This window comes from Mesorhizobium sp. M1027 (assembly GCF_040318745.1).
Taxonomy (GTDB): Bacteria; Pseudomonadota; Alphaproteobacteria; order Rhizobiales; family Rhizobiaceae; genus Mesorhizobium.
This window is the reverse complement of the sequence record NZ_JAMYMW010000001.1, coordinates 847,927-902,984: the sequence shown is the minus strand read 5'-3', so window position 1 is coordinate 902,984 and position 55,058 is coordinate 847,927. Positions and strand designations below refer to the sequence as shown.

Sequence of the window (55,058 nt, the reverse complement as noted above, 5' to 3'; positions counted from 1 at the left end):
ACGCCGCGCTCAGCGCGTCCGCCGCCAGATCAAAAAGGTTGCCGGCGATCGTCCGCGTTTGTCGGTCCATCGCACGTCGAAGAACATCTATGTCCAGGTGATCGACGACGCCAAGGGCCACACCATCGCGGCTGCTTCGACGCTTGAGAAGGAGCTCAAGGGCTCGCTCAAGACCGGCGCCGACACCGCGGCCGCAGCTGCCATCGGCAAGCTGATCGCCGAGCGTGCCTCGAAGGCCGGCGTCAAGGAAGTCGTCTTCGACCGCGGCGCCTACATCTACCACGGCCGCGTCAAGGCGCTTGCCGAGGCTGCACGTGAAGGTGGTCTGAGCTTCTAAAAACGAAATTCGCCCCGGCGACCCACAGAGGCCGCCGGATATCATCATCAACCGTGCTTCCGGAAAAAAACAAGGAACAGGATATGGCACAGGAACGTAGGGATGGCGGCCGCGGCCGTGATCGCGAAGAGCGCGACGACGGCATGGTCGACAAGCTCGTCCACATCAACCGTGTCGCCAAGGTCGTCAAAGGCGGCCGGCGCTTCGGCTTTGCAGCACTCGTTGTCGTCGGCGACCAGAAGGGCCGCGTCGGCTTCGGCCACGGCAAGGCGCGCGAAGTGCCGGAGGCGATCCGCAAGGCGACCGAATCGGCCAAGCGCGACATGATCTTCGTGCCGTTGCGCTCGGGCCGCACGCTGCACCATGACGTCGAGGGACGCTGGGGCGCGGGACGTGTCCTGCTGCGCGCTGCGAAGCAAGGTACCGGCATCATCGCCGGCGGCCCGATGCGCGCCGTTTTCGAGACGCTCGGCATGCATGACGTGGTCGCCAAGTCGATGGGTTCTTCGAACCCCTACAACATGGTTCGCGCCACTTTCGACGCGCTGAAGAGCCAGATGCATCCGAAGGATGTGGCTGCCGCGCGCGGCATCAAGTATTCGACCCTTCAGGCCCGCCGCGGCACCGCCGTTGCGGCTGAAGAATAGTCGACGCTGACCAGGGATCTGACCATGGCCAAGAAAGCAACCAAGACCATCACCGTCGAGCAGATCGGTTCGCCGATCCGCCGGCCGAAGGAGCAGCGCGCAACGCTGGTCGGCCTCGGCCTCAACAAGATGCACAAGCAGCGCACGCTGGAGGATACGCCCTCGGTGCGCGGCATGATCGCTGCCGTCCAGCATCTCGTCCGCGTCGTGGACGAGGGCTGAGCCAGAGCGCAGGAGAATCCAGATGAAACTCAATGATCTGCGTGACAAGGACGGCGCGACGCATTCCAAGAAGCGTCTCGGCCGTGGCATCGGTTCCGGTTCGGGCAAGACCGCCGGTCGCGGCGTCAAGGGCCAGAAGGCGCGCTCCGGCGTCGCCGTCAACGGCTTCGAGGGTGGCCAGATGCCGCTCTACCGCCGCCTGCCGAAGCGCGGCTTCAACAATATCTTCGCCAAGAGCTTCACCGTCGTGTCGCTGGCCCGCATCCAGGCCGCGCTCGATGCCAAGAAGCTTGACGCTAAGACAGTTGTGACGGCCGAGACGCTGGTTGCGGCCGGCGTCATTCGTCGCGTCAAAGACGGCGTGCGCATCCTTTCGGACGGCGACATCAAGGCCAAGCTTGCCTTCGACGTGGCCGGAGCCTCCAAGGCCGCGATCGAGAAGATCGAAAAGGCCGGCGGCTCGGTGAAGCTGCCTGAGAAGGCAGCCGCCGAGTAACGGCAATTTGAAGCACGTTCGGCAAAGGCGGAATTCGGTTTTGCCTGCGGTCGTGCTTTGATCCGACAGATGTGGCGGCCGCATCAACGCGGCCGCTTGCATGTTTGCAGTCCGGAGCTTATCTCGTGAGCTTCGGTGACACGCGCCGCCTGAGCTGCGGGCATCGAGCGTGACCAAGCGGAGAATCAGGCATGGCTTCGGCTGCTGAACAACTAGCCTCGAATCTGAATTTTTCGGCCTTCGCCAAAGCCGAGGATCTGAAGAAGCGCATCTGGTTCACCATCGGCGCGCTGCTCGTCTACCGACTCGGCACCTATATCCCGCTGCCCGGCATCAATCCCGACGCTTTCGCCCAGGCCTTCTCGTCGCAGAGCAAGGGCGTGCTCGGCATGTTCAACATGTTTGCCGGCGGCGCCGTGCAGCGCATGGCGATCTTTGCCCTTGGCATTATGCCCTATATCTCCGCTTCCATCATTATGCAGCTGATGACCTCGGTCATTCCGTCGCTGGAAGCGCTGAAGAAGGAAGGCGAGCAGGGCCGCAAGATCATCAACCAGTACACGCGCTACGGCACAGTGCTTCTGGCGCTGGTCCAGGCGTACGGCATTTCGGTCGGGCTTGAGGGCGGCAACGGCATCGTCAACGATCCCGGCATGTTCTTCCGCATCTCTACCGTCGTCACGCTGGTCGGCGGCACCATGTTCCTGATGTGGCTTGGCGAGCAGATCACCGCCCGCGGCATCGGCAACGGCATTTCGCTGATCATCTTCTCCGGCATCGTCGCCGGCCTGCCGCGCGCCATCTCCGGCACGCTGGAGCTTGGCCGCACCGGCGCCTTGTCGACCGGCCTGATCCTGGCGATCATCGTGCTCGCCATCATCGTCATCGCGCTGATCGTCTTCTTCGAGCGCGCCCAGCGCCGCCTGCTGATCCAGTATCCCAAGCGCCAGGTTGGCAATCGCATGTTCCAGGGCGATACCTCGCATCTGCCGCTGAAGCTCAACACGTCCGGCGTCATTCCGCCGATCTTCGCCTCGTCGCTGCTGCTGCTGCCTGCGACCGTCGCCGGCTTCTCGCAGACCACCAATATGCCTGCATGGGCTAGCACCATCCTGGCGGCCCTCGGCCACGGCCAGCCGCTTTATATGGCCTTCTACGCGGCGATGATCGTGTTCTTCGCCTTCTTCTATACGGCGATCGTCTTCAATCCGAAGGACACCGCCGACCAGCTCAAGAAGCATTCGGGCTTCATCCCGGGCTATCGTCCGGGCGAGCGCACTGCGGACTATATCGACTATGTGCTCACCCGCATCACTGTCGTCGGCGCCATTTATCTGGTGCTGGTGTGTCTGCTGCCCGAGTTCCTGATTTCAGCGACTGGCGTACCGTTCTACCTTGGTGGCACTTCGCTCCTGATCGTGGTCAGTGTAACGCTCGATACGGTGGCGCAGATTCAGGGTCACCTGATCGCGCACCAATATGAGGGCCTGATCAAGAAGTCGAAGCTGCGCGGGGGGAAAAAGGCCAGATGAGGTTGATATTGCTTGGACCGCCGGGGGCGGGCAAGGGGACACAAGCACTGAGACTGGTAGAACGACACGGCATCCCACAGCTTTCCACGGGGGACATGCTGCGTGCTGCTGTTCAGGCCGGCACCGAAGTCGGCAAGCGCGCCAAGGCGGTGATGGACGCTGGCGAACTGGTGTCCGACGCTATCGTCAACGCCATCGTGGCCGAGCGTATCGATCAAGCTGATTGCGCAAACGGCTTCATCCTTGACGGATACCCGCGAACCCTGGTGCAAGCGGACGCCGTTGAGGAAATGCTGTCGGATCGCGGACTGGAGCTAGACGCGGTCATCGAATTTGTCGTCGACGACAAGGCGCTGGTTGGCCGAATCGTCAAACGCGCCGAAGAAGCCAAGGCCGCAGGCCTGCCGGTGCGCAAGGACGACAGTCCAGCGGTGTTCGAAGAACGCTTGAGGGAATATTACAAGAAAACCTCGCCGCTGATCGGTTACTACTATGCCAAGGGCAAACTCAGGGGCGTCGATGGCATGGCCGACATCGATGCGGTGACGCAGCAGATCGAGGCGGTGCTCAGGGCGACGACCCGGCAGGTTGGCCGGGCGGCCGGCTAGAGAATCGAACGATTGCGCTTGACTGGAGCGGCCCGCTGGGGTATGGCGGCCCGTCTTCCTATCAGGCATGAGGCTTGCTTGTCCGCAAGGGCAAGGCAGGCCGCTTTGAACTGGAAACTCCCGCAAGGGCCGGCCTCCACCGGACGCGGGGCAACTTGAAGCGCCGGCTCGTCCGGCCTACATGGAGAAGAGAAGAACATGGCTCGTATAGCCGGCGTCAACATTCCGACCAACAAGCGCGTCGTCATCGCGCTTCAATACATTCACGGCATTGGCAAGAAGTTCGCCCAGGAGATCGTCGACAAGGTCGGCATCCCGGCCGAGCGTCGCGTCAACCAGCTGACCGACGCGGAAGTGCTGCAGATCCGCGAGACCATCGACCGCGACTATCAGGTCGAGGGCGATCTGCGCCGCGAAGTGTCGATGAACATCAAGCGACTCATGGACCTCGGCTGCTACCGCGGTCTGCGTCACCGCCGCTCGCTGCCGGTTCGTGGTCAGCGCACACATACCAATGCGCGCACCCGCAAGGGGCCGGCCAAGTCGATTGCCGGAAAGAAGAAGTAATTTAGGGCAGTAAGGAGTAGGGCAGTAAGGCACTAGGAACGGCAGACATACTGCCCTACTGCCATATTCCCCTACTGCCTTCTCCCTGGTGGAGCCGCTGGCATTACGGCGGTGTAGAGATCAACTGAAAGGACCATCATGGCCAAGGAAGCCACTCGTGTTCGCCGTCGCGAACGCAAGAACATCTCGTCGGGCGTTGCCCACGTTAATTCGACCTTCAACAACACGATGATCACCATCACCGACGCGCAGGGTAACTCGATTGCCTGGTCGTCGGCTGGAGCCCAGGGCTTCAAGGGATCGCGCAAGTCGACCCCGTTCGCTGCCCAGATGGCCGCCGAAGATGTTGCCAAGAAGGCCCAGGAACACGGCATGCGTATGCTCGAGGTCGAGGTCTGTGGACCCGGCTCCGGTCGTGAATCGGCGCTGCGCGCGCTGCAGGCCGCCGGCTTCACCATCACCTCGATCCGTGATGTGACGCCGATCCCGCATAATGGTTGCCGCCCGCGCAAGAAGCGCCGCGTTTAAAGAATTTACCGAACGCCGCGCGCGAGCGCCTCAAGGGCGCTCCTCCACGGCATTCCAGGTCGCCCGCCACGATTGGATGGTGGCGGGACAACGGAAGGAAAGCACTATGATCCAGAAAAATTGGCAAGAACTGATCAAGCCGAACAAGATCGAGTTCTCGTCGAAGAAGAAGACGCTGACCACGCTCGTCGCCGAGCCGCTCGAGCGCGGCTTCGGCCTCACCCTCGGCAACGCGCTGCGCCGCGTGCTTCTATCTTCGCTGCGTGGCGCGGCTGTGACCGCCGTGCAGATCGACGGCGTTCTGCATGAATTCTCGTCCATCGCCGGCGTGCGCGAGGACGTGACCGACATCGTCTTGAACATCAAGGAAATCGCCATCCGCATGGAAGGCGACGGCCCCAAGCGCATGGTCGTACGCAAGCAGGGACCGGGTGCGGTTCTCGCCGGCGACATCCAGACCGTTGGCGACGTCGAGATCCTCAATCCCGACCACGTCATCTGCACTCTGGACGAGGGCGCTGAAATCCGCATGGAATTCACCGTCGACACCGGCAAGGGCTATGTGCCGGCCGACCGCAACCGCGCCGAGGACGCGCCGATCGGGCTGATCCCCGTCGACAGCCTGTATTCGCCGGTCAAGAAGGTCTCCTACAAGGTTGAGAACACCCGCGAGGGCCAGGTTCTCGACTATGACAAGCTGACCATGACCATCGAGACCGATGGTTCGATCTCGGGCGAGGACGCAGTGGCCTTCGCCGCTCGCATCCTGCAGGACCAGCTCGGCCTGTTCGTCAATTTCGACGAGCCGCAGAAGGAAGTCGCCGCCGAACAGGTTACCGAGCTTGCCTTCAACCCGGCGCTGCTCAAGAAGGTCGACGAGCTCGAGCTTTCGGTGCGTTCGGCCAACTGCCTGAAGAACGACAACATCGTCTATATCGGCGACCTGATCCAGAAGACCGAAGCAGAGATGCTGCGCACCCCGAACTTCGGCCGCAAGTCGCTGAACGAGATCAAGGAAGTCCTGGCGGCGATGGGCCTGCATCTCGGTATGGAAGTGCCGGACTGGCCGCCGGAAAACATCGAAGACCTCGCCAAGCGTTACGAAGATCAATATTAAGCATGATCCCGAACCGAAGGTCAGCGCAGTACAAAGTTGCAGACTTTTCGGACAGGATCATGCGGCTAACCAACTGGGGCTCAGCCCTCTTGAAACCGCAATGAAGGAGAAGAGCCATGCGCCACGGATTTAAAGGCCGCCGGTTCGCCCGCAGCATAAGCCATCGCAAGTCGATGTTTGCCAACCTTGCCGTGTCGCTAATCGAGCACGAGCAGATACTCACCACGCTGCCGAAGGCGAAGGATTTGCGTCCGATCGTCGAGAAGCTGGTGACGCTCGGCAAGCGCGGCGACCTGCACGCCCGCCGCCAGGTTATTGCCCAGATCGGCAATGAAGGCGTCGTCAAGCGCCTGTTCGATACCATCGCGCCACGTTATGCCACCCGCAACGGCGGCTATCTGCGCATCATGAAGGCCGGCTTCCGCCACGGTGATAACGCGGCAATGGCGGTCATCGAGTTCGTCGATCGCGACACCTCGGCCAAGGGCGCCGGCGACCGTGCCCGTATCGAGGCCGAAGGTACCGAAGAGGAAGCCGCAGCCGCATAAGGCTCGGCTTTCCTGAGAAGTTCGAAAGGGGCCTCCAGGCCCCTTTTCTGTTTCCGAAGGTACCGGGCAGGGCTGGTAGGGGTTTTGTCACCGGTTCTTGCGGCGACTACCCAAAATAATCGGATCTCAGCGGCTTAGCCTTTCATTTTGCACAATCGTCAGGACAATGGCGCCGACTTGGAGGATTCGGAATGCGCGTTAAACGGCTGCCCATTGTTCTGATCTGCGCCTTGATGGCGTTGGCCGTCGTGCCGGCGGCCAGGCACGCGCTGGCGGAGGAGACCAAGCCAGATCCTGGTCTGTCCGACGTGCTGACCGACCTGTTGCATGGCGTCGAAGGCGAAAACGCCACCTCCGGCCCCGACAAGCGCGTGCCGTTCGGCCGCGAGGAGGTGCAGCTGTCCTTTGCGCCGCTGGTCAAGCAGACGGCGCCGGCTGTGGTCAATGTCTATGCCTCGCAAACCGCCAAGGCGACGTCGCCCTTCGACGGCGATCCGTTTTTCGAGGAGTTCTTCGGCCGCTCGCAGCCGCGCGCGCAGTCGTCGCTCGGTTCGGGGGTACTGGTCGATCCGACCGGCGTCGTGGTCACCAATTTCCATGTCGTCAAGGACGCCGACCAGGTCAAGGTCGCGACCGCCGACGGGCGCGAATTCGACAGCAAGGTGCTGCTCAAGGATGAGACGCTCGACCTCGCCGTGCTCAAGATTTCTTCTGACAAGCCGTTCCCGGTGATCGCCATCGGCGATTCCGACGCGCTCGAGGTCGGCGACCTGGTGCTGGCGATCGGCAATCCGTTCGGGGTCGGCCAGACCACCACCAGCGGCATCATTTCGGCGGTGGCGCGCAGCCATATCGGCATCTCCGATTCCAGCTTCTTCATCCAGACCGACGCGGCCATCAACCCCGGCAATTCCGGTGGCGCGCTGGTCAACATGGGAGGGCAGCTGATCGGCATCAACACCGCGATCTATAGCCGTAGCGGCGGCTCGATCGGCATCGGCTTTGCCATCCCTTCGAACATGGTCCGCGCCTTTGCCGATGCGGCCAAGGCCGGGCTCGACTTCTTCGAGCGGCCGTATGCCGGTGCCGAGTTCGAGGCGGTGACGCCGCAGATTGCCGAATCGCTCGGCATGGACAAACCGACCGGTGCGCTGGTTTCTTCGGTCGAAGAGGCGGGACCCGCGGCCAAGGCAGGACTCAAGCCTGGCGACGTAGTGCTGTCGCTTAACGGCAAGCCGGTCGAGAGCGTCGGGGCGCTGGACTACCGGATGGCGACGCTGTCGATTGGTGCGAATGCCAGCTTCGGCGTTCTGAGCAAGGGTCAGCAGGCGACGATGGACATCGCTCTGGAACGACCGCCCGAAGGCGCCAAAGCTGCGGAACTCACATTGCGCGGCCGCAGCCCCTTTTCCGGCGCCAAGGTTGCTGAACTGTCGCCACGGCTTGCCCAACGGCTCGGTCTGCGCACCGATGTCAAAGGCGTAACCGTGGTCGACATCAACCGCGATTCGCCCGCTGCCGATTTTGGATTCCAGCCGGGCGACATCGTGCGTGAGGTCAATGGCCTGACGATCGACAAGGCGGCGACCCTGGAACAGGTAGCCCAGCAGGATACGCGCTGGTGGCGCTTTACCGTCGAGCGCGGCGGGCAGATACTGCGCCAGGTGTTGCGTTACTGAGCCCGACCGTCAGCATGATCGGGCTCCAGGCAGAAGAAGTTGCATGGCCGATCTGTTCAGTGTCGATGAACCGGAAAAGACGCCGCCCGGCAGGCCGCTGGCGGACCGTCTGCGCCCGAAGAACCTTGGCGAGGTTGTCGGGCAGGAGCATCTGACCGGACCCGACGGCGCGCTGACGCGGCTGATCGGCTCCGGCTCGCTCGGCTCGATGATTTTCTGGGGCCCGCCCGGCACCGGCAAGACAACGGTCGCACGGCTGCTTGCCGGAGAGACAAGCCTCGCCTTCGAACAGATTTCGGCCGTGTTTTCCGGCGTTGCCGACCTGAAGAAAGTGTTCGAGGCAGCGAAGCTGCGCCGCTCGAACGGCCGCCAGACACTGCTGTTCGTCGACGAGATCCATCGCTTCAACCGCGCCCAGCAGGACAGTTTTCTGCCCGTGATGGAAGACGGCACCGTCGTGCTGGTCGGCGCCACCACCGAGAACCCGTCATTCGAGCTTAACGCCGCGCTTTTGTCGCGTGCGCGTGTGCTGGTCTTTCACCCGCTCGGCGAGGAGAGCATCGCCAAGCTGCTGGCGCGGGCCGAGCAGGCAGAGGGCAGGGCGCTGCCGCTCGATGAAGACGCGCGGGCGATGCTCATCCGCATGAGCGACGGCGACGGCCGCGCGGCGCTGACGCTCGCCGAAGAGGTCTGGCGCGCAGCGAAATCAAAGGAGGTGTTCGGCGCCGAGGCTCTGCAGCGCATCGTCCAGCGTCGCGCGCCGATCTACGACAAAGGCCAGGACGGCCATTACAATTTGATCTCCGCCTTGCACAAATCGGTGCGCGGCTCCGACCCCGACGCGGCACTCTACTATCTGGCCCGCATGTTCGACGCCGGCGAAGATCCGCTTTATCTCGGACGCCGGTTGGTGCGCATGGCGATGGAGGATATCGGGCTGGCCGACCCGCAGGCGCTCGTCGTCGCTAACGCGGCCAAGGACGCCTACGACTATCTGGGCTCACCCGAGGGCGAACTGGCCTTCGCCGAGGCGACCGTCTATCTCGCCACCGCGCCGAAATCCAATGCAGTCTATACCGCGTTCAAGGCCGCCACACAGGCGGCGAAGGAATTCGGTTCGCTGCTGCCGCCCAAGCACATTCTCAATGCGCCGACCAAGCTGATGAAACAGGAAGATTACGGCGCCGGCTATCGCTACGACCACGACGAGCCCGACGCTTTTTCCGGCCAGGACTATTTTCCGGAGAAGATGGGAAGGCAGACATTCTACGACCCGCCCGAGCGCGGCTTCGAGCGCGATATCAGGAAGCGGCTGGATTATTGGGCGAAGCTGCGCAGCGAGCGGGAAAAATAGCTGCCAGTCGCACAGTGGCGTGATCGCCGTTGTCTGGCGTGACAAAAAACCCTATCAAGATGCGCCTTCGGCCGGCGGACAGGCCAGAAACGTACCGACGATATTCAGAACGGAATCGCGCCTGGCGCGTGGAAAAATGACGAAAAAATCTCGCAAGACCCTTCGGAAGTTCGCCATAGCGATCCCGCTGCTGGCGCTCGGCTTTTATTTCATTCCCATCCTGATGACAATTTTCATTGTCCTCGGTCTGATCGACGTGTTGCGCAACGACAACAAGAACTGGGCCCTGTTCAGTGGTTATTTCCTCGGCAACGGCATCTTCACCTGGCTGCTTTCGCCCTTCAATCTGCTGGTCGATCTGCTGTGCTACAGAAACCGCGGTGTCTGGAAACTGGACCAGTTTCCTCCGGACTATCAGCGTGAGGTCAACGAGGTTCTGGACGTCTTCAAAGCGCGCAAGGACGAGATCATCGCCGATATCGACGCCAATTTCGGCAGCGGCCGGCGCGGCATGTATGTCTACCAGTGGTACGGCAAGCACAAGATCGACAACGTTGCCGAATTCAACAAGGATTTCAAATATATCAAGACCATCGCCGTGTCCGTGTTCAGGGGCAAGGAATCGACCTCTTGGCATTTCGGACCGCTGCGGCTCAGCCTGCGCATTCTCTACAATCTTCTCCCGGTGAAGGCCGAGGTTTTCGTCGAGTGCAACAACGCCAGGAACTACTGGCACGACAATCCGCTCTATATTTTCGACGACACGCTGCTGCACCGCTCGGTCAACGAATATGATGGGCGCCGCTACTGCGTGTTCATGGACATCATCCGGCCATCGCCATTCCCTGGCCTGATCGCCGCTCTTCTCGCCATCGTTTCGGTCAGCGTCGAGCGCATCAATGCCATGTTCTACAAGAACTGGAAGATGATCGGCTCCAGCAAGCCGAAGAAGGCCGGAGCCGCCTGACACCGTAGTGTGACCGGTGCGAGGGAGCACGATGTATCATCTGTTGCTTGTCTGCCTTGGTGGCGCGATCGGCGCAATGGCCCGCTTCTTCTTGTCCGGCTTCGTCGCCCGCCGGGTTGGTGAGACCTTTCCCTGGGGCACGATGGTGGTCAACGTCTCGGGAGCGTTTGCAATCGGTGTCGTTGCGCATGCGGTGACGCGCGACGGCATGCCCGCCATCTGGGCCTTTGCCGTCACCGGCGGCCTCGGCTGCTACACTACGGTCTCTTCCTTCAGCGTGCAGACGCTGGCACTGGCGCGCGAGGGCGAATGGCTGCGCGCCGGCGGAAATGTGCTGCTTTCGGTTTTCCTGAGCCTCGGCGGCGTGACGCTGGGCTTTGCCGCGGGAAGTCTTCTGATTGGCAGCGGGGCGCCGTGAGCGGCCCGCGGAAGCTCCGCCACGACGGGACGGAGACTGCCGCGGCCGGGCATGGCGGACGCCTCATTGGTTGGCGCAGAACCTCTGAAACGGTTCGGCTCTATGCGACCGTGGCCGCGGGCAGCATGATCGGCGGTGTGCTGCGGGCGCTTGCCTCATCGACGAGCACTGCCCTGTGGGGCGCTGGATTTCCCTTCGGCACACTCCTCGTCAACATTGTCGGCTCATTCCTCATCGGCATCTACGCGACATTGACGGGACCGGATGGACGCGTCTTCGCCGGTCCGCTGCAGCGCCAGTTCTTCATGGCCGGCTTCTGTGGCGGCCTGACGACCTTCTCGGCCTTCAGCCTTGAAACGCTCACCCTCGCGCAAGGCGGGAGGTTTCTGGCGGCTGGACTCAATATCGCGATCTCCGTGGTGGCCTGGCTTGCCGCCGTCTGGCTCGGCCACATCTTTGCAGTTCGCCTCAACCGGCTGAGAGGGTCCAGGCAATGAAGATACCAACACAGGCACAATTGCTGCGCATATTTATCGGCGAAAACGACAAGGCAGATGGCCGTCCGCTGTATGAGGTTATCGTGCTGAGGGCCCGCGAAATGCAGATCGCCGGCGCGACAGTCCTGCGCGGCGCGATGGGGTTCGGCCATTCCAGCCGGCTTCACACCACGAAGATCCTCCGCCTATCGGAGGATCTGCCCCTCGTCATCGAGATCGTCGATGACGAGGAAAAATTGGCCGCTTTCCTGCCCGTTCTTGAAACAATCATGACAAGTGGTTTGATTACGCTGGAGAAAGTTCAGGTTCTGCAATATGGAACCGACAACGAATAACCGAGTGAGATTGCGGGTGCCGGCGAATGCCGTTGCATGCCTGCAAAACGGCGATTGGAATCATGGCAGGCGTTGAACAGATCACAGTGGACGCCGGTGAGGCGGGCATGCGGCTCGACCGCTGGTTCAAGAGCCATTTCCCCGGTCTCGGTTTTGGTCATCTGCAGAAGCTGCTGCGTTCCGGCCAGATCCGCGTCGACGGCGGCAGGGTGAAGGCCGATACCCGCGTCGAAGCCGGCCAAACGGTGCGTGTGCCGCCGCTCGAAGTCGACAAGAAAGGCGAAAGCCCGCTGACCGGCCATTCGATACGCAACCAGGGCGACGCCGATGTCCTGGCCAAGATGCTGATCCATGAGGACCCGAAGGTCTTCGTCTTCAACAAGCCGGCCGGCCTGGCGGTGCAAGGCGGCTCCGGGGTCACCCGCAATGTCGACGACATGCTGGAAGCCTGGCGCAACCAGAAGGGCGAGAAGCCACGTCTGGTGCACCGGCTCGACCGCGACACGTCGGGTGTTCTGGTTGTCGCCCGTACAAGGCTCGCCGCCATGAAGCTCGCCGAAGCGTTCCGGGCGCGTGAGACGAAGAAAACCTACTGGGCGCTGGTCAAGGGTGTGCCGCCGAAGCGCGAGGACAAGATCTCGACCTGGTTGATCAAGGAACCGACGCCCGACGGCGATCGCGTGCGCATCGCCAAGCATGGCGAAAAGGGCGCCGACCACGCCGTGTCCTACTACCGTGTCATCGAGCAGGCTGCTCAGACGATGACCTGGCTGGAGATGGAGCCGTATACCGGCCGCACCCACCAGCTTCGTGTCCATGCCGCGCATATCGGCTGCCCGATCATCGGTGACCCCAAATATTTCGAGGCCGACACCAATTGGGATTTTCCCGGCGGCATGCAGAACCGTCTGCATCTGCACGCCCGCCGCATCGTCATCCCGCATCCCGACAAGGGGTTTGTCGACGTCACCGCGCCGATGCCGCCGCACATGCGCCAGAGCTGGAACCTGATCGGCTTCGACGACGCCAGCGCGGAGGACTAGGGCCGGTGGGCGTCGCCACAGATACGCTCGACCGCCGTGACGCGGTCGATCTGGCGGCCGCCGCCATCATGGTTGGGCTGACTTTTTCCTGGGGGCTGAACTACGTCGCCGCCAAGATCTCCTATGCCGGCTACGATCCCGTTTTCCTGTCGATCGCCCGCTCGGTGATCGGCGGCCTGTGTGTTTTCGGCTGGTGCCGCTGGCGCGGCATCGCGCTGTTCACGCCCGACAAGACCCTCGTCGCCGGCATTCTGGCAGGCGCGCTTTTCGGTCTCGAGTTTCTGTTTCTGTATGTCGGGCTCGAACACACCACCGTCGTGCGCAACACCTTGCTGGTCAACACCATGCCGTTCTGGATGCTGGTCGGCGGCCATTTCCTGCTGGGTGAAAGCATCACGGCACGCAAGCTCGTTGGTCTTCTGCTCGCTTTCGCCGGACTGGTCGCGGTGTTTTCCGATAAACTGAGCGCCAATGGCGGCGCAACATTGAGCGGCGATTTGCTCAGTCTCGGCGCCGGCATTCTGTGGGCCGTGACCAATATCGTCATCAAGCGGTCGAAGCTGGTGACGGCCAGCGCCGAAAAGCTGCTGCTCTATCAGCTGGCCGGGGCCGCCGTTGTCGGGATTTTGGTGATGCCTTTTGCCGGGCCGCCAGTCCGCAGCTTTGCCGTTCTGCCGACCTTGGCTCTGTTGTTCCAGGCCGTCTACGTCGTCGCGTTCACCTATGTTCTGTGGTTCTGGCTGCTCCGGCGCTACCCTGCATCTGGACTGTCGAGCTTCACCTTCCTGTCGCCGGTGTTCGGTGTGCTCTGCGGCGCCGTCTTCTTGAACGAGCCGTTGACAGTTCGTATCTTCCTGGCACTCGGCCTCATCGCCGCCGGTCTTATCATCGTCAACCGGCCGGCCCGAAAACAAGCCCCCGGATGAGCATGCGCGACATATTGAACGACCTCGAAGCTGGAAAGCAGCTCTCCGATCCGGACCCGGTGCGTCGCGCCCAGATCCAGATGAAGACGCAACTGCCGAAGCGCTTCTACAAGTCTGTCGCGGTAGCACCGGTCGAAGACGGTTTTGCCGTCCATCTCGATGGCAAGCCCGTCCGCACGCCGGCCAAGGCGCTGCTGGCGCTGCCAACCGAAAAGGCGGCTGCTCTCGTCGCCGAGGAATTCGCCGCACAGGAGGAGACCATCGACCCGGTGACGATGCCGGTGATGCGTCTGGTCAATACGGCAATCGATGGCGTCGCCAGTGATCCCCAGGCGGTGCTGGAGGACATACTGCGCTTCGCCTCATCCGATCTGCTCTGCTACCGCGCCGATGCGCCCCAAGGACTAGTCGACCGGCAGAACGAGCATTGGGACCCGGTCATCGACTGGGTGCGCAGCGCACTCGGCGCCCGATTCCATCTCACCGAAGGCGTGATCCATGTCGAACAGCCGCGCGAGAGTATCGCGCTGCTCGGCCAGCATCTTGCCCAACGTGCCGATCCGCTGCGCCTTGCCGCCATTCACGTCATGACCTCGCTGACCGGATCGGCGCTGCTGGCGCTCGCCGTCGACTTCGGCGAGCTCGACGGCGAGGCGGCCTGGGCTGCCGGTCATGTCGACGAGGACTGGCAGGCCGAGCAATGGGGCCATGATGCAGAGGCGCTCGCGCGCCGCGCTGCCCGCAAGCGCGACATGATGGCCGCAGTCAAGCTGCTCGAAGCTCTCAAAGGCTGACGGCACCGCCCGCCATTTCGCACTGCACATTAGACCAAAGTCATAATCCCAAAGGCGGTCTGCCTCTGGGCACTGCTTTCTGTCATTTTTTGCACCGGTGGCTGCACTGAGTCTGCGTTGCGAGGAAACGCGGACGATGACGCGCAGCATCGAGGGCTGACGGAATCACACGGGAGGATACGCTCATGGCAATGGCATCGACCGCCGGCAAAACAAGCCGCGGCATGACACGCGAGGAGAAGAAGGTCATCTTCGCTTCTTCGCTCGGCACCGTTTTCGAATGGTACGATTTTTATCTCTACGGCTCGCTGGCAGTATTCATTGGTTCGACTTTTTTCAGTCCAACCATTCCGGAAGCGACGCGCAATATTTTCGCGCTGCTGGCGTTTGCCGCTGGCTTCCTCGTGCGCCCGTTCGGCGCATTGCTGTTCGGCCGCATCGGCGACCTTGTCGGCCGTAAATACACTTTCCTTGTCACCATGACGATCATGGGCCTGTCGACCTTCCTGGTCGGCTTGCTGCCTGGCTATGCGACTTTGGGCATCGCCGCTCCCGTGATCCTGATCATCTTGCGCATGTTGCAGGGCCTGGCGCTCGGCGGCGAGTATGGCGGTGCCGCGACCTATGTCGCCGAGCACGCACCTGACGATCGCCGCGGCTACTACACGTCGTGGATACAGACGACGGCAACGCTCGGCCTGTTCCTGTCGCTGGTCGTCATTCTGATCGTCCAGGGGTCGATGGCCAAGGAAACCTACGCCGCCTGGGGTTGGCGCGTTCCTTTCCTGGTCTCCTTCCTGCTGCTCGGCATCTCGCTCTGGATCCGGCTGTCGCTCTCCGAATCGCCGACCTTCCAGCGCATGAAGGACGAAGGCAAAGGCTCCAAGGCGCCGCTGTCGGAAGCCTTCGGCCAGTGGAAGAACGCAAAGATTGCCCTGCTGGCACTGCTCGGCCTCACAGCAGGCCAGGCCGTAGTCTGGTACAATGGCCAGTTCTACGCGCTGTTCTTCCTAACCAACGTGCTCAAGGTCGACGCGCAGTCGGTCAACATCATGATCGCAATCGCGCTAGCAGTCGGCTCCATCTTTTTCGTCGTGTTCGGCTGGCTCTCCGACAAGATCGGCCGCAAGCCGATCATCATGGCCGGCCTTGCGCTGGCGATCGTCTGCACCTTCCCGTTGTTCAAGGCGCTGACCTGGGCAGCCAATCCGGCGCTCGCCACAGCGCAGCAGAACACACGCGCGACGGTGACCGCGGCACCGGGAGACTGCAAGTTCCAGTTCAACCCGGTGGGCACTGCAAAGTTCACGACCTCGTGCGATATCGCCACGTCGTTCCTGACCAAGAACTCGGTGCCTTACGACGTGGTATCGACTGCGGCGCCCGGTACAGCCGCGTCGGTCAAAATCGGCAACGAGACGGTCGAGTCTTATGACGCCACGGCCGCCGGCGATCAGGCCAAGGCCAAGGATGCAGCTTTCGCCAAGGCGGTCTACACGGCACTTCGGGATGGCGGCTACCCGCTGAAGCGGGCAGCCGCCAAGGTGCCGGACCAGAAGCTCGAGGCCTTTATTGCGGCCAATCCTGAGCTGAAGCTCGATGCCGCGGCAATCCGCGCCGGCGACAAGGCTACCGTTCCGACTGACCAGGCGATCAAGGACAAGCTGCTGACTGCCGACGAGGCTGCGGGAGCCCCCGAGGTCACTGTCTACACCGTACCCGGCGGCGGTCCCTTCGCCATGTTTGCCGACCCTGCAGCGGTCAACTGGCCGATGACGATCGCCATCCTGTTCATCCTCGTGGTCTTCGTCACGATGGTGTACGGGCCGATCGCCGCGATCCTGGTCGAGATGTTCCCGACCCGCATCCGCTACACCGGCATGTCGCTGCCCTATCACATCGGCAATGGCTGGTTCGGCGGGCTGCTGCCGGCGACGGTGTTCGCGCTCAGCGCCTACAAGGGCGATATCTACTACGGTCTCTGGTATCCCGTGGTGATCGCGGCGATGTCGCTGATCATCGGCATGATCTTCATCAGGGACACGCTCGGAACGGACCTGCACACCAAGCAGTAGCCTGTACCGGTCCATAGCAAAGCCCGGCGCGAGCGATCGCGCCGGGCTTTTTCAATTTATCGAGTGCAGGGCTTAGCTCTTCCGATCCTGTTTCGCTTCCTCGATCGCTGCCTCATGATACCAGGCACTTCCGAAATCCGTTCGGTTGCGCAAAGAAGCAAGTTCTGCCGCGAACTTAGCCTTTCCGCTTAAATTTGAGGCAGAGGCGCGCGCTGCCACCGGGAACATCAGGATTTTGGCCGACTGACGAGTGGAAGTGATTTCCATTGTCGGTTTCCTTTCTTCGACAGAACCTTGCCGATTCAACCTTTCCCCAACATAGGTTCAGCAACCGAATTAGGCAACATGATTACGAAAAGATCAGTACTTGCATATTATTTGTGCAAAATGTGCTTGTGGATGATCCGAGCGCAGCATGACAGCGGACCAGCGATTTTGGGTGGATACAACCCCACTTTTGCCGCATCCGTCGCCGGCGAGAATGGCACACGAATTGCATTTTACTAGTCCGGCAGGTCGGCTGCTGGATAGGCCGGCTCGCCCCGGCGCCATCCAGGGTTCGGTGATCAAGCAACGAGAGGCTAGAATGACGAAATACAAGCTCGAGTACATTTGGCTCGATGGATATACCCCGGTTCCCAACCTTCGCGGAAAGACGCAGGTCAAGGACTACGCCGAGTTTCCGACGCTCGACCAGCTTCCGCTGTGGGGCTTCGACGGTTCTTCGACCATGCAGGCCGAGGGCCACAGCTCCGACTGCGTTTTGAAGCCGGTCGCCGTTTATCCGGATCCCGCCCGCACCAATGGCGCGCTCGTCATGTGCGAAGTCATGATGCCGGACGGCGTAACGCCGCACGCGTCCAACAAACGCGCCACCATTCTCGACGACGAGGGCGCCTGGTTCGGCTTCGAGCAGGAATATTTCTTCTACAAGGACGGCCGTCCGCTCGGCTTCCCCGAGAGTGGCTATCCGGCGCCGCAAGGCCCGTACTACACTGGCGTCGGCTATAGCAATGTCGGCTCCGTCGCCAGGCAGATCGTCGAGGAGCATCTCGACCTTTGCCTTGCCGCCGGCATCAATCATGAAGGCATCAACGCCGAGGTAGCCAAAGGCCAGTGGGAATTCCAGATCTTTGGCAAGGGCTCCAAGAAGGCCGCCGACCAGATGTGGATGGCGCGCTATTTGTTGCAGCGCCTGACCGAGAAGTACGGCATCGACATCGAATACCACTGCAAGCCGCTCGGCGACACCGATTGGAACGGCTCCGGCATGCATGCCAACTTCTCGACCGCCTATATGCGCGAAGTCGGCAGCAAGAGCTATTTCGAGGCGCTGATGGCAGCCTTCGACAAAAACCTGATGGATCACATCGCCGTCTATGGGCCGGACAACGACAAGCGTTTGACCGGCAAGCACGAGACCGCGCCCTGGAACAGGTTCAGCTACGGCATCGCCGACCGCGGCGCTTCGATCCGCGTGCCGCATTCTTTTATCAACAACGGCTACAAGGGCTATCTCGAGGATCGCCGTCCGAACTCGCAGGGCGACCCCTACCAGATCGCTTCGCAGATATTGAAGACGATCGCCTCCGTCCCGACCAGCGCCGAGGTTTCGGCCGCCGCTTGAGAATGCGTTCACGGCGCGGACCTCGGGTGTCTCCGCCGTGACTTTCGTTCCCATCGCATTGCATAAAAAAACCCCGGCGTAACCGCCGGGGTTTTTTCTACGTGACTATGAGGTTCGGGATCACACCGAGTAATACATATCGTATTCGACCGGATGCGGCGTCATTTCGAAGCGCATCACCTCGGCCATCTTGAGCTCGATATAGCTGTCGATCTGGTCGTCGTCGAAGACGCCGCCGGCCTTCAGGAACCCGCGGTCCTTGTCGAGGCTCTGCAGGGCTTCGCGCAGCGACCCGCAGACGGTCGGGATCTTCTTCAATTCCTTCGGCGGCAGGTCGTAGAGATCCTTGTCCATCGGCTGTCCCGGGTGGATCTTGTTCTTGATGCCGTCGAGGCCGGCCATCAGCATGGCGGCAAATGCGAGATAGGGGTTGGCACCAGGATCGGGGAAGCGGACCTCGACGCGCTTGGATTTCGGCGACGAGCCGAACGGAATGCGGCACGAGGCCGAGCGGTTGCGTGCCGAATAGGCGAGCAGCACCGGCGCTTCATAGCCCGGAACCAGGCGCTTGTAGGAATTGGTCAGCGGGTTGGTGAAGGCGTTGATCGCCTTCGCATGCTTGATGATGCCACCGATGTAGAACAGGCAGCTCTCAGACAGGCCGGCATATTCGTTGCCGGCGAAAGTCGGCTTGCCTTCTTTCCAGATCGACTGGTGGACATGCATGCCCGAGCCATTGTCGCCGAACACCGGCTTCGGCATGAAAGTGGCCGTCTTCCCATAGGCGTTGGCGACCTGGTGCACGACATATTTGTAGATCAGCATCTTGTCGGCGTTGCGGACCAGCGTGTCGAACTTGATGCCGAGCTCGTGCTGCGCGGCGGCCACTTCGTGATGGTGCTTTTCAACGCGCACGCCCATTTCGGCGAGCACGGTGAGCATTTCCGAGCGCATGTCCTGTGCCGAATCGATCGGCGGCACCGGGAAATAGCCGCCCTTGATGCGCGGCCGGTGACCGAGGTTGCCGGTCTCATAGTCGGTGTCGTCATTGGACGGCAGTTCGGTGGAATCCAGCCTGAAGCCGGTGTTGTAAGGATCGGCCTTGTACTTGACGTCGTCGAACACGAAGAACTCGGCTTCAGGACCGACGAAGATCTGGTCGCCGATGCCTTCGGCCTTCATGTAGGCCTCGGCCTTCTTGGCGGTGCCGCGGGGGTCGCGGTTGTAGGATTCTCCCGAGATCGGATCGAGAATGTCACACAGGATGACCATGGTCGACTGGGCGAAGAACGGGTCCATATGCACCGTATCCGCATCGGGCATCAGCACCATGTCGGACTCGTTGATCGCCTTCCAGCCGGCGATCGAGGAACCGTCGAACATGACGCCATCGGCAAACATGTCTTCCTCGACCTCGATGACATCCATCGTTACGTGCTGCAGTTTGCCCTTCGGATCGGTGAAGCGCAGATCAACGAACTTCACGTCGTTGTCTTTGATCTGCTTCATGATGTCTTTGGCTGTCGTCATGTCCCTGCTTCCCTATGTGATGACGTTTGAACGTGGCCTTTTAACGGGAAAATTCAGACGGCGTCCATGCCGGTTTCGCCGGTGCGGATGCGCACCACTTCCTCGATGTTCGAGACGAAGATCTTGCCGTCGCCGATACGGCCGGTCTGGGCCGCTTTGCGGATAGCTTCGATCGCGGCTTCGACCGCATCGTCGCCGAGCACGACCTCGATTTTCACCTTTGGCAGGAAGTCGACGACATATTCGGCGCCGCGATAAAGCTCGGTGTGGCCCTTCTGGCGGCCAAAGCCCTTGGCTTCGGTCACGGTGATGCCTTGCAGCCCGGCCTCCTGAAGCGCTTCCTTCACTTCGTCTAGCTTGAACGGCTTGATGATCGCTTCGATCTTTTTCATGTAAAAAGTGGCCTCCACTGCCAAAAAAGACGGGTTGTGAGCCCCGCTTGCGCCTCAATCAAGCACGAACTGTGCCAATTGATGGGGCGCCGAGAAGCCTCACATGATTTGGATACCATGCCGCGCAGGAATGTACATTCGCATCATTCGCTGTGTCGGATGCGCCATGAACGCCGCGAGCCTACACACCGCCGGTCCTGCCGTCCGCACAAAAATTGGGCAGATCGGATATTTCATGAGCAGCTGCACGCCGTCGTCCCGAACGATGTACGCCGCCAAATTTGCTTGGGGACCTTCGTTGTTTGCGTCGGATCAAAAACTGGACAATGCTTGGGGAAATGATGTGCATGTCGCCTGATATTCCATGAGCAACGAACTTTTGTCTCCCTCCGAAATGGCCGAGGCCGACCGGCTGGCGATTGCCGCCGGTCCATTCGACGGTATTGGCCTGATGCGCAATGCCGGCGCCGCGGTTGCCGCCGTAGTGCTCAAGCGCTACCCGGCGGCGACACGCGTCCACGTGCTTTGCGGCCCCGGTAACAATGGCGGCGACGGCTATGTCGTGGCCCGGATCCTTCGGGAGAGCGCCGTCGATGTCTCTGTGTGGGCGTCTGGATCGCCCAAAAGCGGCCGTGATGCTGCACTCGCTGCCTCGGAATGCCCGGTTGAAGCTCGGCCGCTGTCGGATTTCGTTGCCGAGATGGGCTCGGTCGTGGTTGACGCGCTCTATGGGGCGGGGCTGTCCAAGCCGCTGTCCGGCGACGCCGCCAAGGTGATCGATATCGCGGCCGAATTGAACTTGCCGGTTGTGGCGGTCGACCTGCCGTCGGGCGTTTCCGGCGAGAGCGGCAATGTGTTAGGAAAGGCCTTCCGGGCCCGGACCACGGTGACCTTCGCGCGAAAAAAGCCAGGCCATCTGCTGTTGCCGGGGCGCGAGTTGTGCGGCGACATCGAGCTCGCCGATATCGGCATAGACAACAGCATCGTTGCGCAGCTTCAACCGCGAACATTCGAGAACATTCCGGCGCTCTGGCTTGACCGCTTTCCGGTTCCGGCCGTCGACGCCCATAAGTACAAGCGCGGCCATGTTGGCGTCTTTTCCGGCGGACCGTCGGCGACGGGTGCTGCGCGGCTGTCGGCGCTTGCCGCGGCCCGGAGCGGGGCAGGGGCCGTCACCTTGCTGTCGCCGGCGAACGCCATACAGGTGAACGCGGCGCATCTGACCTCGGTCATGCTGCACAAGATAGACACTATCGCGGATGTGGACGAATTCGTCGGCAGCCGCCGCCCATCGGCCTTCGTGCTTGGCCCGGGATTTGGCATCGGGGAGAAAACGCGCGATTTTGCCCTGGTCGTACTCGGCAACGCCCATGGGCAGGGCAGCGGGATCGACGGGCTGGTGCTCGACGCCGACGGCATCACCTCGTTTCGCGACACGCCGGATGCCCTGTTCGAAGCCGCCCGTCGACCGAAAACGCCGGCTCTGGTGATGACGCCGCATGAGGGCGAGTTCGCCAAGCTTTTTCCCGATGTCGCCGGGCACCACGATTTGTCCAAGCTCGCCAAAGCCCGCGCCGCCGCTAAGCGTGCCAGTGCTATCCTCGTCTACAAGGGCGCCGACACAGTGATCGCGGCCCCCAATGGCCGGGCAGCGATCAACAGCAATGGTGCCTCATGGCTGGCTACCGCCGGTTCGGGCGATGTGCTGTCGGGCATCATCGCCGGGTTGCTGGCTCAGGGCATGCCAGCCTTCGAAGCGGCCTGTGCGGCAGTCTGGATCCATGCCGAGACCGGCAGCCGTTTCGGACCGGGGCTGATCGCCGAGGACCTGCCGCTGGCGCTGGTGGCGGTGCTGCGCGAGCTCGTTGAAAGCCGCGGGATGGCTGCCGAATGAACCGCCTGATTGCGCTGCTCGTTGCGATCATTAGTGCCATGTCCATGGTACAGGCCGCGAACGCCGAAACTCCGCTAACCATCGTCGACGACCCGGCTGTTCTCGCCGAGCTTGACAGCAAGGGCTATGGTTTCGCCGGCATTTTCGGCGTCGATGGCAAGGGCGATTTGAAGACTCTCTACGACAAGGCGCCGGCCTATCATGCGATCGTCGAAACGATTGCAAGCGACGTCGCAGCATTGCGGGCCGAGATGAAGGCCGGCAGCCGGCCGCTTTACGAGGTGACCGACGGCAATGTCGGCCGTGTCATGGACATGCGCTGGCTGAGGACCGATGCCGCGCGCTTCCGTCTCGTCGGCATAGTCAACCGGCTCGATCGGCGCGACTTCGCCGCGCTGCAAGGCGACACGAGTTGCGGCGAAGTGCGCTTCATCTATCGCCTCGCCTACAGCTTCAAGAAGAACGGCAAGGTTTTGGCCTCGCGCCTGCCGTTCAATTTCAGTGCCATCTACAATGTCGCGCCGGATGCCGATGGCGGTTGTGTCGGCGTCGCCGGACGCTGGGCACCACAACTCGACGAGAGCGTCGATGCCGGCTGGCTGATCGGCGGGCCGCTGGAAAGAGCGGCGCTCACCTTCAAGCAGCTCGAGCTCAATGCGCAAGTGGTCCGCTTCCCCTCCGGCCAGGAGACCGAATTCGGCGGACAGGCCGCCTATCTCATGCGCATTTTCGGCATCGACGGCGGGGCTGTCAGTGAAAGACCGCTGGAAAACACGCCCGACACGGCACGTCTCGCCGACGACGCTGCGCTGAAAGCAAGACTTGCCGACTATGTCCGCACCAATGTCGCGGCAATCGACTCCGGCGTCTACCAAATCCCCGATAAATTCTTGGCAAAGAAGGTAGTCTCATGGTCGACTTTCGGCAGCGCAAGGCAGGCCAACCACCCGTTCACGCCACTGTTCCAGCCCGCGGATTTAGCCGGGCTTGATTATTCCAAGCGGAAGCTGGTGCGCACGCCAGAGGCATTGGTCGAGCGGCTGGACAATGGCGCCTGCCAAGGCTGCCATCAGGCGGGTTCGACCGCCGGGTTCCACTTTATCGGCCTGGATGACAAGACGACCTCGCCGCTCAACCGCATCGAGGTCGGTATCTCACCGCATCTTCACGCCGATGTCCCGCGCCGCGTCGCCTGGCTGCGCGCGACTGCCGGGGGCAAGGAACCGAACCGCTTCCGCCCGCTGTCCTTCGCGCCGCCGGCGACATGGAACGATGCCAGCGAAATTGCCTATTCGCCGGCCGAAATGGCGATGCCGTGCTTCATGCCGGAAGATGCAGCCCGTTTCGGCGCGACTTGGCAATGCGGCGGCGGCACCGTCTGCACGCCGCTGGCGACCGCGTCCGGCGTGCGCACCAAGCTGGCGCAATGTCTGTTGCCCAAGGACAGCGAAAACATATTCTCCGGCCATCCGTGCCTGACCGGCTCGATCACCAGCAACCCGGCGCAACCTTTCAATGACCGCTATATCATCACCGGCCAGTTCGCGGCGCTCGCGCCAGGCATTTCGCGTACTGGCTACACCTGCCGACCGCCGAAGATCGGCGTGCCGGCGGGTATCGCCTATCGCGGCTGCGACGATCGGGATCGCAGCTTTGCCGCCTTCAAACCGGGCAAGCCGATGCCGAACGAGATTTGCGGATTGGTCGGCGGCAAAAAATTCGACACCTGCGTGGCGACCAATAATTTCGACCAGTGCCTGGGCGGCGCTGTCAATCGCGGTAATCGTCCCGCCTGCTCGGCCGACCATTTCTGTCGCGAGGATTACATGTGCCAGTCGCTGCCGCCCGATATGCCGGGCATCGGCAAGGTGAAAGGCATCGGCTTCTGCTCGCCGACCTATTTCATCTTCCAGATGCGCATCGACAATCACGCCACGCCGTGGTCGGGCGCTGTCAGCGCGACGATGGGAGCCGGGTTCGGAGCGGCGGAAGCGGAATAGGCCGACGACTCTGACATTGGCCGCAGTAGCTCCAGGCGGACAGCTATCGATCGAGGTCGTCGGCGATGTTCGATGTCCATTCACCGTCGAAATGCCGGACGCGTTCGGCGACGATCGTATCGCTCAGCAGGCTCGACAAGGCGGAAACCAGAATTGGTTCTATCTTTGGCACCGAGCTAAATCCAAGAGCAATCAGACGGTCGGACCAGGGCGGATGGTCCGCGCTTTCGTTATCGGGCGCGTCCCACGCTTTTTGCGCATACTCCTGCAGGATGGGAAGTCTCGACAAGTGAACTGCCGCCGCGAGGATCCTTTCGAGTGGTGGACGAGGCGGCGTCATGGCGCCAAGCAGTTCACGCCGGATCGGACTGTAGACCTGATCATCGAAAAACGCACTGGCAGCACCGATCAGTAGCAGGGCGCGGGCCGCTTCATATGCGTCGCCGGACATCGCTGCATGGCGATCCGCGTCAATTTCCGCCCGCCGCGACAACCGTATTTCTTCGCGCTCCAGCGTGCGCGACAGCGGACCAAGCATCCAGTAGAACAGGCTGCCCGAAACGGTTTTTCCCGGAGGAGCGAAGTCGAAGATTAGATCGAAGCTTTTTTCGAGTTCGGCCAGGTTGAGGCCGCCGTTTGTGTCCTTGTTTCTCAGATGTGCGTTCTCATGGACCAAGATCGCGGCAAAAGCCTTTTGGTCGGTCACTGCGAGCAGAGGAAGGCCGATGGTGAGAATCGCCCTACGGCCAAGCAGCCCCAGAAACGGCCGCTCTTCACCGATACTGGCGTTGAGATCGGGGCTCAGCACGATGGTAGTCCGGCTGGCGCGGTGTTTTCCGGCAATACTCTCCCAGATGGCCCATAATTTCGGGGCTGATTCCCGAGCGATCCCCTCCGCCTTGCTGGGTCGAAAACCGGCGAACAATGTCCCGATCAACAGAACCATGCCCAGCATCGCAGCTGGGATCGCAACAACGCCAGCCGCGATGACGGCGAGCGGATGCCGGTCGAGAAACCAGATCCATAAGACTATTGGGCAGAACAGCGGCAGAGCGAAAAGCAGGACGGCAAACCTGCCGAAGCGCGCTCCCATGTAGAGGATCAGGCGCGACATCAGCGCCTCACAGCGGTATATTGTCGTGTTTCTTCCAGGGGTTCTGCATATCCTTGTTGCGCAGCATCCTGAGTGCGCGAGCGATGCGCCGGCGGGTCGAATGCGGCATGATTACCTCGTCGACATAGCCGCGCTCGGCGGCAACGAAGGGCGAAAGGAAGCGATCCTCGTAAGCCTTTGTATGCGCAGCGATTTTCTCCGCATCGCCGATGTCCTTGCGGTAGATGATCTCGACCGCGCCCCTGGCGCCCATGACGGCAATCTGCGCCGTTGGCCAGGCATAGTTCATGTCGCCGCGCAAATGCTTTGACGCCATAACGTCATAGGCGCCGCCATAGGCCTTTCTCGTGATGACGGTGATCTTTGGCACGGTCGCTTCGGCATAGGCGAACAGAAGCTTGGCCCCATGTTTGATCAGCCCGCCATACTCCTGCGCGGTGCCGGGCAGGAAGCCCGGAACGTCCACGAAGGTGACGATCGGGATCGAGAAGCAGTCGCAGAAGCGTACGAAGCGCGCCGCCTTGCGGCTGGCGTCGGCATCGAGCACGCCGGCCAGCACCATCGGCTGGTTGGCGACGAAGCCGACGGTGCGGCCCTCGACACGGCCGAAGCCGGTGACGATGTTTTTCGCAAAATTCTGCTGGATTTCGAAGAAGTCACCCTCGTCGGCAACTTTAAGGATCAACTCCTTGATGTCGTAGGGTTTGTTGGCATTGTCGGGGATCAGCCTGTCGAGCGACAGATCGTGATCGGTGACCGACTGGTGGCATTCGATCTCGGGAATTTCCGCCGTGTTGGAGGCGGGCAGCAGATCGACCAGCCGGCGCATCTGCAACAGCGCCTCGACGTCATTGTCGTAGGCTCCGTCGGCGATCGAGGACTTCGTCGTGTGGACGGAAGCGCCGCCGAGGCTTTCGGCGGTGACCGTCTCGTTGGTGACGGTCTTCACCACATCCGGCCCGGTGACGAACATGTAGGAGGTGCCGCGGACCATGAAGATGAAGTCGGTCATCGCCGGCGAATAGACGTCGCCGCCTGCGCAAGGGCCCATGATCAGCGAAATCTGTGGGATGACCCCGGAGGCCAGAACATTGCGCTGGAAGATCTCGGCGTAGCCGCCGAGCGCCGCCACGCCTTCCTGGATGCGGGCGCCGCCGGCGTCGTAGATGCCGATGATCGGCGCGCGGTTGCGCAATGCCATCTCCTGCACCTTGACCACCTTTTCGGCATGCGCCTCGGACAGCGAGCCGCCGAACACGGTGAAATCCTTGGCGAAAAGATAGACCGGGCGACCGTTGATGGTGCCCCAGCCGGTAACGACGCCATCGCCGGCGATCTTGGTTTTCTCCATGCCGAAATCGGTCGAGCGGTGCTCGACGAACATGTCGAACTCCTCGAACGAGCCTTCGTCGAGGAAGACGTCGATGCGCTCACGGGCGGTGAGCTTGCCCTTCTTGTGCTGGGCCTCGATGCGGGCTCGGCCGCCTCCCATGCGGGCGATCTCGCGGCGCCGCTCGAGTTCCTTCAGCACGTCCTTCATGACCGGTCCCCAAAACGGAAAGCTGGATTGTGGTAATCGTGGCAGCAAGTGAGCGCAAGCGCCGCTTCGCCATGGCTTCTGCTGCGCTGCAGCATCCGACCCCTTGCATTCCGAAGCGAAGTGGGCCATATGCGGCGGCATAGGCGCTTGGGCCGGGAAACTCCGGCCTTCTCGACGAATGAGACTGGTTGCGTCTGTTTTCCCTCTTCCCGACATATCGGCAAGGTGGCGAAAAAGCCCCGTGGCATGAAGCCTGCGGGCACGACAGCGCAGCCGTGTGGACGATGACGTCCGCCCGCCTTGTCGTTTCATGACAATTTTCGACGGCAGGTTGCGCCCTGCCGCCATCGATGTTTGCGGCCAGAAGCCGCATGAAAGAAGAATATTTTGACCAATGAAAACACTTTGACCGGTGAGAACACTGGGGAACTGACCGGTTTCGCCGCACTTGGAATTAGCGGTGCACTGCTCAAGGCCACCCATGCCGCCGGCTTTACCGATCCCAAGCCGATTCAGGCGCAGGCTATCCCGCCGCAGCTCGAAGGCCGCGACATTTTCGGCATCGCCCAGACCGGCTCGGGCAAGACCGCGGCGTTCGCGCTGCCGATCCTGTCGAAGATCATCGCGCTTGGCACCAAGCGCCGGCCGAAGACGGCTCGTGCGCTGATCCTGGCGCCGACGCGCGAGCTCGCCGTACAGATCGAGGACACCATCAAGATTCTCGCCAAGGGCGCGCATGTCTCGACCGCGCTGGTGCTTGGCGGCGTCTCGCGCTTCAGCCAGGTCAAGAAGGTTGCACCCGGCGTCGACATCCTGATCGCCACGCCTGGCCGGCTGACCGATCTGGTGCGTGAGGGCGATCTCGTACTTGCCGACACCAAATGGCTGGTGCTCGACGAAGGCGACCGCATGCTCGACATGGGCTTCATCAACGACGTCAAGCGCATCGCCAGGGCGACGGCGCCGGACCGTCAGACGGTGCTGTTCTCGGCGACCATGCCGGCCGAAATCGCCGAGCTGGCGAAAGGCTTGCTGAAGAACCCGATCCGCGTCGAAGTCGCCCCCCACAGCACTGCGGCCGCGGAGATCGTGCAGGGCGTCGTCTTTGCCCGCACCAAGCAGAAGCGCCAGGTGCTGTCGACGATGCTCGCCGATGACGCGATGAAGTCCGTTATCATCTTTTCGCGCACCAAGCATGGCGCCGACAGGGTGACCAAGGACCTCGAGCGCGACGGCTTCAAGGCCGCCGTTATCCACGGCAACAAGTCGCAGAATGCCCGCCAGAAGGCGCTCAACGATTTCCGCGAAGGCTCGGTGCGAATTCTCGTGGCGACCGACATTGCAGCACGCGGCATCGATGTGCCCGGCATTAGCCATGTGGTGAATTTCGACCTGCCGGACGAGGCGGAGAGCTATGTCCACCGCATCGGCCGCACCGGCCGTAACGGCATGGATGGCATCGCCATCACGCTTTGCGACCCTTCGGAAAACGCCAAGCTGCGCCAGGTCGAGCATATCATCCGCACCAAGCTGCCGATCGTTGCCGATCATCTCGGCAGCCCCGATCCGCAGCGCAATCCGGCCGAGAAGAACGAGCGCAGCTTCGAGCCGGCCAACGATCGCAACGACCACAACGGCCGTCGCGACGGCAGGCGTCCCGGCGGCGCCAACAACGGCTTCGCCAAGAAGCGTTTCGGCGGCGACAAGCCGGCCTTTGCGGGCGACCGCAAGCCGGAAGGCGCCAAGCCCTTCAAGGGCAACAACAAGCGCCGCTTCGGCGCCAAGCGGCCGGCTGCGCGGGCGGCATAACCTGACCGTTTTGCGTCCGGCCAAGCCTGGCTTGGTTACTCACGATTGAAAAGGGCGACCGGAGTGATGCTTCGGTCGCCCTTTGCTTGAGGCCTCTGGTTTACTTCACCACCGCCTCGACCCACACGACAGTCCGCTGCGCGAGGGAAGGCGTGGTCAATGGCGCGAGCGCGTCGCCGGCAATGACGTGGCGCCCCAGCGACCCGCAAACACGATCCGTCGCCGCGTCACCGATCCTATTCGACCGGTGGCTTGCGGTCGAAATTCAGCGGCCGCGCATCCCAGCGGGTGACCGTGCTGATCACCCATCGGCAGAACGGCCTCGGCAGCATCCTGAGCAGCTTCAGCGTCCAGCTCAGGCGGCGTGGGAAAGTGACTTCGAAGCCGCCGCATTCGATGCCTTGCGCGATACGGCGCGAGGCCAGGTTGACCGGCATCAAGCCCGGCATCGGCAGGACGTTCTTCTCAGTCAGCCGCGTGTCGACAAAGCCCGGATTAATCACCTGGATGCGGACGTTCATCTTGTCGAAATCATATTTCAGCGACTCGGCCAGGATATTGACCGCCGCCTTGGTGCCGCCATAGGCGGCGGTAGTGGGCCAGCCGAAATAGGCGGTGACCGAACCGATCAGCACGACATGGCCGCGCGAGCGCACGCGCATGCGTTCGATGACCGGCACCAGGCCATTGATGATGCCGAAATAATTGACTTCGAAAGACCAACGGAAATTGCGCGCGACAAGATCCTCGCCGGGCGTTGCGATATAGCTTCCCGCGTTGAACACTGCCAACACGATCGGACCGAGATTTTTCTCGATCGCCGCAACCGTCTCTGCCATGCGTTTTTCGTCGGTCACGTCGCAAGGAAAGGCTGCGACACGCCCCGACATCTGCGCCGTTTCGACGATTAGCGTATCGATCGGCTGGTCATCGGGCGCAGTCACCGCGATGACATAGCCCTGAGCGGCAAGATCCTTGGCCAGCGAACGGCCGATACCGCTGCTGCCGCCCGTAATCCAGGCGACGCCATGCTTCGGATTGGCCCGATAGAGTGTCATGCTGCGCCCCGCCGGCCCTTCTTAACCTGTGCTCTACCGGTGAAGAAATCGAATGAAAAGAGTGCTTTTCGGTACATCGTTGAAATGAATACCGGCTGGGCGCCCCTGGGTGCAGGAATTGCAGTGTGCGAATGCGACTGGACCAGGCAAATTCTTGCCTTGAAACCGAAGCTTCGGGTTTCTAGGGTTTCGCCGCACCCACAAAGGAATCTCCATGCCCCGTTCTGTGATCGACGTGATCGGCAACACGCCCCTGATCCGCCTCAACAAGGCCTCGGAAGCAACCGGCTGCGAGATCCTGGGCAAGGCCGAATTCATGAATCCCGGGCAGTCGGTCAAGGACCGCGCCGGCCTGTTTATCATCCGCGATGCGGAGCAGCGCGGGTTGCTGCGGCCCGGCGGCGTCATCGTCGAGGGGACGGCCGGAAATACCGGCATCGGCTTGACACTGGTTGCCAAGGCGCTCGGCTACCGCACGGTGATCGTCATTCCCGACACCCAGAGCCAGGAGAAGAAGGATACAATCAAACTGCTCGGCGCCGAGCTGATCGAAGTGCCCGCCGTGCCTTACAAGAACCCGAACAACTACGTGAAGCTGTCGGGCCGGCTGGCCGAGCAGATGGCGAAGACCGAGCCGAACGGCGCGATCTGGGCCAACCAGTTCGACAATGTCGCCAACCGTGACGGCCATATCCGCACCACGGCCGAAGAAATCTGGAACCAGACCGACGGCAAGGTGGATGGTTTCGTGTCGGCGGTCGGTTCCGGCGGCACTCTGGCAGGCGTCGGTTTCGGGCTGAAGGCCAAAAACAACCAGGTCAAGATCGCGCTGGCCGATCCGCTGGGGGCAGCGCTCTATTCCTTCTACACCAGCGGCGAGCTGAAATCCGAGGGCAGTTCGATCACCGAAGGCATCGGGCAGGGGCGGATCACCGCCAACCTCCAAGGCTTTACACCCGATTTTGCCTTCCAGATCCCCGACGAGGACGCGCTGCCGATCATATTCGACCTGATCCAGGAGGAGGGGCTTTGCGTTGGCGGTTCGACCGGCATCAACATTGCCGGCGCCGTTCGCCTGGCGCGCGAGCTAGGCCCCGGCCACACCATCGTGACCATGCTTTGCGACTACGGCACGCGCTACCAGTCGAAGCTGTTCAATCCTGAATTCCTGCGCGAAAAGAAGCTGACGGTGCCGGGGTGGATGGAGCAACAGAGCACGATTTCGGTACCGTTCGAAAGGGTTGCGTGATGGCGCACAAGACCGAAGCGCTGTTTCGTGACGACGCCTATTTGGGGACGGCCGACGCCACCGTCGTCGCAGTCAACGATCGCGGCGGCATCATTCTGGACCGGACGGTGTTTTACGCCACATCGGGCGGACAGCCGGGCGACACCGGCAGCCTCGAACGTGCCGACGGCACCGGCATAGCGATTGCCGCTACGATCACCGGCGAAACCAAGGACGAGATCATCCATGTGCCGGCGCTGGAGCAGGCAGTTCCAAAGGTGGGCGAGCGCATGCGGCTCGCCATCGACTGGCCGCGGCGGCAGTTGCTGATGCGCATGCATTCTGCCTGTCACTTGCTTACCGTCGTCTGCCCGTTCCCGATCACCGGCGCCGCGGTTTCCGAGGACGACAGCCGTATCGATTTCGACATCCCGGACGCCGGCTTTACTAAGGAAGACGTGACGGCCAGACTGATGGAGCTGGTGCGGGCCGACCACCCGATCTTCACCCGGCTCATTTCCGACGAGGAACTGGCATCCAATCCGGGCCTGGTGAAATCCAAGAATGTGCGCCCTCCGGCTGGCACGGGAAAGATCCGATTGGTCTGCATCGGCGAGAACGCCTCGATCGACAGCCAGCCTTGCGGCGGCACCCATGTAAAGAGCACCGGCGAAATCGGCGAGATCCATATCGGCAAGATCGAGAAGAAGGGCCGCGAGAACCGGCGCTTCCGCATTCGCTTTGGTCCTATGCCGCCAGCCTGATATAGGACTGCGACAGGCGGGACAGGAGAGAAAAGATGGCCGACGACAGTCCTTTCACCATCGATGCCGATTGGTTGCAGAAGCGGCTCGGCAAGCCCGGCCTGACGATTGTCGACGCGTCCTGGTATCTGCCGGCACAAAAGCGCGACGCGCGCGCCGAGTATGGCGCAGCGCATATTCCAGGCGCCCGCTTCCTTGACCAGGATGCGGTTTCGGACCCCGACGCGGCTCTGCCGCACACGCTGCCGTCGCCGCAGCATTTCGCGCAATATGTCGGCGCGATGGGTATTTCGGCCGATGACACGATTGTTGTCTATGACGGGCCAGGGTTCTTTTCTGCACCGCGCGTCTGGTGGTTGTTTCGCGTCATGGGCGTATTCCAGGTCTATGTTCTCGACGGCGGCTTCGACCGTTGGAAAGCCGCCGGACGGCCGGTGACGGCGGAGCCGACGAAGATCGCCCCTTGCGTGTTTTATGCCAACTTTGATGCCGCCCGCGTCGCCAGCCTTGCCGACATGCGCCGGATCGTCGAGACGGGGGAGAGCCAGATCGCCGACGCGCGCTCGCCTGGCCGTTTTGCCGGCACCGAGCCGGAGCCGCGCCCCGGCATCCGCTCCGGTCATATGCCGGGCGCGCACAACGTGCCGTTTTCGGCGCTTTCGGAAAACGGCGAATTGTTGCCAAAGGACAGGCTACGCAACGTGATCGAAGGAGCGGGCATCGACCTGTCGAAGCCGGTCGTCACCTCCTGCGGCTCGGGCGTCACCGCGGCAGCCATCACGCTAGCTTTGGAGACGCTTGGCCATACCGACAACAGGCTTTATGACGGTTCGTGGACCGAATGGGGCGGGCTTTCCGACACGCCCGTCGTGACGGGCAAGGACTGACGGGAATGGAAGACGGATCGCTGGAAGACATCGACGTCACCGTGACGTTTCTCGAAATGCATGTGCCGCCTGCCTATTCGCCCCCTCTGCCGTACAACCGCCAGATCGCGCTGCTCAAGACCAAAGACATTCCGCTGCATTTCTACCGCTATTTGATGGATCGGGTCGGCCGCAAATGGCACTGGGTCAATGTGCTGAGGCTGAGCGACGAGGAGCTTGCGGCGGGCATTCACCGCGAGGACCGCGACATCAGGGTGCTTTATCTGGATGGTGCGCCGGCCGGCTTCTTCGACCTCAAACCGCATTTGCCGGAGGAAGTGGAACTCGCTTATTTCGGAATGATGGAGCACGCGACCGGGCAAGGCATCGGCCGCTGGTTCCTCGGTGCGGCAATCGCCGCGGCGTGGTCGCACGGGCCAAGGCGGGTAACCGTGCAAACCTGTACCCTCGATCACCCGGCAGCACTGCCGCTCTATCAAAAACTAGGCTTTACGCCAGTGGCGCAAAAAAAAGAGGTCGTACATCCGATGTCTTTCGCCGAGCGCGCGGCCAGCGTCATGCGGCCGTGATTTCAGGCCCGTTCATCCAGGCTTCAGCTTGTCGTTGCCACGCCCAGGGTCTGGATCAACACTCAAAGGTGTGTCCGACTTGTATGAGCCTGGCACTTTCCATATCGCTGTCGTCTAAAAACCGATGGTGATGGAGGATCGCACGATGACAATACGGGTGGTAATGGCCGGCGCGACGGGCTGGGTCGGCAAGGCGCTGGTTCCGGCGATCGGGGCGCAAGGCGACATGGCGCTGGCCGGGGCCGTGTCACGTAGCGGCGCTGGGCAGGATTCCGGTCTGCTGGTTGGCATGCCGGCTAATGGTATTGTCGTTTCGGCTTCGCTGGCCGAGGCGCTGGAGGCGCCGTCGGACGTACTGGTCGACTTCACCAAGCCGCATGTCGTGAAAGACCATGTGCTGCTCGCCATCGACAAGGGACGGCACGCTGTGATCGGCACATCGGGACTGGGTGCTGCCGACTATGCCGACATCGATGCCGCGGCGCGCGCCAACGGCGTCGGCGTCGTTGCCGCCGGCAACTTTTCCATCACCGCGACGCTGATGAAGCGGTTTGCACTTATGGCGGCAAAATACGTGCCGGATGTCGAGGTCATCGATTATGCCGGTGCAAAGAAACCCGACGCGCCCTCCGGTACCGCACGGGAGCTTGCTGAGGCGCTGGCCGACATCCGCAAGGCCTCAACGGCAAAGCCGGTCTCCGAGGTCTCTGGCGTGCCGGCTACACGCGGCGGTGCGGTCGGCGCAGGCGAGGGGGTGCAAGTGCACGCGCTTCGCCTGCCGTCCTACATCCTGTCCTGCGAGGCGCTGTTCGGCCTGCCAGACGAGCGGCTGACCATCCGCCATGACGCCGGCTCGTCCGCGGCGCCTTACGTGGCGGGCACCCTGCTCGCCATCAGGCGGGTACAGCAGATCAAGGGTCTGGTTCGCGGTCTCGACGCGCTGATGGACTGACCCATTTCGGCAGGAATCGGGTGGGAAGCTCTGTCTTGCGAGCATAATTTCCGCTCAACGACACCGGAGATTTTGCCATGACGATAAGATTCAAGGCCTTGCCAACCGACGCGGTCCGGGCACTTCAGCGCGGCGGGGCGGATGCTTATGGCCTGAAGCCAGAGCGGCAGATTTCGGACGGCGACGGCGTGCCTTGCCGTCATTGCTTGAAGAATGTTGCTGCGGGGGAAGCCTATCTTGTTCTGGCCTATCGGCCTTTTCCGGAGCTGCAGCCTTATGCCGAAACCGGGCCGATCTTTCTGCATGCGGAAGAATGCGAACGCGCTGCCGAGGTTGAGTTGCTTCCCGAAATGCTCGAAAGCAGCGATTACATCGTGCGCGGTTATGGCAAGGACGACCGTATTGTTTACGGTAGCGGCGGCGTCATTCCGACCGACGCCATTGCCGCACGGGCAGAGACGTTGTTCAGACGCGACGACATTGACTACGTCCACATCCGCTCGGCCCGCAACAATTGCTATCAGTGCCGGATCGACCGCGCGTAACCGAACAGGCTGCACCGGCTTGGGCCTGTCGCACTCCCGTCGCATACAAGCGGTAGAAAGAGACTGTCGATCGATTTGCCGACCGCGGATGAACCGGCGGAAATCTCGATAACCGAGGAAGCGGGGCTTTGGCTCCGCTTTTTTGTGCCTGCATTGTTCGCAAAACAAAAAACCCGCCGGGATTAGCCGGCGGGCTTGAACGATTTGCCTGGAGGGCCTTAGTTGAACTTATACTTCGCACCGATACGGACGGTGTGGAAAGAAGGAGTGGTGGTGAGGACATCGCTCGGCCCTCCAAACTCCTCCAGAATATCCTTCTCGGCAAACTGCGAATAACGATATTCGAGACCGACAGTTACGTTGTTGGTCACGGCCGCTTCCAAACCACCACCGACCGAGAAGCCGCTCGAGCCCCAATCGATGATGTCGCCGATGGGTGAAGATGCGTTCAGATCGAAATGTTGCCAGCTGTAACCGCCAAGCACATAGGCGAGGGTTGATTCGTTGACCTTCAAACCGACCCGGCCCAGCACATCGAAACCATAGTCGGTGTCCAGATTAATGGACCCGCCGGGCACTTCCAGCTCCGAGGTCATGCCGGAGTAGCGAGCATCAACCATAACGCCGGCAACCCAGCTGCCGAAGTCATGATCGTAGCCGGCGTTCAATTCGCCAAACACGCCTTCGCCGCCGATACCGTTGAACTCCAGGTCGCCAAGCGGCGGAACATTGATCTGATGCACCGACGCACCCGCGCCGCCCGCACCGCCGATATAGAAGCCGGTCCAGTTGTAGGTAGGTGCCTCAAAGGAAGAGACACCGCCATTCTGGGCGCCAAAACGATAATTGGCTGCTACCTGGAACGTGTGACGCGATGTATCGAGGTTGATTGCGCCATCCGGTACACCGAACTCGGAAAGGACATCATCGTTGGTGCTGAATTGCGTAAAACGATATTCGGTTTTGATGGTCCAGTTGCTGTTGATGGCCGTCTCGACGCCGGCTCCGACGAAGTAGCCGCTCTGGTCCCAGTCGAAGTCAAAACCTGCGCTCGTGTCAAATTTGTATTTCTGCCATGAATAGCCACCAAGGACATAGCCCAAAGTGTTTGGCGTGAAGAGGTAGCCTGCCCGCAAGCCAGCGTCGAAACCATAGGTCTCTTTGACCGATGCGTCGAATCCAGCAACGTCGAGGGAGGTTTCGATGTTGCCGGCATGAGCGTCCAGAAGTCCGCCGATCAGGAACCGCGGCGCCACCATATAGTCATACCCAACGGTGAGTTCACCGTACAGGCCTTCGCCACCAATACCGTTGAACGACACCCCAGGAATGAAGTCGCTGCTCAACTCGTGGACGTTCGCCCCGGCGCCAACGCCAAAGCCGACGTAGATGCCACTCCAGTTGAAGCCCGCCGTCTCTACGACCGGTTCGACCACGTCGGCGGCATGAGAGACCGACCCAAGCGCCAGAACAGAAACTGCGCCGAGAAGAAGAGATTTCGTGAATTTTCTGCTGATCATTACCCTGCCCCTGGTGAACCCGGCATCTACGTAGCATCGGCTCATTGTGGCGGCTGTAACAAAAAAGCCACAGAAAGAGCACATTGCATCAAACGGGCACCAGATGCGGGCAAGACCGGCTGTAGACCGAGAAAATTGCCTGTGAACAAGCAGCCGCCGACAGCATCGGCGACTCATCAGGAACAAACGGTTGGAAATCAGGCCGCGAGAACGGCCTTCGGCTCGACCAGTTCGTAACCGAGCGCTTCGGCCACCGCGCGATTCGTTATCTTGCCCTTGTGGACGTTCAGTCCGTTGCGCAGATGGTGGTCGTCTACCAGCGCCTTGAGGCCCTTGTCGGCGAGCTGCAGGCCATAGTGCAGCGTAGCATTGTTGAGCGCGTGGGCCGAGGTGACCGGCACCGCACCCGGCATGTTGGCGACGCAATAATGGATGATGCCGTCGACTTCATAGGTCGGCTCGGCATGGGTGGTGGCGTGCGAGGTCTCGAAACAGCCGCCCTGGTCGATGGCGACGTCGACCAGCACGGCACCTTTCTTCATGCCCGACAGCATTTCGCGCGTCACCAGCTTGGGCGCTGCTGCCCCCGGGATCAGCACGGCGCCGACGACTATGTCAGCCGAAAAACATTCTTCCTCCAGCGCCTCGACGGTCGAGTAGCGGGTGTGAACGCGGCCGCCAAAGATGTCGTCGAGCTGACGCAGGCGCGGGATCGAGCGGTCGATAATAGTGACGTCGGCGCCGAGGCCGGCCGCCATCCGTGCGGCATGCAGGCCGACAACGCCGCCGCCGAGCACGGTGACCTTGCCGGGGAGCACGCCGGGCACGCCGCCAAGTAGCACGCCGCGGCCGCCATTGGCCTTTTGCAGCGCCGTGGCGCCCGCCTGGATCGACAGGCGGCCGGCAACTTCCGACATCGGCGCCAAGAGCGGCAGGCCGCCGCGCTCGTCGGTGACCGTCTCGTAAGCTATCGCGGTCACGCCGGAGGCCAACAGGCCCTTGGTTTGCTCCGGATCCGGGGCAAGATGTAGATAGGTATAGAGGATCTGGCCGTCGCGGAGCTGAACCCATTCGTTGGGCTGCGGCTCCTTGACCTTCACGATCATGTCGGACTTGGCAAACACGTCGGCTGCCGTCTTGGCGATCGTGGCGCCGGCAGCGCGATACGCGTTGTCATCGGCGCCGATGCCTGCACCGGCGCCGGTCTCGACCAGCACTTCATGGCCATGCGCGACATATTCGCGGACCGAGCCCGGTGTCAGGCCGACGCGGTATTCGTGATTCTTGATTTCCCGGGGGCAACCGACGCGCATCTTTTTTCTCCTGATCCGGCCCTTTGGGGCTCGTTCCCTGTCTAGAAATAGTGAACCACGAATCGCTCGATAAGTGTTTGCGAATGCGCTTGCCTGAGAGGCGACTCTTCGATAATCGTTGCGCAAAACATTGCAATTGTCGCAGGAACTCGCAAAAATGCCGCTCGACAGGATTGATATTGCCATTCTTGAGACGTTGCAGAAGGATGGGCGGATACCCAATGCAGCGCTCGCCGAGAAGGTCGGCCTATCGCAGTCGGCCTGTTCGCGGCGGCTGGACAATCTGGAGAAATCCGGAACCATCCGCGGCTATCACGCCCGGCTGTCCAACGCTGCACTTGGGCACCAGATGACGGCGATCGTGCATATATCGCTGTCCGGGCAATTCGAGAAGACGTTGTCGGATTTCGAGGCGGCGATAAAGCGCTGCCCGAACGTCCTATCCTGCCATTTGATGTCGGGCGAATATGACTACATCCTGCGCATAGCGGCAAAGGATCTCGTCGACTACGAACGTATCCACAAGGAGTGGCTGTCGGCAATGCCGCATGTGACGAAGATCAATTCGTCTTTTGCCTTGCGCGAAATCGTCGATCGCACGGCGGTGGGAATGAAACCTGAACTCGCCTAGGCCCGAACTCGCCTAGGTGTTGACTGCCTCGGTCACGACACGGTCCATCGGAATGTCGTGTGGCTGCGGGTAGATGGTGACGATGCGCTGCAGTTCGTAGCCGACGCCGATGACCAGCGGCTTGAAGGGCATCGCGGCAAGCGTACGATCGAAGAAGCCGCCGCCATAGCCCAGGCGAAACTGCTCAGGATCGATGCCGACAATCGGCGAAATGACTATGTCGGGTAACACCGGATCGCCGTCAGCCGGTATCGGGATATTCCAGACGCCCTTCTCTAGCCGGTCTCCGTGGGTATAGGCGCGAAAGACAAGCGGCCGGTCTTTCTCGACGACGACGGGCAACGCCGTGCGCCCGCCCCGCGCGTTGACGGTTTCCATCCACGGGCGCAGGTCCGGCTCGCCGCGAAACGGCCAATAGAGGCTGACCACGCGGCCGGCGACGTCACCGATCACCGCGTCGAGCCCTTCGGCAATGCGCTGCGACATGGCTGCGCGCGTGTCGGCTGAAACGGCAAGGCGGGATGCGATCAATCGCTGGCGCTCGGCCTTGCGCCAGCGCCTTACGTCGGTCCAGTCGGATAGCGGAGCTTGGAACTCCGGGTCGAGCTCGTGCATAAAACAAGGCGGCGAGGCGTACTGCGCTGAGCCTTCGTCTTCATCCCTAGCCATGCTTCACCTGCAATATACAGTTCCAACCAAGTCGTATCCTGGACGCAGGCTATATCTGGGAACGAGTCTGCAGCATGCGTATTCACGACATCAAGGGACGACTCCCAGTTAGTTACAGCGCAGGGATTGCTGCACTGCACAACGACACCTACATCAGCCTTGGCGAGAGGGATGAGTGAGATGAACACAGTCAACCATCGCGTCGTCGTCGTGGGCGCCGGATTCGGCGGTCTCGAATTCACCCGCGCACTTGCCGGCGCGCCGGTGCGCATCACCATGATCGACAGGCGTAATCATCACCTCTTTCAGCCACTACTCTACCAGGTGGCGACGACGGCGCTGGCCACCTCCGAAGTGGCCTGGCCGATCCGCCATCTCCTGCGCAAGCGCGATGATGTGACGACGCTGCTCGCCGCCGTTACCGGCATCGACCGCACCGGCAAGCGCGTGCTGCTGCAGGACGGCGGCACGGTCGCTTACGACACGCTTGTGCTGGCCACCGGCGCGCGGCACGCCTATTTCGGCCATGACGAATGGGAACCGTTCGCCCCGGGCCTGAAGACGCTGGAGGACGCCACCACCATTCGACGGCGTATTCTTTTGGCTTTCGAGCGGGCCGAACGGGAAACCGATCCCGCCAAGCGTCAGGCATTGCTGACGTTGGCGATCGTCGGCGGCGGGCCGACCGGCGTGGAACTGGCCGGCACCATTGCTGAGCTGGCGCACGACACGCTGCGCGGCGAGTTCCGCAACATCGACCCGCGGCAGACGCGTGTGGTGCTGATTGAGGCCGGCGACCGCATTCTCTCCAATTTCGCTCCCGAACTCTCCGGTTATGCAACGAAGGCGCTCGAACGGCTCGGCGTGACCGTCGAACTCGGCCGGGCGGTTACGCGCTGCGATGCCGAGGGTGTCGTCTTCGGGGACACACACTTGCCGGCCAGGACAATCCTGTGGGCGGCGGGCGTCGCCGCTTCGCCGGCCGCCGAATGGCTCGGCGCGGCAGCGGACCGCGCGGGCAGAGTGCTTGTCGAGCCTGACCTGAGTGTGCCGGGAAACCCGGAGATTTTCGTCATCGGTGACGCAGCGCACGTCCTGCGGCCGGATGGCCGGCTGGTGCCGGGCGTCGCGCCCGCCGCCAAGCAGCAGGGACGGCACGTCGCCGCGACGATCAAGGCAAGGCTTGCCGGTGACGCGACACCGCGTCCTTTCAGCTACAGGCATGACGGCGATCTGGCGACGATCGGCAAGCGCGCCGCGGCCATCGATTTCGGCTGGATCAAGCTCACCGGCAGGCTTGCCTGGTGGCTGTGGGGCTTGGCGCATATCTACTTCCTGATCGGCTTTCGTAACCGGCTTGCGGTTTCCCTGAGCTGGCTATGGATCTACTTCACCGGTCAGCGCAGCGCGCGGTTGATCACCCAGGGCGACGACGATAAGGGCTGATTGTTCGCTGCCGGACATTCATCGGCGCGTCACCTCCTCTTGATGGAATCGGCTTCTGGACTCGGCTGGATTTCGGCGCGAAGCTTTGCTTCGGGCAGGACTTGTCACGTCGTGGAAGAAAGAGAAAACGAATGTCCCAACTGCGCCACCTCGTCTCACGCCGCGATTTCCTCGCCGGCGTTGCCGTGAGCGGAGCGCTGATTATGCTGCATCCGTTCTCCGCCCGGGCACAAGCCAATCAGGCGCATCTGAGGATTATGGAGACGACCGACATCCACGTGAATGTGCTGCCTTACGATTACTACGCCGACAAAGCCAACGACACGATGGGGCTGTCGCGAACGGCATCGTTGATTGAAGCCGTGCGCAAGGAAGCAACCAACGCGATGCTGGTCGATAATGGCGACCTTCTACAAGGCAACCCGATGGGCGACTACATCGCCTACGAGAGAGGGATGAAGGATGGCGATCTGCATCCGGTCATGAAGGGCATGAACCTGCTCGGCTACGAATGCTCGACGCTCGGCAACCACGAGTTCAACTATGGCCTGTCGTTCATGGACAAGGTGCTGGCCGGTGCCAATTTCCCGTTCGTCTGCGCGAACCTGATCCGCGGCACCGAGCTCGCCGCGAACCCGCGCGACGACAAGCTCTATCTCAAGCCGTATGTCATCCTCGACAGGAAGATCAAAGACGGATCGGGCGCCGAGCAACCGATCAGGATCGGCATCATTGGCTTCGTGCCGCCGCAGATCATGGTCTGGGACCTGAAAAATCTCGAAGGCAGTGTCAAGACGCGCGACATCGTCGAGGCGGCCAAGGCGTGGGTGCCGCAAATGAAGGAAGAAGGCGCCGACATCGTCATTGCGCTCTCCCATTCCGGCATCGACGTGAAGCAAAGCGACATGATGGAGAATGCCTCCGTCTTCGTGGCAGGTGTCGAAGGCATCGATGCAGTGTTCACCGGCCACCAGCACCTCGTCTTCCCTGGCAAGAAGGACTTTCAGTCGTTGGAAGCCGTCGATCCGGCGAAAGGCACGCTGCAAGGCAAGCCCGCCGTTATGGCCGGCTTCTGGGGCTCGCATATGGGGCTGATCGATCTGTTGCTGGAGCGCGACGGATCGACATGGAAAATCGTCTCGGCGACCTCTGAGGCCAGGCCGATCTTTGAGCGGGTCGACAAGACGAACAAGCCGACCGTCGCGGACGACCAGCGCATCGTCGACGCGCTCAAACAGGATCACGAGGCGACGCTCGCCTATGTGCGCCGGCCTGTCGGCAAAACCTCGGCGCCGCTCTATTCCTATTTTGCGCTGGTCGCCGACGATCCATCGGTCCAGATCGTCAGTCAGGCGCAGACCTGGTACTTGAAGGACATCCTGAAGAACACCGAGTGGAAGGATATGCCGCTGCTGTCGGCAGCGGCACCGTTCAAGGCGGGTGGGCGCAACGGCGCCGACTATTACACCGACGTGCCGGTGGGCGATATCGCCATCAAGAACGTCGCCGACCTCTACCTCTATCCAAACACGGTGCGCGCCGTCGAAATCACCGGAGCGGAGGTGAAGGAATGGCTGGAAATGTCGGCCGGCATCTTCAACCGGATCGAACCGGGCAAAGCCGACCAGGCGCTCATCAACACTGACTTCCCATCCTATAATTTCGACGTGATCGACGGCGTCACCTACAAAATCGATCTGTCGCAGCCACCGAAATATGATTCGAAGGGCGGGCTGGTGAATGCTGGCTCGAACCGCATTATTGACTTGATGTTCAACGGCAAACCAATTGATCCCAAGCGGAAATTCGTCGTCGCCACCAACAACTACCGAGCCGGCGGCGGAGGCAATTTCCCGCAGATCAATGCCTCGAAGATTATCTACGAAGCGCCCGACACCAACCGCGATGTGATCGTGCGTTATATCGTCAGCAAAGGCACCATCAATCCGTCGGCGGACGCCAATCGGTCGTTTGCGCCACTACCGGGAACCAGCGTCGTATTCCAGACCGGCGCCAGGGCAAAGGATTTCATTGCGCAAGTGACGTCGCTGAAGATCGAGCCGGCGGGCGAGGGCGAAGCAGGGTTTGCCAAGTACCGCATCACTCTCTAGGTGAGGATTTGAGCGTCGACTCGAAACTGTCTCAGCGCTAAGATACTGTCCGGTATGGCAAACCTTTTTCCAGCAGATGGCCTTGTCACCCACGTGGTGCGAAACGCCGCTTGACGGCAGGCATGACCAGATGCAGTGCGTCCGTCGAAATCCCACCGGAATAATCGTCCGGCAGTTGGTCGATCGAGGCTGGGTCGTCGAGGCCTTGTGAAAAGCCGCCGCCGGAATAGGGACCGAGCAGGTAGACATGGCTGCCGACACCGTCCATACGGTCGAGAAAACGGTCCGGCCAGCCCCACATCCACTTTGCGATATTGACGGGGATGAGCAAAGTGCCCTGGCGGCAGGCATCAGGAACGTAGCCGCTCCAGCCGAGCGCAGCGTAGCGAAGAATGCAGCGCGTCAGGGATGCGCGGCTCAGCGTGTGCGTATCCGGCAACGCTGCCTTGACCGCGTCCATAGGCCTGTCGCCGCCATAGACCGTCAGATTGGCGCGCTCGGCCGGCGTCAATGTGGCGAGCCAGGCAGCCAGCATCTCGCCTTCCTTGGGATCGTTGCTTTTGACGTTGATGTTGAAGCGCCGGTTCGGGAAGCGCTGCAAGACTTCATCCAGCGACGGCATCATGCCGACACCCTTGCCGCGAAACGGAAAGGTCTTGCCGCCATCGGCAGTGTAGCCATAACCAATATCGAGCGTCTTCAATTCGGACATTGCATGGCTGCGCGTTTCACCCTTGCCGTCGGTGCGACAATCCAGCGTCCAATCGTGGAAGACGGCGAACTTGCCGTCCGTGGTAGGATGGACATCAAGTTCGAGCGCGTCCGCACCGAGCGCGAAGGCGGCTTCCCTCGACGGTATCGTGTTCTCGAGGAAGGAATGGCGCGGCGTCAGCATGCGAGCGGCCGTGCATGTTTCCGATCGGAGGTTCGTACGGTCGAAATCCTGAGCCAGGCCGCGATGCGCAAGCACCGGAGGGGTGCCGGCCGGCTGGCTCGAAAGCAGCGAGGTGTTGTTGAGCCAGATGCCGCCTGCAGCGACAAGAATTGCAACGAGGGAGATCGTCCGTCTGCGCATGATATGATTTCCCATTGGCCGTTATGGCCGCATCCTGCGTCACGATCGGACTTTTTGACGGCCGGGCAGATCAAACGGCCGCTAAAGATTCCCGGGGAGGGTCCCCAGCAGCGTTGGAATCGTTATGGTTGCAGCCGTCTATATGCGCTAGTTTTAGTCATGCGCTATGTCATCGTCATCACGACCGTCACCTTTTTCCTGATCTGGGACGGCATTTACAACCAAGGCCGCTACCTCGACAGGACGGTCAGGGAGGTGACCCGCATCGTGCACTATGTAACCAGCATGGTGTAGTTTCTCTTCGCTGCTACGGTTCGCAGACGCGACAAACCTGCCGATTGACGGCACGCTGCCGCTGACACAAAAGAACGCCGGTCCAACGGTCGAGGAGGCTGGGTTGATCCGGCATATCGTTTTCTTCAGCGCACGGCATAAAGCGGATGTCGAGGCAGTGCGCACGGGCCTCCTTGCGCTTGGCAAGATACCTCATTCGCGTCATTTCGAGGTAACGCTCAACACCAAGGTCGACCCGCTCTCGGATGAGATCGATGTGGTCGTCTACGCCGAGTTCGAGGACGAAGCGGCGCTCGCCGCCTACAAGGCGCATCCGCTCTATGCAGAGACGACCAGCCGGGTCAAACCGCTACGCGAATTGCGTTATTCGGCCGACATCGTTGCAAGTCGACGAGTCGCCGTCCCCTAGGCGCTGATGTGGTCTTGCCGCTGAGGCGTCGGCCAGCCCTTGAACCATTTTCAGGAATGAGGCACACCGCGCGGGACATGACCGAGAACACCTCCGCAAGGCCTCATCCGCTCGATCACCTAGTGCTGCCGACCGCGAGCCTCGATATTGCGCGGGCGCGCTTGACCCTGCTTGGCTTTACTATTGCGCCGACAGGTATCCACCCTTTCGGAACGGAAAACTGCTGTGTCTTCCTCACCGACGGCACCTATCTCGAGCCGCTCGTGGTCGCCGACAGACAGGCCGTGGCAAAGGCGATCGCGAACCGCAATGTCTTTGTCGCGCGTGATCGCACCTATCGCGAAGAAAACGGCGATGAAGGATTTTCTGCCGTGGCGCTGGGCACCGAAAGCGCCGCCGCGGACTACGCGCGCTACATGGAAGCCGGTCTGTCGGCGGGGGACGCGCTAAGCTTTTCGCGCGCCTTCACCGATGCGACGGGAAAGAGCGACACCGCATCGTTCAAACTGGCCTTCGCGGCTACAGGCAAGGCAACGGACGCTTTTCTCTTCGCCTGCGAGCGGATCAATGCGCCGAACGTCGACCGCACTGCGTTGCAGGGCCACGCTAATGGCGCAACCGGCATTGTCGAAGTCGTAGCAGTCACTGGCGAACCTTTCCAACAAGGCCGCTTGATTTCGATCGCAGCCGGAATCGAGGCGCAGGGCGGCACTGTCTATGAGCTGCCGAATGCCGTAGTGACCATTCTGGATCCTGCAGCCTATTCGGCACGCTTCGGCATTCCCGCCGGCGCGCCATCTGAACTCCGCTTTGCCGGGATCGTCTTTTCGATTGGGCACGCCGACGCCGTCGCCAAGCTGCTTGCAGCCAATTCCGTCGAACATCACACGCGCGGCAGTGATATCATCGTGCCGCCGGCGCCAGGGCAGGGCGCCGCCTTTATTTTCCGGGAGATCGCATGAACAAGCTCAATCCACTGATGCCGAACTCTTCCGTTGCGGTCGGCAAAGTCATTTTCGGCAACAGCGCGCCCTTATCGCTGATCGCCGGTCCATGTCAGCTGGAATCGCGGCAGCACGCTTTCGACATGGCCGGTGCGCTAAAGGAATTGACTGAAAGGCTCGGCATTGGGCTCGTCTACAAGACCAGCTACGACAAGGCCAACCGCACCTCGCTTGGCGGCACGCGCGGCGCGGGACTTGAAGCGGCAATGCCGATCTTCGACGACTTGCGCAAGAATTTTGCGCTGCCGATCCTGACCGACGTCCACACTGAGGAACAATGCGCGATCGTCGCTCCGCATGCCGATATCCTGCAGATTCCTGCCTTCCTCAGCCGACAGACCGATTTGCTGATTGCTGCGGCAAGAACCGGCAAGGTGGTCAATGTGAAGAAGGGCCAATTCCTCGCGCCGTGGGACATGAAGAACGTCGTCGCCAAGATCATCGGCTCCGGCAACGCCAATGTCTTGGTGACCGAGCGCGGCGCATCCTTTGGTTACAACACCCTGGTGTCCGACATGCGGGCGCTGCCGATCATGGCCGAGATCGGTGCGCCGGTGATTTTCGATGCCACCCATTCCGTGCAGCAGCCGGGTGGGCAGGGCGGTTCGTCTGGAGGCGACCGGCGCTTTGTCGAGACGCTGGCGCGCGCGGCCGTCGCGGTTGGCGTCGCCGGCGTCTTCATCGAGACGCACCAGGACCCCGACAACGCGCCTTCCGACGGTCCCAACATGGTGCCGCTAAAGGATCTTCCCGCATTGCTTGAACGGCTGATGGCGTTCGATCGCATTGCCAAGAGCGTGGGTTGAACCAGCAGTTGCGCCACAGCAGCGTCGTCAAGAAAACTTTGAAGAATTTCGAACCCGCCTGGAACCTTAGCCCGCGGCCCTCATTGTCAAAATCTAATGTCAACGACGACGAGGAGAACACCATGACGACCCAGACGGGACACACCGAAGCCATCGCCGCTTCGCGGGTTATCGGCACATCGGTCTACAACACGGAAGGCACTCATATCGGCGACATCGAGGACGTCATGCTCGACAAATTGTCGAACGGAATCATGTTTGCCGTGATCGGTTTTGGCGGATTTCTCGGCATTGGCGAGAAATACCACGCCATTCCGTGGGCGAGCCTTGATTATGACGAGAACAAGGGTGGCTATGTCGTGCCGTTCACCAAAGACCAGCTGATGGCCGCTCCTTCTTACTCGATCAACGAGCTGACCGGCGCCGACGGCGAGGCCGCGCGTGACGCCTCATACAACTACTACAAGGTCGAGCCTTACTGGCATTGACCTTACTGGCACTGACTAAGTCTCCTGGAATCAAGAAGGCCCCGGGAAATCGGGGGCCTTTCGATGAGACGGGATGCTACTGCGCAATCTGCAGGGCCGGCAAAGGCGACGATCCCTGCGGGGGTTGCTGATTGTCGCACGACGTCAGGAACGCAGCCGCGATCAGGAACAAACTCACAATACCGCTCAACTGGGACATGGCGAAACTCCTCCTGTTTCGCCCCGCGCGACAACAGCCATAAACCAGAAACCGGCATGCCGTGTATGACAAATGATGACAGTGTTTTGTGCTTCGTGAGTCCCAAGAGCGGGAATTGGCGCGGGGCAATATTTGCAAGTGCCCCGATTGCGTTTTGCGGCGCTTTGGCTAAGAGGTGCGCGACGCTTCAATCGATCAATCGAGGACATCGCAATGACGGCCATCATCGACATTGTCGGGCGTGAAATCCTGGACAGCCGCGGAAATCCGACAGTCGAGGTCGACGTCGTGCTCGAAGATGGCTCGATGGGTCGCGCCGCGGTGCCGTCCGGTGCCTCTACCGGCGCGCATGAGGCGGTCGAACTGCGCGATGGCGGCCCCCGCTATCTCGGCAAAGGCGTGCTCACGGCGGTCGAGGCGGTGAACGGCGAGCTGTTCGAGGCGATCGGCGGCATGGAGGCAGAGAATCAGATCCATATCGACCAGACCATGATCGAGCTCGATGGTACGGCCAACAAGAGCCGTCTCGGCGCCAACGCCATCCTCGGCGTGTCGCTGGCGGTGGCCAAGGCCGCGGCCGAAGCGGCCGACCTGCCGCTCTACCGTTATGTCGGCGGTACCAAGGCCCATGTGCTGCCGGTGCCTATGATGAATATCATCAATGGCGGCGCGCATGCCGACAACCCGATCGATTTCCAGGAATTCATGATCCTGCCGATCGGCGCGCCAACGCTGCGCGACGGGGTGCGCTGGGGCTCGGAGATCTTTCATACGCTGCGAAAGAAGCTGAAGGACGCCGGCCATAACACCAACGTCGGCGACGAGGGCGGCTTTGCCCCCAACCTAAAGAGCGCGCCGGCCGCGCTCGATTTCATCATGGAATCGATCGAGCAGGCTGGCTTCAAGCCTGGCGAGGAGGTTGCGCTAGGCCTCGACTGCGCGGCGACCGAATTCTTCAAGGATGGCAACTACGTCTATGAAGGCGAGAGGAAAACCCGCGACCCGAAGGCGCAGGCCAGATATCTGGCCAAACTTGCTAGCGACTACCCGATCATCACCATTGAGGACGGCCTGGCGGAGGATGACTGGGACGGTTGGAAAATACTGACCGATCTCATCGGCAAGCAAACGCAGCTGGTTGGCGACGATCTGTTCGTCACCAACACGGCGCGGCTGCGCGACGGCATCCGCATGGGTGTCGCCAATTCGATCCTGGTCAAGGTCAACCAGATCGGCTCGCTTACCGAAACGCTCGACGCCGTAGAGACCGCGCACAAGGCCGGCTATACCGCGGTGATGTCGCACCGCTCGGGCGAGACCGAGGATGCGACCATCGCCGACCTCGCCGTTGCCACCAATTGCGGGCAGATCAAGACAGGCTCGCTGTCGCGCTCGGATCGCATGGCCAAGTACAACCAGCTCATCCGCATTGAGGAGGAGCTCGGCAAGCAGGCGCAATATGCCGGCAAGTCGATCGTGAAAAGCTGATTCCGAGAGAAAATCCGTGGCGGCGAGGGCGGGGACATTCCCGCCCTTTTTTGCTTCCTGGCTCTGAATCCAACAGGCTGTAACCGTCCATTAAGCACAATCGGGCGACAAAGGCGGCCTAGAGGATTCGGACCATGTGGACACGCCAGCACAAGCAAAGAAACACCGGCCGGCTGATCATCCCCTCGCTCTGCGTGGTGTTCCTGACTTATTTCGGCTTCCATGCCTATCATGGCGAGTTCGGGATATATTCCAAGTATCAGCTCGAAGCCGAGACTGTCGAATTGCAGGGCAGGCTCGATGCCGTCAAGGCGCGCCGTGTCGATCTCGAGCGCCGCGTTCAGCTGATGCATGAGGGCACGCTGGAGAAGGACATGCTGGACGAGCAGGCGCGCAAGGCGCTTAATCTGTCCCACGCCGACGAGATCACCATCATGTTGCCGGGCACAAGATAACCCGATTTCAGTTAATCAGCGATATCTGCAATGATTTTAATTGGTTAGATGCATGACAGCCATGCGTTTTCGGCATGGCGAAAGCCTTCCCTGCATGTTAGCCTGCCTCAAATCGGTGGGAGAACTGATCTCCCTCGCTGTCCGCCAAGAGACGCCAACAGGGAGTGATGCATGGCCACCGCCACCAGAAAAGCGCCCGCCAAATCCAAATCAGACGGTAAAATGCCGGGCCTTTCCACCCCGAAGCCTGTTGAATTCACCAAAGACCAGGAGCTTGCCGCCTACCGGCACATGCTGCTCATCCGCCGCTTCGAGGAAAAGGCCGGCCAGCTTTACGGCATGGGCTTCATCGGCGGTTTCTGCCACCTCTACATCGGCCAGGAAGCGGTCGTTACCGGCATGAAGATGGCGCTGATCGATGGCGACCAGATGATCACCGCCTATCGCGACCATGGTCATATGCTGGCCATGGAGTTGTCACCGCGCGGCGTCATGGCCGAACTGACCGGGCGCCGTAGCGGCCTGTCGAGAGGCAAGGGCGGCTCCATGCACATGTTCTCCAAGGAGAAGCATTTTTACGGCGGCCACGGCATCGTCGGCGCGCAAGTGTCGCTCGGCACCGGCATTGCCTTCGCCAACCGCTATCGCGGCAACAACAATGTGACGCTGACCTATTTCGGCGATGGCGCCGCGAACCAGGGCCAGGTCTACGAAAGCTTCAACATGGCCTCGCTGTGGAAGCTTCCGGTGATCTACATCATCGAGAACAACCGCTACGCCATGGGCACCTCGGTCTCGCGCTCTTCGGCCGAGACGGATTTCTCGCACCGCGGCGCCTCCTTCAAGATTCCAGGCATCCAGGTCGACGGCATGGATGTGCGCGCCGTTAAGGCCGCCGGCGACCTCGCCGCCGAATGGTGCCGCGCCGGCAACGGGCCGCTCATTCTCGAAATGCAGACCTATCGTTACCGCGGCCATTCGATGTCGGATCCGGCAAAATACCGCTCCAAGGAAGAAGTGCAGAAAATGCGCTCCGAACGTGACCCGATCGAGCAGGTCAAGGCGCGGCTGCTCGACAAGAAATGGGCAAGCGAGGACGAACTCAAGGCCATCGACAAGGAAGTCCGCGACGTCGTCGCCGACGCCGCAGAATTTGCCCAGAACGACGCGGAGCCGGATCCGTCCGAGCTCTGGACCGACATCGTACTTTAAGGAGAGGGCAAGGACATGCCGATCGAAATTCTCATGCCCGCCCTCTCGCCGACCATGGAAGAGGGTAATGTTTCCAAGTGGTTGAAGAAAGAGGGCGACAAGGTCGTAGCCGGTGACGCCATTGCCGAGATCGAGACCGACAAGGCAACGATGGAAGTCGAAGCCGTGGACGACGGCACCCTTGCCAAGATCGTGGTTCCTGCCGGCACCGAGGGTGTCAGAGTCAACACACTGATCGCTGTGCTGGCCGTCGATGGCGAAGACGTCGACGAGGCAGGCGAAGGTATCGGCGAGGAGGCCATTGAGTCGCAAGCGGAAGCGCCCGCGGCTGCTCCGGCCAAGAGCGAAGCTGCAGCACCTGTTGCCGCCGCACCCAAGCTGGAAATTGCCGCCGATCCCGACGTCCCGGCCGGCACCGAAATGGTCTCGACCACGGTACGTGAAGCCTTGCGCGATGCAATGGCGGAGGAAATGCGCCGCGACGGCGATGTCTTTGTCATGGGCGAGGAGGTTGCCGAGTACCAGGGCGCCTACAAGATCACGCAAGGCCTGTTGCAGGAATTCGGTCCGCGGCGCGTGGTCGACACGCCGATCACCGAGCACGGCTTTGCCGGCGTTGGTGTTGGCGCGGCGATGGCCGGCTTGAAGCCGATCGTCGAATTCATGACCTTCAACTTCGCCATGCAGGCGATCGACCAGATCATCAATTCTGCCGCCAAGACGCTCTACATGTCTGGCGGCCAGATGGGTGCCCCGATCGTCTTTCGCGGCCCGAACGGGGCGGCTGCCCGCGTCGCCGCGCAGCATTCGCAATGCTATGCCGCCTGGTACAGCCATATTCCCGGCCTGAAAGTGGTGATGCCTTATACCGCCGCCGACGCCAAGGGTCTGCTCAAGGCGGCGATCCGCGACCCGAACCCGGTCATCTTCCTCGAGAACGAAATCCTTTACGGCCACTCCTTCGACGTGCCGAAGATGGACGATTTCGTGCTGCCGATCGGCAAGGCGCGCATTCACAAATCCGGCAAGGACGTGACCATCGTCTCGTTCGGCATCGGCATGACCTACGCGATTAAGGCCGAGGCGGAGTTGCGTGGCATGGGCATCGATGCCGAGATAATCGACTTGCGCACCATCCGCCCGCTCGACTTCGACACGATCATCGCCTCGGTCAAAAAGACCAATCGCCTGGTGGTGGTCGAGGAAGGCTTTCCGCAGAACTCGGTCGGCGACCATATCGCCAATCAGGTCTCGCAGCGTGCCTTCGATTTCCTCGACGCACCGGTCATCACCATTGCCGGCAAGGACGTGCCGATGCCCTATGCAGCGAACCTCGAAAAGCTGGCGTTGCCCAATGTCGGCGAGGTCGTCGAGGCGGTCAAAGCCGTCACATATCGCTGAGCAGGGCGGAGGACAAAATGCCTATCAACATCACCATGCCGGCGCTGTCGCCCACAATGGAAGAAGGCAACCTTTCCAAGTGGCTGGTCAAGGAAGGCGACAAGGTTTCGCCCGGGGACGTGATTGCCGAGATCGAGACCGACAAGGCAACGATGGAAGTCGAAGCCGTCGACGAAGGCACGGTCGCCAAGCTGGTGGTTCCGGCGGGCACTGAAGGCGTCAAGGTCAATGCGCTGATCGCGGTCTTGGCGGCTGAGGGGGAGGATGCGGCGGCCGCCGCGAAAAGCGGTGATGGCGCTGCGCCGGCAAAGGCTGAGGCGAAGCAGGAAAAAGCACCAATCTCCCCACCCGTGGGGGAGATGTCGACGAAGTCGACAGAGGGGGGCGCTGTCCCTCCCGCCGCAGGGAGCGAGGCGCCCCCCTCTGGCCTGCCCTCGTTGCCCCCAGTTGGCATCTCCCCCACACGGGGGGAGATCAGCCAATCGGCAAACGGTGAGCGCATCTTCGCGTCGCCGCTGGCCCGGCGCATTGCCAGCGAAGCCGGTATAGATGTCGCGGCGCTGACCGGCTCCGGCCCCCACGGCCGCGTGGTAAAGGCCGATGTCGATGCCGCAATTTCCGGTGGCGGCGCCAAGGCGGCACCAGCAGCAAAAGCGGCCCCCGCCGGCGCTCCGGCGCCTGCCGCCGCAGCACCCAAGGCGATGCCGGACGAGCAGGTGCTCAAACTGTTCGCCGAAGGTTCCTACGATCTTGTCCCGCATGACAGTATGCGCAAGACGATTGCGCGGCGGCTGGTCGAGGCCAAGACCACCATCCCGCATTTCTATCTGACGCTCGACTGCGAACTCGATGCACTTCTGGCCCTGCGCACACAGATCAATGCGGCCGCCCCGGTGAAGAAGACCGAGAAGGGCGAAACGCCGGCCTACAAGCTGTCGGTCAACGACATGGTCATCAAGGCTCTTGCCATGGCGCTGATGGCGGTTCCGGATGCCAATGCGTCGTGGACAGAAAACGCCATGATCAAGCACAAGCACGCCGATGTCGGCGTTGCCGTATCGATCCCCGGCGGCCTGATCACCCCGATCATCCGGCGTGCTGACGAAAAGACGATGTCCGTTATCTCCAACGAGATGAAGGACCTTGCCGGGCGCGCCCGCAGCCGCAAGCTGAAGCCGGAAGAATATCAGGGCGGCACCACGGCGGTGTCCAATCTCGGCATGTTCGGCGTCAAGGATTTTTCTGCCGTCATCAACCCGCCGCACGCGACGATCCTGGCGGTCGGCGCCGGCGAGCAACGCGCGGTGGTGAAGAACGGCGAGATCAAGATCGCAACAATCATGTCGGTGACGCTGTCGACCGATCACCGCGCAGTCGACGGTGCGCTCGGCGCCGAGCTGCTCGTCGCCTTCAAGCGCATGATCGAAAATCCGATGGGCATGCTGGTCTAAGCGGGGAACAGGGCGGTGCGGAAATTCTACACCAGCCTTTTCGCCTCCATCCAATCCGGCTCGTAAACGATTATCGTACATTGGCTGTTCGGGCGGTAGCGATTGCGGATAGGTCTTTGTTGGAGGGGGAAAACGCATGAAAACGGTCCTCTGCTATGGCGATTCGCTGACCTGGGGCTATGACGCGGCAAGCCTCGGCCGGCACCCGCTGGAAGATCGCTGGCCGAGCGTGCTGCAGGCGGCATTGGGCAGCGGCGTCGAGGTCGTTGCCGAAGGCCTGAATGGCCGAACCACAGCCTTCGACGATCACTTGGCCGGGGCGGACCGCAATGGCGCAAGGCTGTTGCCAACAATCCTGACGACGCACGCACCGATCGACTTGATCATTATTATGCTCGGCGCCAACGATATGAAGCCGTGGATTCATGGTAATCCGGTCGCGGCCAAGCAAGGCATGCAACGCCTGATCGATATCGTGCGCTGTCACGATTACCCGTTCAATTGGCCGGCGCCGCAGATCCTGATCGTCGCGCCGCCCGTAGTCAGCCGCACGGAAAACGCCGAGTTCAAGGAAATGTTCGCTGGCGGCGATGACGCGTCAAAGCGGCTGGCGCCGCAATATTCCGCCCTTGCCGACGAGGCCGGCTGTGGCTTCTTCGATGCCGGCACGGTGGCCAAAACCACGCCGCTCGACGGCGTCCATCTCGATGCCGAAAACACGCGGAACGTCGGGCAAGCGCTGGCGCCGCTCGTGCGCCTCATGTTGGAATTGTGAAGGAGAAAGCCGTGGCTGAGAACTACGACGTCATCATCATCGGCTCCGGCCCCGGCGGCTATGTCACTGCAGTGCGTTCGGCGCAGCTTGGCTTCAAGACGGCGATCGTCGAGCGCGAGCACTTGGGTGGCATCTGCCTCAACTGGGGCTGCATTCCGACCAAAGCGCTACTGCGCTCCGCCGAGATCATGCACTATTCGGATCATCTGAAGGACTACGGCCTGAAGAACGATGGCAAGGTCAGCGTCGACACAGCCGCCGTCGTCGATCGATCACGAAAGGTCTCGCTGCGACTCAACGGCGGCGTCGGCTTCTTGATGAAGAAGAACAAGGTCGACGTCATCTGGGGCGAAGCCAAACTGACCAAACCTGGCGAGATCGTCGTGTCAAAATCGTCGAAGAAGCCGATGGAGCCGCAGCCGCCGGCGCCCAAGCGCGTCAAGGGTGAGGGCACCTATAGCGCCAAGCACATCATTCTGGCGACCGGCGCCAGGCCGCGCGCGCTGCCCGGCATCGAGCCTGATGGCAAGTTGATCTGGACCTATTTCGAGGCGATGGTGCCGAAAGAGATGCCAAAATCGCTGCTGGTGATGGGCTCGGGCGCCATCGGCATCGAGTTCGCCTCGTTCTACCGCACCATGGGCGCCGAGGTGACGGTGGTCGAACTGCTGCCAGCCGTGATGCCGGTCGAGGACGCCGAAGTGTCGAAGTTTGCGCAAAAGCAGTTCGAGAAGCAGGGCATGAAGATCATCCTCGAAGCCAAGGTAACCAAGGTCGAGAAGGGCGCCAGTTCGGTCACCGCGCATGTCGAGATGAAGGACGGCAAGGTCGAGAAGATCACCGCCGATCGTATGATCTCGGCCGTCGGCGTACAGGGTAACATCGAAAACCTCGGCCTCGAGACGCTCGGCGTGAAGACCGACCGCGGTTGCGTCGTCGTCGACGGCTACGGCAAGACCAACGTGCCGGGCGTCTACGCCATTGGCGACGTTGCCGGACCGCCGATGCTCGCCCACAAGGCCGAGCATGAGGGCGTGGTCTGTGTGGAAAAGATCGCCAATTTCCCCGGCGTGCATGCCACCGACAAGCTGAAGATCCCAGGCTGCACCTATTGCAATCCGCAAGTCGCCTCGGTCGGACTGACAGAAGCCAAAGCGAAAGCCGACGGAAAGGACATCCGTGTCGGCCGCTTTCAGTTCGCGGCAAACGGCAAAGCGATTGCGCTCGGCGAGGACCAAGGCTTCGTCAAGACCATTTTCGACAAGAAGACCGGCCAGTTGCTGGGTGCCCACATGGTCGGCGCAGAAGTAACCGAACTGATCCAGGGCTTCGTCGTGGCGATGAATCTGGAGACCACCGAGGAAGAGCTGATGCACACGATCTTCCCGCACCCGACCCTGTCAGAGATGATGAAGGAGAGTGTACTCGACGCCTATGGTCGCGCACTGAATGCATGATAAATTAGTTGGGCGAGTCTCACAGGGAAGACACAACGGAACTCGACGGCAGAGCAATTCGTTTCGCAGGCATCATCCATCATACAAGGAGAGGGCATATGGAAATGAACGGCGTGGGCTGGGTAGCAGCAATCATCATCGGTGGCCTGGCGGGATGGCTCGCCGAGATGGTCATGAAGAGCAATACCGGCATCCTCATGAACATCGTTCTCGGCATTGTCGGCGCAATCGTGTTGAACGCCATCTTGCAGGCCC

At 61.5% G+C, this 55,058-nt stretch carries 58 protein-coding genes (2 of these 58 only partly in view); 47 read left to right on the top strand and 11 right to left on the bottom strand.

The annotated features are described in order from the left end of the window. The 20 genes from rplR to NKH50_RS04270 all read left to right on the top strand — a co-directional run. Nucleotides 1-337, top strand: partial view of a 50S ribosomal protein L18 gene (gene rplR / locus NKH50_RS04365; RefSeq protein WP_023675132.1) — the 3' portion only. 23 nt of this gene lie to the left of the window's left edge; the window shows 337 of its 360 coding nt (coding positions 24-360); its start codon lies off the left edge, out of view; it ends in the stop codon at nt 335-337. A gap of 83 nt (nt 338-420) precedes the next feature. Next, nucleotides 421-984, top strand: a complete 564-nt coding sequence (rpsE, locus tag NKH50_RS04360) for a 30S ribosomal protein S5 (protein WP_006333394.1) — start codon at nt 421-423, stop codon at nt 982-984. A 24-nt stretch (nt 985-1,008) separates the two neighbouring features. After that, nucleotides 1,009-1,206, top strand: a complete 198-nt coding sequence (gene rpmD, locus NKH50_RS04355; protein WP_006205449.1) for a 50S ribosomal protein L30 — start codon at nt 1,009-1,011, stop codon at nt 1,204-1,206. A gap of 22 nt (nt 1,207-1,228) precedes the next feature. Continuing rightward, complete coding sequence (gene rplO / locus NKH50_RS04350) at nt 1,229-1,702, top strand: 50S ribosomal protein L15 (RefSeq protein WP_352876866.1); 474 nt, start codon at nt 1,229-1,231, stop codon at nt 1,700-1,702. A gap of 191 nt (nt 1,703-1,893) precedes the next feature. Further along, the gene (secY, locus tag NKH50_RS04345) at nt 1,894-3,234 is read left to right on the top strand and encodes a preprotein translocase subunit SecY (protein WP_023675130.1); all 1,341 of its coding nucleotides are present in this window, start codon (nt 1,894-1,896) and stop codon (nt 3,232-3,234) included. Continuing rightward, entirely contained in the window at nt 3,231-3,842 is a 612-nt protein-coding gene (locus NKH50_RS04340; RefSeq protein ID WP_254817153.1) for an adenylate kinase, read from the top strand. Before secY ends, NKH50_RS04340 begins: the two co-directional genes overlap by 4 nt. Nucleotides 3,843-4,040: 198 nt before the next feature. After that, the gene (rpsM, locus tag NKH50_RS04335; RefSeq protein ID WP_006205445.1) at nt 4,041-4,409 is read left to right on the top strand and encodes a 30S ribosomal protein S13; all 369 of its coding nucleotides are present in this window, start codon (nt 4,041-4,043) and stop codon (nt 4,407-4,409) included. Nucleotides 4,410-4,547: 138 nt separating this feature from the next. Beyond that, complete coding sequence (gene rpsK, locus NKH50_RS04330; protein WP_023799279.1) at nt 4,548-4,937, top strand: 30S ribosomal protein S11; 390 nt, start codon at nt 4,548-4,550, stop codon at nt 4,935-4,937. A 106-nt stretch (nt 4,938-5,043) separates the two neighbouring features. Further along, the gene (locus NKH50_RS04325) at nt 5,044-6,054 is read left to right on the top strand and encodes a DNA-directed RNA polymerase subunit alpha (protein WP_023675128.1); all 1,011 of its coding nucleotides are present in this window, start codon (nt 5,044-5,046) and stop codon (nt 6,052-6,054) included. A gap of 116 nt (nt 6,055-6,170) precedes the next feature. Next, nucleotides 6,171-6,602 carry a 50S ribosomal protein L17 gene (rplQ, locus tag NKH50_RS04320; protein WP_023675127.1) on the top strand — a complete coding sequence of 144 codons (432 nt, stop codon included), beginning with the start codon at nt 6,171-6,173 and terminating at the stop codon, nt 6,600-6,602. Between the two features lie 191 nt (nt 6,603-6,793). Beyond that, nucleotides 6,794-8,281, top strand: a complete 1,488-nt coding sequence (locus NKH50_RS04315; RefSeq protein WP_352876863.1) for a DegQ family serine endoprotease — start codon at nt 6,794-6,796, stop codon at nt 8,279-8,281. 43 nt (nt 8,282-8,324) lie between these two features. Next, on the top strand, nt 8,325-9,635 hold the full coding sequence (locus NKH50_RS04310) for a replication-associated recombination protein A (RefSeq protein ID WP_352876860.1): 1,311 nt from the start codon (nt 8,325-8,327) through the stop codon (nt 9,633-9,635). A gap of 136 nt (nt 9,636-9,771) precedes the next feature. After that, entirely contained in the window at nt 9,772-10,602 is an 831-nt protein-coding gene (locus tag NKH50_RS04305) for an aspartyl/asparaginyl beta-hydroxylase domain-containing protein (protein WP_352645835.1), read from the top strand. A 31-nt stretch (nt 10,603-10,633) separates the two neighbouring features. Further along, nucleotides 10,634-11,020, top strand: a complete 387-nt coding sequence (gene crcB / locus NKH50_RS04300; protein WP_352876857.1) for a fluoride efflux transporter CrcB — start codon at nt 10,634-10,636, stop codon at nt 11,018-11,020. Nucleotides 11,021-11,145: 125 nt separating this feature from the next. Continuing rightward, nucleotides 11,146-11,517 (top strand): CrcB family protein, encoded by a 372-nt coding sequence (locus tag NKH50_RS04295; protein ID WP_352876922.1) that lies wholly within the window; start codon nt 11,146-11,148, stop codon nt 11,515-11,517. Beyond that, nucleotides 11,514-11,852 carry a DUF190 domain-containing protein gene (locus NKH50_RS04290; protein ID WP_254817158.1) on the top strand — a complete coding sequence of 113 codons (339 nt, stop codon included), beginning with the start codon at nt 11,514-11,516 and terminating at the stop codon, nt 11,850-11,852. Before NKH50_RS04295 ends, NKH50_RS04290 begins: the two co-directional genes overlap by 4 nt. A gap of 62 nt (nt 11,853-11,914) precedes the next feature. Then, nucleotides 11,915-12,895 carry an RluA family pseudouridine synthase gene (locus NKH50_RS04285; protein WP_352507446.1) on the top strand — a complete coding sequence of 327 codons (981 nt, stop codon included), beginning with the start codon at nt 11,915-11,917 and terminating at the stop codon, nt 12,893-12,895. Nucleotides 12,896-12,963: 68 nt separating this feature from the next. Continuing rightward, on the top strand, nt 12,964-13,821 hold the full coding sequence (locus tag NKH50_RS04280) for a DMT family transporter (RefSeq protein WP_502899811.1): 858 nt from the start codon (nt 12,964-12,966) through the stop codon (nt 13,819-13,821). Between the two features lie 2 nt (nt 13,822-13,823). After that, nucleotides 13,824-14,615, top strand: a complete 792-nt coding sequence (locus tag NKH50_RS04275; RefSeq protein ID WP_352876919.1) for an ATP12 family chaperone protein — start codon at nt 13,824-13,826, stop codon at nt 14,613-14,615. Between the two features lie 185 nt (nt 14,616-14,800). Next, a complete protein-coding gene (locus tag NKH50_RS04270) occupies nt 14,801-16,690 on the top strand; it encodes an MFS transporter (RefSeq protein WP_352876854.1) in 1,890 nt (629 codons plus the stop codon). A 72-nt stretch (nt 16,691-16,762) separates the two neighbouring features. Here NKH50_RS04270 and NKH50_RS04265 read toward each other — a convergent pair whose 3' ends face one another. Then, on the bottom strand, nt 16,763-16,957 hold the full coding sequence (locus NKH50_RS04265; RefSeq protein WP_292660390.1) for a DUF2735 domain-containing protein: 195 nt from the start codon (nt 16,955-16,957) through the stop codon (nt 16,763-16,765). Between the two features lie 319 nt (nt 16,958-17,276). Here NKH50_RS04265 and NKH50_RS04260 point away from each other — a divergent pair, with 319 nt between their 5' ends. Further along, the gene (locus NKH50_RS04260; RefSeq protein ID WP_352876851.1) at nt 17,277-18,317 is read left to right on the top strand and encodes a glutamine synthetase beta-grasp domain-containing protein; all 1,041 of its coding nucleotides are present in this window, start codon (nt 17,277-17,279) and stop codon (nt 18,315-18,317) included. Nucleotides 18,318-18,437: 120 nt separating this feature from the next. Here NKH50_RS04260 and glnA read toward each other — a convergent pair whose 3' ends face one another. Both glnA and NKH50_RS04250 read right to left on the bottom strand, forming a co-directional pair. Continuing rightward, nucleotides 18,438-19,847, bottom strand: coding sequence for a type I glutamate--ammonia ligase (glnA, locus tag NKH50_RS04255; protein WP_352689268.1), 1,410 nt, complete (start codon nt 19,845-19,847; stop codon nt 18,438-18,440). Between the two features lie 53 nt (nt 19,848-19,900). Continuing rightward, on the bottom strand, nt 19,901-20,239 hold the full coding sequence (locus NKH50_RS04250; RefSeq protein WP_019857988.1) for a P-II family nitrogen regulator: 339 nt from the start codon (nt 20,237-20,239) through the stop codon (nt 19,901-19,903). Between the two features lie 130 nt (nt 20,240-20,369). Between NKH50_RS04250 and NKH50_RS04245 the strand changes: the two genes are divergently transcribed. The 3 genes from NKH50_RS04245 to NKH50_RS04235 are packed head-to-tail and all read left to right on the top strand — an operon-like array spanning nt 20,370 to nt 24,133. Then, nucleotides 20,370-20,597, top strand: coding sequence for a hypothetical protein (locus NKH50_RS04245; RefSeq protein ID WP_352876848.1), 228 nt, complete (start codon nt 20,370-20,372; stop codon nt 20,595-20,597). Between the two features lie 6 nt (nt 20,598-20,603). Further along, nucleotides 20,604-22,133 carry an NAD(P)H-hydrate dehydratase gene (locus NKH50_RS04240; RefSeq protein ID WP_352689272.1) on the top strand — a complete coding sequence of 510 codons (1,530 nt, stop codon included), beginning with the start codon at nt 20,604-20,606 and terminating at the stop codon, nt 22,131-22,133. Next, nucleotides 22,130-24,133, top strand: a complete 2,004-nt coding sequence (locus NKH50_RS04235; RefSeq protein WP_352689273.1) for a hypothetical protein — start codon at nt 22,130-22,132, stop codon at nt 24,131-24,133. The genes NKH50_RS04240 and NKH50_RS04235 overlap by 4 nt, the downstream gene beginning before the upstream one ends. Nucleotides 24,134-24,176: 43 nt before the next feature. On the opposite strand, the gene NKH50_RS04230 is transcribed toward NKH50_RS04235, so the two are convergent. After that, nucleotides 24,177-25,247 (bottom strand): M48 family metallopeptidase, encoded by a 1,071-nt coding sequence (locus tag NKH50_RS04230; RefSeq protein WP_352689275.1) that lies wholly within the window; start codon nt 25,245-25,247, stop codon nt 24,177-24,179. 7 nt (nt 25,248-25,254) lie between these two features. Next, nucleotides 25,255-26,787, bottom strand: a complete 1,533-nt coding sequence (locus NKH50_RS04225; RefSeq protein ID WP_352478807.1) for an acyl-CoA carboxylase subunit beta — start codon at nt 26,785-26,787, stop codon at nt 25,255-25,257. A gap of 387 nt (nt 26,788-27,174) precedes the next feature. Here NKH50_RS04225 and NKH50_RS04220 point away from each other — a divergent pair, with 387 nt between their 5' ends. Further along, on the top strand, nt 27,175-28,596 hold the full coding sequence (locus NKH50_RS04220) for a DEAD/DEAH box helicase (RefSeq protein ID WP_352876844.1): 1,422 nt from the start codon (nt 27,175-27,177) through the stop codon (nt 28,594-28,596). A gap of 236 nt (nt 28,597-28,832) precedes the next feature. Here NKH50_RS04220 and NKH50_RS04215 read toward each other — a convergent pair whose 3' ends face one another. Then, nucleotides 28,833-29,654: an SDR family NAD(P)-dependent oxidoreductase gene (locus tag NKH50_RS04215; RefSeq protein WP_352876842.1), complete on the bottom strand. Its 822-nt coding sequence runs from the start codon at nt 29,652-29,654 to the stop codon at nt 28,833-28,835. 214 nt (nt 29,655-29,868) lie between these two features. Between NKH50_RS04215 and NKH50_RS04210 the strand changes: the two genes are divergently transcribed. The 6 genes from NKH50_RS04210 (at nt 29,869) to NKH50_RS04185 (ending at nt 34,599) form a co-directional block, all read left to right on the top strand. Then, nucleotides 29,869-30,903, top strand: coding sequence for a cysteine synthase A (locus NKH50_RS04210; protein ID WP_352751728.1), 1,035 nt, complete (start codon nt 29,869-29,871; stop codon nt 30,901-30,903). Further along, the gene (locus NKH50_RS04205) at nt 30,903-31,646 is read left to right on the top strand and encodes an alanyl-tRNA editing protein (RefSeq protein ID WP_254817175.1); all 744 of its coding nucleotides are present in this window, start codon (nt 30,903-30,905) and stop codon (nt 31,644-31,646) included. The genes NKH50_RS04210 and NKH50_RS04205 overlap by 1 nt, the downstream gene beginning before the upstream one ends. Before the next feature lie 35 nt (nt 31,647-31,681). After that, nucleotides 31,682-32,533 carry a 3-mercaptopyruvate sulfurtransferase gene (gene sseA / locus NKH50_RS04200; protein ID WP_352751726.1) on the top strand — a complete coding sequence of 284 codons (852 nt, stop codon included), beginning with the start codon at nt 31,682-31,684 and terminating at the stop codon, nt 32,531-32,533. A gap of 5 nt (nt 32,534-32,538) precedes the next feature. After that, the gene (locus NKH50_RS04195) at nt 32,539-33,102 is read left to right on the top strand and encodes a GNAT family N-acetyltransferase (RefSeq protein WP_292655364.1); all 564 of its coding nucleotides are present in this window, start codon (nt 32,539-32,541) and stop codon (nt 33,100-33,102) included. Nucleotides 33,103-33,247: 145 nt separating this feature from the next. Beyond that, nucleotides 33,248-34,054, top strand: a complete 807-nt coding sequence (gene dapB, locus NKH50_RS04190) for a 4-hydroxy-tetrahydrodipicolinate reductase (protein ID WP_352876837.1) — start codon at nt 33,248-33,250, stop codon at nt 34,052-34,054. Nucleotides 34,055-34,131: 77 nt separating this feature from the next. Then, the gene (locus NKH50_RS04185) at nt 34,132-34,599 is read left to right on the top strand and encodes a DUF1203 domain-containing protein (protein ID WP_352876834.1); all 468 of its coding nucleotides are present in this window, start codon (nt 34,132-34,134) and stop codon (nt 34,597-34,599) included. A 218-nt stretch (nt 34,600-34,817) separates the two neighbouring features. Here the strand turns inward: NKH50_RS04185 and NKH50_RS04180 are convergent, their stop codons facing one another. After that, nucleotides 34,818-36,119 carry an outer membrane protein gene (locus tag NKH50_RS04180; protein WP_352478814.1) on the bottom strand — a complete coding sequence of 434 codons (1,302 nt, stop codon included), beginning with the start codon at nt 36,117-36,119 and terminating at the stop codon, nt 34,818-34,820. A gap of 197 nt (nt 36,120-36,316) precedes the next feature. Next, on the bottom strand, nt 36,317-37,432 hold the full coding sequence (gene ald / locus NKH50_RS04175; protein ID WP_352645808.1) for an alanine dehydrogenase: 1,116 nt from the start codon (nt 37,430-37,432) through the stop codon (nt 36,317-36,319). Nucleotides 37,433-37,589: 157 nt separating this feature from the next. Here ald and NKH50_RS04170 point away from each other — a divergent pair, with 157 nt between their 5' ends. Continuing rightward, nucleotides 37,590-38,063 carry an Lrp/AsnC family transcriptional regulator gene (locus tag NKH50_RS04170; protein WP_023675099.1) on the top strand — a complete coding sequence of 158 codons (474 nt, stop codon included), beginning with the start codon at nt 37,590-37,592 and terminating at the stop codon, nt 38,061-38,063. A 12-nt stretch (nt 38,064-38,075) separates the two neighbouring features. Here the strand turns inward: NKH50_RS04170 and NKH50_RS04165 are convergent, their stop codons facing one another. After that, nucleotides 38,076-38,732 carry a 5-formyltetrahydrofolate cyclo-ligase gene (locus tag NKH50_RS04165; protein ID WP_352876830.1) on the bottom strand — a complete coding sequence of 219 codons (657 nt, stop codon included), beginning with the start codon at nt 38,730-38,732 and terminating at the stop codon, nt 38,076-38,078. A 180-nt stretch (nt 38,733-38,912) separates the two neighbouring features. Here NKH50_RS04165 and NKH50_RS04160 point away from each other — a divergent pair, with 180 nt between their 5' ends. Together NKH50_RS04160 and NKH50_RS04155 are read left to right on the top strand one after the other, a co-directional pair. Next, nucleotides 38,913-40,178 carry an NAD(P)/FAD-dependent oxidoreductase gene (locus NKH50_RS04160; protein WP_352736432.1) on the top strand — a complete coding sequence of 422 codons (1,266 nt, stop codon included), beginning with the start codon at nt 38,913-38,915 and terminating at the stop codon, nt 40,176-40,178. A 131-nt stretch (nt 40,179-40,309) separates the two neighbouring features. After that, nucleotides 40,310-42,289, top strand: coding sequence for a bifunctional 2',3'-cyclic-nucleotide 2'-phosphodiesterase/3'-nucleotidase (locus NKH50_RS04155; protein WP_352876827.1), 1,980 nt, complete (start codon nt 40,310-40,312; stop codon nt 42,287-42,289). 85 nt (nt 42,290-42,374) lie between these two features. Here the strand turns inward: NKH50_RS04155 and NKH50_RS04150 are convergent, their stop codons facing one another. Then, complete coding sequence (locus NKH50_RS04150) at nt 42,375-43,364, bottom strand: glycerophosphodiester phosphodiesterase family protein (RefSeq protein ID WP_352704009.1); 990 nt, start codon at nt 43,362-43,364, stop codon at nt 42,375-42,377. 159 nt (nt 43,365-43,523) lie between these two features. Here NKH50_RS04150 and NKH50_RS04145 point away from each other — a divergent pair, with 159 nt between their 5' ends. From NKH50_RS04145 to NKH50_RS04125, 5 genes are all read left to right on the top strand, one after another. Further along, nucleotides 43,524-43,658 (top strand): hypothetical protein, encoded by a 135-nt coding sequence (locus tag NKH50_RS04145; protein WP_292655342.1) that lies wholly within the window; start codon nt 43,524-43,526, stop codon nt 43,656-43,658. Between the two features lie 103 nt (nt 43,659-43,761). Then, nucleotides 43,762-44,067, top strand: coding sequence for a Dabb family protein (locus NKH50_RS04140; protein WP_352876824.1), 306 nt, complete (start codon nt 43,762-43,764; stop codon nt 44,065-44,067). A gap of 77 nt (nt 44,068-44,144) precedes the next feature. Next, nucleotides 44,145-45,029 carry a VOC family protein gene (locus NKH50_RS04135; protein ID WP_352876822.1) on the top strand — a complete coding sequence of 295 codons (885 nt, stop codon included), beginning with the start codon at nt 44,145-44,147 and terminating at the stop codon, nt 45,027-45,029. Continuing rightward, on the top strand, nt 45,026-45,877 hold the full coding sequence (kdsA, locus tag NKH50_RS04130) for a 3-deoxy-8-phosphooctulonate synthase (protein WP_254817187.1): 852 nt from the start codon (nt 45,026-45,028) through the stop codon (nt 45,875-45,877). The genes NKH50_RS04135 and kdsA overlap by 4 nt, the downstream gene beginning before the upstream one ends. Before the next feature lie 122 nt (nt 45,878-45,999). Then, the gene (locus NKH50_RS04125; protein WP_023675091.1) at nt 46,000-46,365 is read left to right on the top strand and encodes a PRC-barrel domain-containing protein; all 366 of its coding nucleotides are present in this window, start codon (nt 46,000-46,002) and stop codon (nt 46,363-46,365) included. 76 nt (nt 46,366-46,441) lie between these two features. Here the strand turns inward: NKH50_RS04125 and NKH50_RS04120 are convergent, their stop codons facing one another. Next, complete coding sequence (locus NKH50_RS04120) at nt 46,442-46,564, bottom strand: hypothetical protein (RefSeq protein ID WP_084642452.1); 123 nt, start codon at nt 46,562-46,564, stop codon at nt 46,442-46,444. A 213-nt stretch (nt 46,565-46,777) separates the two neighbouring features. Here NKH50_RS04120 and eno point away from each other — a divergent pair, with 213 nt between their 5' ends. The 8 genes from eno to NKH50_RS04080 all read left to right on the top strand — a co-directional run. Next, a complete protein-coding gene (gene eno, locus NKH50_RS04115) occupies nt 46,778-48,052 on the top strand; it encodes a phosphopyruvate hydratase (protein WP_352876818.1) in 1,275 nt (424 codons plus the stop codon). Between the two features lie 134 nt (nt 48,053-48,186). Continuing rightward, nucleotides 48,187-48,507 (top strand): FtsB family cell division protein, encoded by a 321-nt coding sequence (locus NKH50_RS04110; RefSeq protein ID WP_352876815.1) that lies wholly within the window; start codon nt 48,187-48,189, stop codon nt 48,505-48,507. 222 nt (nt 48,508-48,729) lie between these two features. Next, entirely contained in the window at nt 48,730-49,719 is a 990-nt protein-coding gene (gene pdhA, locus NKH50_RS04105; protein ID WP_245274631.1) for a pyruvate dehydrogenase (acetyl-transferring) E1 component subunit alpha, read from the top strand. A 15-nt stretch (nt 49,720-49,734) separates the two neighbouring features. Beyond that, the gene (locus tag NKH50_RS04100) at nt 49,735-51,120 is read left to right on the top strand and encodes a pyruvate dehydrogenase complex E1 component subunit beta (RefSeq protein ID WP_352876813.1); all 1,386 of its coding nucleotides are present in this window, start codon (nt 49,735-49,737) and stop codon (nt 51,118-51,120) included. Nucleotides 51,121-51,137: 17 nt separating this feature from the next. Then, the gene (locus NKH50_RS04095; protein WP_352703997.1) at nt 51,138-52,571 is read left to right on the top strand and encodes a pyruvate dehydrogenase complex dihydrolipoamide acetyltransferase; all 1,434 of its coding nucleotides are present in this window, start codon (nt 51,138-51,140) and stop codon (nt 52,569-52,571) included. A 136-nt stretch (nt 52,572-52,707) separates the two neighbouring features. After that, nucleotides 52,708-53,346 carry an SGNH/GDSL hydrolase family protein gene (locus NKH50_RS04090; protein WP_352703995.1) on the top strand — a complete coding sequence of 213 codons (639 nt, stop codon included), beginning with the start codon at nt 52,708-52,710 and terminating at the stop codon, nt 53,344-53,346. An 11-nt stretch (nt 53,347-53,357) separates the two neighbouring features. After that, a complete protein-coding gene (lpdA, locus tag NKH50_RS04085) occupies nt 53,358-54,803 on the top strand; it encodes a dihydrolipoyl dehydrogenase (protein ID WP_352876811.1) in 1,446 nt (481 codons plus the stop codon). Nucleotides 54,804-54,901: 98 nt separating this feature from the next. Then, nucleotides 54,902-55,058, top strand: partial view of a GlsB/YeaQ/YmgE family stress response membrane protein gene (locus NKH50_RS04080; protein ID WP_023675081.1) — the 5' portion only. 101 nt of this gene lie beyond the right edge of the window; 157 of the gene's 258 nt are visible here — the first part of the coding sequence; it begins with the start codon at nt 54,902-54,904; its stop codon lies off the right edge, out of view.

Excerpts from the sequence above, each read along its gene's own strand:
- rpsE (WP_006333394.1), top strand. The coding sequence starts at position 421 with ATGGCACAGGAACGTAGGGATGGCGGCCGCGGCCGTGATCGCGAAGAG.
- rpmD (WP_006205449.1), top strand. The coding sequence starts at position 1,009 with ATGGCCAAGAAAGCAACCAAGACCATCACCGTCGAGCAGATCGGTTCG.
- rplO (WP_352876866.1), top strand. The coding sequence starts at position 1,229 with ATGAAACTCAATGATCTGCGTGACAAGGACGGCGCGACGCATTCCAAG.
- secY (WP_023675130.1), top strand. The coding sequence starts at position 1,894 with ATGGCTTCGGCTGCTGAACAACTAGCCTCGAATCTGAATTTTTCGGCC.
- NKH50_RS04340 (WP_254817153.1), top strand. The coding sequence starts at position 3,231 with ATGAGGTTGATATTGCTTGGACCGCCGGGGGCGGGCAAGGGGACACAA.
- rpsM (WP_006205445.1), top strand. The coding sequence starts at position 4,041 with ATGGCTCGTATAGCCGGCGTCAACATTCCGACCAACAAGCGCGTCGTC.
- rpsK (WP_023799279.1), top strand. The coding sequence starts at position 4,548 with ATGGCCAAGGAAGCCACTCGTGTTCGCCGTCGCGAACGCAAGAACATC.
- NKH50_RS04325 (WP_023675128.1), top strand. The coding sequence starts at position 5,044 with ATGATCCAGAAAAATTGGCAAGAACTGATCAAGCCGAACAAGATCGAG.
- rplQ (WP_023675127.1), top strand. The coding sequence starts at position 6,171 with ATGCGCCACGGATTTAAAGGCCGCCGGTTCGCCCGCAGCATAAGCCAT.
- NKH50_RS04315 (WP_352876863.1), top strand. The coding sequence starts at position 6,794 with ATGCGCGTTAAACGGCTGCCCATTGTTCTGATCTGCGCCTTGATGGCG.
- NKH50_RS04310 (WP_352876860.1), top strand. The coding sequence starts at position 8,325 with ATGGCCGATCTGTTCAGTGTCGATGAACCGGAAAAGACGCCGCCCGGC.
- NKH50_RS04305 (WP_352645835.1), top strand. The coding sequence starts at position 9,772 with ATGACGAAAAAATCTCGCAAGACCCTTCGGAAGTTCGCCATAGCGATC.
- crcB (WP_352876857.1), top strand. The coding sequence starts at position 10,634 with ATGTATCATCTGTTGCTTGTCTGCCTTGGTGGCGCGATCGGCGCAATG.
- NKH50_RS04295 (WP_352876922.1), top strand. The coding sequence starts at position 11,146 with ATGATCGGCGGTGTGCTGCGGGCGCTTGCCTCATCGACGAGCACTGCC.
- NKH50_RS04290 (WP_254817158.1), top strand. The coding sequence starts at position 11,514 with ATGAAGATACCAACACAGGCACAATTGCTGCGCATATTTATCGGCGAA.
- NKH50_RS04285 (WP_352507446.1), top strand. The coding sequence starts at position 11,915 with ATGGCAGGCGTTGAACAGATCACAGTGGACGCCGGTGAGGCGGGCATG.
- NKH50_RS04280 (WP_502899811.1), top strand. The coding sequence starts at position 12,964 with ATGGTTGGGCTGACTTTTTCCTGGGGGCTGAACTACGTCGCCGCCAAG.
- NKH50_RS04275 (WP_352876919.1), top strand. The coding sequence starts at position 13,824 with ATGCGCGACATATTGAACGACCTCGAAGCTGGAAAGCAGCTCTCCGAT.
- NKH50_RS04270 (WP_352876854.1), top strand. The coding sequence starts at position 14,801 with ATGGCAATGGCATCGACCGCCGGCAAAACAAGCCGCGGCATGACACGC.
- NKH50_RS04265 (WP_292660390.1), bottom strand. The coding sequence starts at position 16,957 with ATGGAAATCACTTCCACTCGTCAGTCGGCCAAAATCCTGATGTTCCCG.
- NKH50_RS04260 (WP_352876851.1), top strand. The coding sequence starts at position 17,277 with ATGACGAAATACAAGCTCGAGTACATTTGGCTCGATGGATATACCCCG.
- glnA (WP_352689268.1), bottom strand. The coding sequence starts at position 19,847 with ATGACGACAGCCAAAGACATCATGAAGCAGATCAAAGACAACGACGTG.
- NKH50_RS04250 (WP_019857988.1), bottom strand. The coding sequence starts at position 20,239 with ATGAAAAAGATCGAAGCGATCATCAAGCCGTTCAAGCTAGACGAAGTG.
- NKH50_RS04245 (WP_352876848.1), top strand. The coding sequence starts at position 20,370 with ATGTACATTCGCATCATTCGCTGTGTCGGATGCGCCATGAACGCCGCG.
- NKH50_RS04240 (WP_352689272.1), top strand. The coding sequence starts at position 20,604 with ATGAGCAACGAACTTTTGTCTCCCTCCGAAATGGCCGAGGCCGACCGG.
- NKH50_RS04235 (WP_352689273.1), top strand. The coding sequence starts at position 22,130 with ATGAACCGCCTGATTGCGCTGCTCGTTGCGATCATTAGTGCCATGTCC.
- NKH50_RS04230 (WP_352689275.1), bottom strand. The coding sequence starts at position 25,247 with ATGTCGCGCCTGATCCTCTACATGGGAGCGCGCTTCGGCAGGTTTGCC.
- NKH50_RS04225 (WP_352478807.1), bottom strand. The coding sequence starts at position 26,787 with ATGAAGGACGTGCTGAAGGAACTCGAGCGGCGCCGCGAGATCGCCCGC.
- NKH50_RS04215 (WP_352876842.1), bottom strand. The coding sequence starts at position 29,654 with ATGACACTCTATCGGGCCAATCCGAAGCATGGCGTCGCCTGGATTACG.
- NKH50_RS04210 (WP_352751728.1), top strand. The coding sequence starts at position 29,869 with ATGCCCCGTTCTGTGATCGACGTGATCGGCAACACGCCCCTGATCCGC.
- NKH50_RS04205 (WP_254817175.1), top strand. The coding sequence starts at position 30,903 with ATGGCGCACAAGACCGAAGCGCTGTTTCGTGACGACGCCTATTTGGGG.
- sseA (WP_352751726.1), top strand. The coding sequence starts at position 31,682 with ATGGCCGACGACAGTCCTTTCACCATCGATGCCGATTGGTTGCAGAAG.
- NKH50_RS04195 (WP_292655364.1), top strand. The coding sequence starts at position 32,539 with ATGGAAGACGGATCGCTGGAAGACATCGACGTCACCGTGACGTTTCTC.
- dapB (WP_352876837.1), top strand. The coding sequence starts at position 33,248 with ATGACAATACGGGTGGTAATGGCCGGCGCGACGGGCTGGGTCGGCAAG.
- NKH50_RS04185 (WP_352876834.1), top strand. The coding sequence starts at position 34,132 with ATGACGATAAGATTCAAGGCCTTGCCAACCGACGCGGTCCGGGCACTT.
- NKH50_RS04180 (WP_352478814.1), bottom strand. The coding sequence starts at position 36,119 with ATGATCAGCAGAAAATTCACGAAATCTCTTCTTCTCGGCGCAGTTTCT.
- ald (WP_352645808.1), bottom strand. The coding sequence starts at position 37,432 with ATGCGCGTCGGTTGCCCCCGGGAAATCAAGAATCACGAATACCGCGTC.
- NKH50_RS04170 (WP_023675099.1), top strand. The coding sequence starts at position 37,590 with ATGCCGCTCGACAGGATTGATATTGCCATTCTTGAGACGTTGCAGAAG.
- NKH50_RS04165 (WP_352876830.1), bottom strand. The coding sequence starts at position 38,732 with ATGGCTAGGGATGAAGACGAAGGCTCAGCGCAGTACGCCTCGCCGCCT.
- NKH50_RS04160 (WP_352736432.1), top strand. The coding sequence starts at position 38,913 with ATGAACACAGTCAACCATCGCGTCGTCGTCGTGGGCGCCGGATTCGGC.
- NKH50_RS04155 (WP_352876827.1), top strand. The coding sequence starts at position 40,310 with ATGTCCCAACTGCGCCACCTCGTCTCACGCCGCGATTTCCTCGCCGGC.
- NKH50_RS04150 (WP_352704009.1), bottom strand. The coding sequence starts at position 43,364 with ATGCGCAGACGGACGATCTCCCTCGTTGCAATTCTTGTCGCTGCAGGC.
- NKH50_RS04145 (WP_292655342.1), top strand. The coding sequence starts at position 43,524 with ATGCGCTATGTCATCGTCATCACGACCGTCACCTTTTTCCTGATCTGG.
- NKH50_RS04135 (WP_352876822.1), top strand. The coding sequence starts at position 44,145 with ATGACCGAGAACACCTCCGCAAGGCCTCATCCGCTCGATCACCTAGTG.
- kdsA (WP_254817187.1), top strand. The coding sequence starts at position 45,026 with ATGAACAAGCTCAATCCACTGATGCCGAACTCTTCCGTTGCGGTCGGC.
- NKH50_RS04125 (WP_023675091.1), top strand. The coding sequence starts at position 46,000 with ATGACGACCCAGACGGGACACACCGAAGCCATCGCCGCTTCGCGGGTT.
- NKH50_RS04120 (WP_084642452.1), bottom strand. The coding sequence starts at position 46,564 with ATGTCCCAGTTGAGCGGTATTGTGAGTTTGTTCCTGATCGCGGCTGCG.
- eno (WP_352876818.1), top strand. The coding sequence starts at position 46,778 with ATGACGGCCATCATCGACATTGTCGGGCGTGAAATCCTGGACAGCCGC.
- NKH50_RS04110 (WP_352876815.1), top strand. The coding sequence starts at position 48,187 with ATGTGGACACGCCAGCACAAGCAAAGAAACACCGGCCGGCTGATCATC.
- pdhA (WP_245274631.1), top strand. The coding sequence starts at position 48,730 with ATGCCGGGCCTTTCCACCCCGAAGCCTGTTGAATTCACCAAAGACCAG.
- NKH50_RS04100 (WP_352876813.1), top strand. The coding sequence starts at position 49,735 with ATGCCGATCGAAATTCTCATGCCCGCCCTCTCGCCGACCATGGAAGAG.
- NKH50_RS04095 (WP_352703997.1), top strand. The coding sequence starts at position 51,138 with ATGCCTATCAACATCACCATGCCGGCGCTGTCGCCCACAATGGAAGAA.
- NKH50_RS04090 (WP_352703995.1), top strand. The coding sequence starts at position 52,708 with ATGAAAACGGTCCTCTGCTATGGCGATTCGCTGACCTGGGGCTATGAC.